Raw genomic sequence first — 55215 nt, 5'->3', positions numbered from 1 at the left:
AGGGCGAACAGCACTTCGGAGGACGGCGAGCGGCGCAGGGAGATGCCCTGACCTTGCCGATATCGCGCGGAGGAAGGTGCCCGGCCAGGAGCGGTCGGCACATCGGCGGCGTGCTCGGCACGGGCCTCGGACCGGTCACCGCCGATTGCCTCGAGGGGACGGATTGTCTCCCAGAGCCACGAGACCAGCTTGCGCCCGTACGACGTCACCCTCGGAGCCAAGGCCCCCGCCAGCTGCTCATGCAGGAAATGGAGCCGCGCCTCTGCCCGGGAGAAGGGCGACCTGGAGTCGTTATTCACCACCGACATCGCGTGCGCTGGCGCGTCATAGTCGTGAGGCGCGCCGAACTCGGCGTAGCACGAGGGCCCGAGGTGCTGCACGGCGGCGCGAAACACCTGCATGTGCGCGTACGCGTGATAGGCGAAGACGCAGTTCGAGAGCGCCGTCTTCCGCCTCCACGGCAGCTCGACAGGTCCATCGTCCGTCACGATGGCAACTGTGCGAATCAGGTCAGAGAGCTTGAGGTGGATCCCTTCGTGCAGGATGTGACCGGCCGTGTCCCAGGGGTTCTCCAGCTCGTCGGGGTCGATGAAAATCATGCAAGGGGTGCCGTCGCCCCCGGAGCCCGTGAGCAGCCGGCCTCGCGGGCTGCGGATATTCGCGACGGCGATGGAGTGAAGGTGCCGGAAGATGCTGTCCGCCATCGTCGGCACGAGCCGGTAAAGCAGGGCACACGCGCGCTCGAGCCCTTCGACCATGCGCGGCGTCGGGCGGATGATCTCGACACTGCTCTCGGCGCCCGGCATGAACCCCGTGCGAATGCTCTCGCGCAGCTTGTCGCCCACGCGCGTTGGCTCGTCCGGAAGATCCCACACCCAGCTCCTGCGGGCCGGCCCCACGACGAAGTCGCGCCCCATCGCCCTCCGTGCGATGCCCATGCCCCGGTCTTTCGCGATCGAGGCGAGCGCTTCACCGAGCATCCAGCGGAGCGACTCACTCGATGCAGCGACCGGTCCTGACGTCTCGAGACGGCTGATCGCGGCCTCCAGCTCCGCGCGTACCAGCAGGTCGCCGAAAACGACATCCACCGAGTCGGCGTCCAGCCTTTCGACGCGGCCCAAGAGCTCGCGGAGCCCATCGTCCTGCCGCGCCAGCACCTCCAGGGCAAACTTGTAGCGTTCGATGACGCGCCCCACCACCTTCGACGAGTCCCCGAACGGGTCGTGATGCTGAAGCCGCTCGTCGAGTTGCCGGATCTCATCCTGTCGCATGCTGTTCTCCCCAAAAGATGAAATCATCGAGAGCTGCCAGCCCCGCCAATCCACGAAGCCAGCAGCAAGGGATGAAAGAGGGTGAATAGGGCCGCGAGCTCTCCAAGGAGAGCGTCGACGACATCGCACCCGGAAACACCCTCCCGAGATGACGCACGCCGCTGCTCAACATCCTGAGAGGTTGCTGAGACGGGACGAGAAGGTGCGGAAGGCCCTGTTTGCCCGGTGAGTCTGAGCCGGGCACATGGGCGGGGGCGGTGAGCGACCATGGGGGACGGTCACCGCCCGGACACACACAACGCTTTCTATCTTGATTGAGTGCGTGGGCGCCGTTTGTGACTCTGCTGGCAGCCCTCGAAAATCAGCTCAATCAAAGTCGGCAATACACCGAGCAGGCATGCGGGTGATGCCAAAGGGCAGACCCGTCATGGCCCTCCAGGAGGCGTGTTACCAGATGCAGGCGGGGGTACCCGAACTCAGCGGGAAGACGGAGAGCGCGCCGTCCGGAACCACACCGTCTGCGGGCGAGGTGGTGACGCCCCTGCGCATCGTGGCGGAGGTGCTGCTGCCGTACCCCACCGTATACACGGTGCTGCTTGAGCGCTCGCGGAGGTTCACTCCGCACCACGCCTGGTAGGTGATGCTGGCCAGCGTTCCGAGGGGAATCGCCTTCACGTTCGCATAGCCGCCGAAGTAGTTGAGGTCCGCCTCGTTGGTGATGGGGAACCGGGCGCCGGCAATCCAGAGGTAGACTTGGCTGGTGGATCGCTCCTGCACCAGGATCGTGTTCGAGTAGTTGTAGAAGGCGGGATCCCAGCCATACGGGATGACGGTGATGGTTCTCCAGTCGTCCCAGTAGCCCAGCTCGGTGGGGTTTGGGATCCACCAGAACATGTTGCCCACCACGACGTAGATCTTGTTCTCGTGATAGGGACGGATCAGCGTGCCGTCCCGCGGAATCGTCGTGACGGAGTCGATGGTGGCCTGCGGCAGCGCCACCGTGGTGACTCCAGGGAATGCGCTCAGTTGGGACGGAGGGATGTAGAACTTCGCGCCACCCGCCACCATATAGCGATGGCCATGCTCGATGCTGAGCAGGACGTAGCCGTCGGGGACGATCGTATAGTCGGCAAGGGCCTGAACGCCGAAGAGGCTCAGGCCCAGGGCGAGCCAGCGGGGGAGGAAGGCGAGGAGTGAGGAAATGCGCACGGGGTTCTCCGTTTTAAGGTGGGACTGCGGCGGCCACCCTAGGAGCCTGTCGGAATACCTCGGCTACCCACTACATGAGGGGTAGTGCGACTCAAACACACCGCTATGGTTGGTATGTAGGAGTCGTTTTTCGGCGATTCTCCGACAAGCTCCTAGGGCGCATGCGTGATGAGAGCGTGACGGCGGTCTCGTTCTCTCGCTCCGGCCACCCTCGGCTGCCAGAAGGGTGTCAGACGATTCGTGGGGCGACTCGGAGAGCGCGGGCGCTCGAAACGAGTTCTGCTACCCGCCCGTGCCAAGAGCCAGCGAGGAGATGCTCGCGATGAAGGGCGCGAACACGGCGAGACCCTGCTGGAACTCCTGGAGCGCGGAGCCTTGCAGGCCGAGCTGGTTGCGGACGGCCTGCTGCTCCTCCAGCCGCTGCTTCCAGGTGGGGTGCGCTCCGAGGGATTGCCAGACGAGCCGGTCCGCGAGCGCCTGGCCCACGCCCTTCAGGGTGTTGTGGGCCGGCATGTAGAGGCTGGCGATGAGCGCGGTGTAGTAGAGGCCGTAGCTCATGATGGGCGCTGTCGGGAGCGGCTCGGCGGAGAAGGCAATGGCCATGTTGATGAGGTTGCGGAATGCGCCCACGCTCAGGATGGAGATGCCGAGGTGGGCGGCGGCGAGGTTCAGGAACCGTCTCAATTGAGATTGCTGGCGCTGATACCACAGCACTTCTTCATCCAGGCTCTCCGAGCCGAGGGGTTCTCCGAGGTACTGGTACTTCGGCAGGCGGCCGAGGAGTTGGAGGTGGATACCCACCAGGGCGGAGAAGAGCAGTGCCGGGGTCAACAGCCCCAGGATGCTCATGCTGAGCCACTTCGAGAAGAAGTTCGGGTCCAGGGGCAGGAGGAGCGCGGCTACGAGCGAGTCCTCCCGCAGGGTGAGGAGCTGGGCCAGGAGTGGGAGGGCGAGCAGGAGCAAGAGGGGGGCGAGGCAGAGCATGAGCGCCATCCACCCACTCCGCGTGCGAGGCCAGGCGGAGCGGTTGCGCTCCAAGTCGCCGTACAGGAGGAAGATGGAGATGATCCAGATCGTGGGCGTGAGCGAGACGAGCATGTTCCAGAACTGCGCGCGGCTCGAGTGCAGGTAGGCCAGACCCTGGAGGCCGGTCTTCTGCAGCGTGAAGTGCGCCGTCACGAAGGTCAGGCCGCCAAGAATGAAGAGGGCGAGTGGCGAGCGGAAGACAAGCGAGAAGGCTGCCTGCCCGTCCCGCCAGAAGGAGCGGGGCCTGTCCTCCCGTGAAGGACCCGAAGCGGGAAGAGACCCGTGACGCGGCTGCGACATGAAAGCCCCACTTTCGTGACTTACACGAGGATGCCCAAGAACAGGCTTCCGGGCACGTCCATGACTCCCGGCCCTGCTTCTTCGGAGACACTGCTTTTCTGAGGGCCTTGCACCCGGCGGGCTGACGTCTTAACTCTCTCTGAAGCTGGGTGATGGCACCCGGTGCGAGCCGTTGGTACGACCGGCTCCGTCGGTGTGGTCGGTTGGCGGGGGCGAAAGGTGAGCGGGATGTCATCGCACACGTCGGTCAGGGCGCGCGCGCCGCGCGCCGGTTCGTTGCTGCTCGTTGTGGGGGTGTCCGCCGCCTGCGTGCCGCCGGTCAACCCGGGCAACCCGGGCAACCCGGGCAACCCGATCGACGCGCCGTTCGCCGCCGCCGCCGTCACCCGCGACGGCGACGAGACGTTCGCCCTGTCGAACGCCGAGGGCACGGTCACGGTGACCGGCCCGGCGACCCATGTCGGGGGCAACACGCGCGTCGTCTTCTGGCACACGAACGTGGCGCCGTCGCTCGACCATCAGTCGTGCGCCACGTGGACGTCGCAGTCGGACGGCCGCAACCAGCAGGGCGCCGCCCTGCGCATCCAGGTGACCGAGACCGGCACCCGGGCCATCACCGTCACGAAGAACGTGTTCGCCGGCGTCAATTGGACCTTCAACGTGCACCTGTGGGACACTGCGGCGACGCCCGGCGTGCGCCCCACCCTCTACCAGCTCGAGCTGGCGGATACCTTCGTGCGCGACGGTGCGCTCGTGCCGCTGCCGTGGCGGATGTGCGCCCGGGCCATCGGGTCGCGGGTCGAGTTCGTGGTGTGGCCCCTGCCGGGCAACCAGCCGGCCTGGAACGACCCCGCCTACGGCGGCGGCGTCGAACTGCCGGCGGACTGGATGAACGTCGGCTACCCCGGTTGGTACGCCGGACACCTCGAGCCGGGCGAGCACCTGACCTTCAACGAGCTCACACCCAGCCCCTGACCGCTTGCGGGCCCCGCGCCGACCTCTTCGGTTGGCCTGAAGTCCCCGGGGAGGCGCCGAGGGGGAGAGGAAGGCCGCTGACGGGTGGCGCCAGGGCTGCGCGCCGGGCCGGTGGAGAGGAGGTGCAGCCTGCTTCAGGCACACGCCGGCCCAAGCGGCCCACCCAGCAGGGGGCGGCAGGGGTAGCCCCTGCGCTTTAGCCAATCTCGGACTCGACGTGGGCAGTCCCAGGTGCTCCACAATGGCGCGTACCCCACCGGGTGCCGTCACGTACGCCAATACGACGAGGTTCTCGTGGCCTGCCGGAGCGCGGGCTTCGAGCCCATCCTCGGACACGAGGCACCGCAACGCTCCTCCATCGCACCCCTCATCGCCGCCGGACTCGGAGTGTCCGTCGTCCCCGCCTCGCTCGCCCAGGTTCGCGTCCCCGGCGTCACCTGATGTCCCGGTTGCTGAAGCGGCGGCTGCGCCAATCCATGATGGGTCGCCTGCGTGGGCAGACGGGAGAGCCGTGTATCGGTTTTCTCAAAGATTTATCTTTGGGGAATCTCGGATGAGCGCGTGCCGCGAGCCGTTTAGGGCTTCACCGTTGCGAGGATGACGCGGCAGATTCGGTTCTTTTGAGTCCGACAGGAGACCGAGACCGTCATGGGGATCGAAGAGCGCAGGGCCATCAGCAGGTTCCAGGAAACCAACTACCGCGAGCTGCGGAAGCAGATCGACCAGGCAGCACGGTTCGAGGTGCCCGTCGAGGTCGAGTGGAACACCCTCGCTCAGGAAGGTGCCGCTTCCGATTACGAGGTGTGTTGGACGAAGGTGTACTTCGAGCCGCTCATCGGAGCGTTGGAGGCCATCGCCTCGGACGAGCTGGGCCGCCGGATGCTGCGGAGCACGCTCAAGAGCGTGGTCATCCGCAACACCATTGGCGCGGTCTACGGCGAGACGATGGTCCAGTTCCGCAACGGGGTGCTCACGCTCGACCACGAGCCGCTCACCAACGTGGACGAGGTCTGGGACCGGCGTGAGGCGATGAAGAAGGCCCTGTCGGCCACGCAGGAGGAGGAGGAGGTAGGCAATCCTCTCGAGGCCTTCCTGTCGTGGAAGGCGTTTGGTGTCGAGGCCCTGCTGCAACTGATGCAGCGGATGACCTTGCGGCAGCGGGCGGGTATTCCCATCTTCGTTCCGAGGATGTCGCTCCTCTTGCGCAACGGGCGGGAGGTCTCCGGCTTCTTGTGGGACATTCCCGAGAGCCGGGAAGGCCGGGTCGTGCTGCTGCTGGATGGCCGGGAGCGTGGCGGTTCCGAGGGGAACATGACGTTCGTTCCCGTGGGGCACATCGAGACCGTGACGGTGCATGACGTGACCTCGTTCGGGGTCGTGTCGCGCGATCAGTGCGAGACGCCCTCGCTGCTCCAATTCATGCGCCGGCTCGTCGAGCTGGAAGCGGAGCTGAGCGGCGTGTTGGAGACGTCCCTCACGGTGGAGCTCGCTCCGGGCATGACGCCGACGACGGCCGGGGAGATGCGGGCGCTCGGGTTCCTGGCGGACCGGTCGCGTGAGGTGTTGGTGGCGCTGGCTCGGGACAAGGTGGGCCAGGCGTCGCTGAACGAGAAGGTTCAGCACATCCACCTGCGCGTGGGCGACAAGTCCCAGGTTCTCCTCACGGGCTCTACGCTGGAATTGACCATCAGCCGCACCCTCGTGGAGTGGTTCACCCGTGAGGAGCTGGAGACGGCCGTCCGGGCCGCGCTGTAGGGCAGGGGAGCGCTGAGGGCGGTGTAGCCGCCTCCCGCCCCCCTGGCTGCCCGGGGGGGCACCTGGCTCGAACGAAAAGCTGAAACCGGAGCGCGGCTGCTGCGTATCCAAGGGAAGAGCGCCCGCGCTGGGCGCGCCTGGAGGCCCGAGTCCATGTCTTCTTCCCTTGTCTCTCCCCGTGTCCGTCCCGCTTCGGCGAGGGGGGCACGTCAGCTGCTGCCCGTGGCCTTGGCTCTGCTCATGGTGGCAGGGGCGTGCACCGAGGCCCGGGGGGCGCCGCCGGACGCGAAACCCTCCCGGAGCGAGGCCGCGCAGGTAAAGTCCGCGAGCGTCGAGGAGGCCACCACGGAGACGGCGTACCTGGCGGGCGGGTGCTTCTGGGGGATGGAGGATCTGCTGCGCAAGATTCCGGGCGTCATCAGCACGGACGTGGGCTACACGGGCGGCTCGTCGGTGTTCGCGAACCCCACCTACGAGGACGTGAGCACGGGCAAGACGGGCAACGCGGAGGCGGTGCGCGTCGTCTTCAACCCGAAGCTGCTGACGTACGAGGCGCTGCTGGAGAAGTGGTTCTTCCGCATGCACGACCCGACGACGCTCAATCGCCAGGGCAACGACGTGGGCACGCAGTACCGCTCGGCCATCTTCTACCTGTCGGACGAGCAACGCCGGACCGCCGAGGCGGTGAAGGCCCGGGTGAACGCGTCGGGCAAGTGGCCGCGCCCGGTGGTCACGCAGATCGTCGCCGCGGGTAGGTTCACCCCCGCCGAGGACTACCACCAGGACTACCTGGTGAAGAACCCGGGCGGCTACACCTGCCATTACATGCGGGACTGAACGCTCAGGTTGCCCTTGACGCGATGAGGGCGATGTTGCGGGGGGAGAGGCGCGGTTCGAAGACCTGCAGGAGCTCGACCTGAAAGCCCATCTCTTCGAGGAGGAGCGCGCGATCGAGCAGAATCACGAGCTCCAGCGCCCTCGCGAAGCGATCCCTCAGCAGATGACAGAGGAAGATGCGCCTCGTCTCGGGGCGAGCGGACGATTCAAAGGAATTCAGCTCGGCTTCCGTCATACCGACATCGAGTTGCAGGCGCTCCAGACGATCACGCGCATAGACAGCGAAACTCCCGGCATAGAGCGTCTTGGGTGCGTCCCCCGCCCGCACGAAGCCGAGCGCGGGAAACTTTCGCCTCAGCAGGAGATGGAGCGCGAACCGTTGCGCGTTGACGCGTTTCATCAGCGCGAACTCTTCCTCGGTCTTGTGGTGTCGTCCACGCGTCGCCAGGAACAGGGCACGTCGGGTGATGGGAAGCGCCTGGGCCTTCCCGAAGCGGGAGACAGGGTAGTCCCGTGCGGCATCCATCTGGTCGTAGCAGCAGCCAAAGTTCAGGAGGAGCCCTGCCTTCTGGCTCTTGCGAAGCTGCGTCAGCGCGAGCGACCCGCAGGTGTGTAGGCCAATCGAGACCCGGTCCTGACCGGAGAAGAGCGGATCAATCTCACCCTGCGGCCCGTCTTCGACGGAGGAGTGGATGAAAGACAGCTTTTCTCGTGGCAGGGTCCGGGCCCTTCGCAGCCAGTCTCGGCCTTTCTCCTGCAAAGCAGCATCACGATCGATGCTGTGGAAGGTCCAATCGAACGTCCTGACACAGAGACGAGCGAGATGTCCCATGCCGCCACCGATGTCGACCGCCTGATGAATCGCCTTGGCTCTCGGTCCGAGCAGGGAGAGGACCCTTTCGATCTCATGGACTTTCTTGGCATTGAGTCCCTGCGCGTCCGCGGTCGTCAGAGGTTGAACGCCTTCATGCCAGGGCAGCGCTGTCAGTTCACGAAGGCCGAGCACGAGCGAATGCAGCGACCGGGGAGGCTCACCTGGAAGCTCCCCATCATCCAGCATCCTTTCGCCCGCTTCGTCGAGTGATTCAGCGTAGGGCAGCCAGGACTCGGGATAATCGGCTCCGGATTGCGGCCAGTTCTGGAGGATGGAACGTGACCAGAGCTCAGACCACGGCCCGAGCAGGTCGGTGAGCGCTTTCAGTCGCTCTTGAAAGTTCATCGCAGCCCACGCTACGGGGTGACAGGAAATCGCAGGTAGGACTGGTAGGTGTAATCGATTCCACTGCCCCCGCCGAGTCCGGCGATCCCCAGAACGCTCTCGCGTTCGATCATGAGGGTCTCCATGAAGGTTTCCGTCGGGCGGGTGATGCTCGCCCCCGGAATCGTGTGGCTGCCCGAGTCGCTCAAGTTTTTTGACTCATATTCCTGTCTGAACATGCTGACACGCGCGGCGACATAGCGAGGGCCGCTGGGCGACCAGGTGACCGTGAAGTCCTTGCCCACGGCGGCCGTCGCAGGAGCCGTGATGGCGTGGGGGGCCATCACGTCGCGCGGCTTGAGCACGAGCCGGTTCACCGAGTTCCCCGCCCCGGCCTCGATGTTGAACTCATAGGTCGAGGCGAGAGGCACGTCGGATGCGAAGTCGGACTCGTGCCCGTCATGCGCCGGCACCATGGGAACCGGCACGCCGTCCGCGAGAACCTCGGCGCGGGTGAGGGGAATGTTGGTGGTGCCCCTGAGCGCGATCACATTGATGTCGCCATCACCCAGCACAGCCTGGCTCGGCTCGTTCTCCTGGCTCTTCGGTTCGAAGTAGATGATGAGCCGGAAATTGCCGGCCGCGAACTCGCCCGTGAGGTCCGCCGACAGCTTCGGAGCGCTGTCTCCCGGAGGGAGGGTGGTGCCACCGTCCGGGGTGCCGCCCGGGTTTTCCTTTCCACCGCACCCCGTCAAGAGGAGCGTCAAAGCAACACCGGTTGAAACCACCTGGGTACGAAGTCCGCAGCCGATCGCGTGTAGCGCCATCAAGAACCCCCTGTTGATGAGCAGACACGTTACCCGGGCCCATTCCCGTCATGAAATGGGGCCTCCTTGCGCCCGATGATGGGTCCCCTGGCCCACGGGCAGCCGCGCGGAGGAAGCGGGCTTCGTGGGCACGCGGCCAAGGAGTAGAGCGGCGGCTCTCTCGGCAATCATGCCTGCGGGAATGTGTCAAAGGACTCGTAACTTCGACCTTACCCAGAATTCTGAAGCCCGGCGTCGCGCCTCGGGACGTTTCTTTCCTCGCCGGGGTGCCTCCGGCCGCCCCTCTAGCTATACGGCATGACTGTTAGAGGCTGTTGAACTGGGCGGACTGATCGCTCCGAACAATGGCCCACTGTTCGCGGTCGGGGCACGAAGTGCATGCGCCTGATGCCGCACGCACCCGTACCGACCACCACGCTGGTGGACGACTCCTGCTCTGCCGCTGCCGCCACGTCCGCTGCCGCACCACCTCCTGGTTACCGTCCAGAAAGGTAGGGTCGTGGATATGACCGGGCAAGTTGTGCCCTCGGGGAGGCGTCCTTACCTCAAGAGGCATGAGCGACCTTCCCATGCCCGCCAGGAAGCCGTACCCCACCGACCTCAACGACGAGCAGTGGGCGTTGGTGGAGCCCTTTGTCCGGGCCAGCGAGTGCGGACCCCAGGAGGTGCTGCATCCGCGTCGGGAGGTGGTGAACGCCATCCTCTACATCACCCACACGGGGGCGCAGTGGCGCTACATGCCGCACGACCTGCCGGACTGGCAGCTCGTCTACCACTACTTCGACCTGTGGAAGAAGAACGGAACCCTCAAACGGATACACGACGCGCTGAGAGTCAAGGTGCGCAAGAAGGCCGGCCGAAAGGCACAACCCACCGCGAGCATCCTCGACAGCCAGAGCGTGAAGACAACGGAAGAGGCGGAAACGAAGGGCTACGACGCAGGCAAGAAGGTAAAGGGGCGCAAGCGCCACCTGCTTGTGGACACGTTGGGCCTGGTGCTGGTGGCGTGGATATCGACGGCGGATGTGCAGGACAGGGATGCGGTCCAAGCCGTGCTCCCCATGGCTGCGCAGGAGTACCCCATGCTCCAGAAGACGTGGGCAGACGGAGCCTACCAGGGGGAACAGGTGGAGAAGGTGGCCAAGGAGAGTGGCATCAACCTCGAGGTGGTGAAACGCTCGGACAAGGACAGAGGCTTCGTCGTGCAGGCCAAGCGCTGGATTGGCGAGCGCACCTTCGGCTGGCTCAATCGCGAGAGACGTCTGTCCAAGGACTACGAGCGCAAGGAGGAGTCTTCCGAAGCTTTCATCCACCTGGGCATGATAAAGCTCATGCTACGCCGGCTTGCCTGACCGCCCCTGTTCAACACCCTCTTAGCACCGAAATGTAAGTGATTGACTCGAAATCCGAGTGTCATTTCTTGCGGCAAGGGCGAGGCATTCTCGGGCAAGCTCTCCAGTTACCGTGGTGAGCTTGCTTCTCCTTCCGTTTTCTCCCCTGCGTCGTGTGGCCCCGACACCTGCTGTGTCGCTGCGAGGCCCGGACGCTGCTCCTTCCCGAGCCCTTACGCGTAAGGGCGTCCGCCCCGGCCTCCTCGCAGGCACGTGCGCGCGCTCTTCTGCGCAGCGTCGTGCAGTTGCTCGAGGCAACGTGGTGCGTGGTGTCGGCAACACGGCTCCCGCACCGGGGGCTGATCACTACCCGCCATTGACGTTGAGCGCGGCGATCCCATCTTCGGGGACAGCCTGCACCGCATTACCGAATGAGTGGGGTGGAGCGCTCTGAGTAACGAGTTTGCTGCACGGCAAACCGGGCCAGAGGGCCTGAAGCCGAGAAGGAGGTGCTGCCGAAGGAGACGGGAAAGAGAAAGGGCCGAGCCCGCCAAGGCCCAGCCCTCAATCCGGGAGACAGTGCTGCGCCAACAGCCCTGACTCCCTTCACTGCTGGAACGAGGCTGTTGGGCCACGATCCTGTCCGGCTAGGGACACAGGAAACGTAGGCACCACCGGCGCACGAGTCCAGCGTCGGGAGAGGTGTGCCTCGCGAGAAGTCCATCGCCGAGCGTTTCGACGCTTACGTGGAGACGGTGGGCGGGCGGCTCTACAAGCCGTGCCGCCGCTTCCTGCGTGAGGCCCTCTTCGGACTGGTGGAGAACCGGAGCGTCCTCCTCTCCCAAATCGGCCGGGCCCTGGACGAGCCGCGCCGCCTCATCCACACCGAGAAGCGCCTCTCTCGCAACCTGGGTAGCGAGAGGTACGACGACGCGGCGGTGGAGGCGGACTACCTGCGCCTGGTCGCCCCCATCCTCCGGGACGAGCGCTACCCGCGGCCCGTCATTGCGGTGGACCTCACCGACATCGCCAAGTCGCGTGCCCGGAAAATGCCCTACCTCTACAAGGTCCACGACGGCTCCAGGGACGAGATCGTCACCGGCTACCAGATTGTCTCCGTGGAGGCCGTGGGCGTGCGCGGCCGGCGCCTGCCGCTCCTCTCCCGGCTCTTCTCGCAGGCGGCGCCCGACTTCCGGAGCCAGAACGCCAGTGCCTTGGATGCTGTCGCCACCGTCTGCCCGCACGTACCGGACGACGCCTTCTGGGTCTTCGACTCCGGCTTCGACGGGCACATCTTCATGCGGCGCCTCGACGAACTCGCCATCTCCTACGCGGTGCGCCTCAAGGTGAGCAACGACCGCCTCCTCCACACGCCCGAGGGGCAGATGAAGGTGAGCGAGGTGATGGAGCTGCTGCCGCAGCCTCACACCCACCGCATCAAGTTCCACCGCCGCGAGGGCACAGGCTGGAAGAAGAAGGAGCTCCAACTCGGCTTCGTCCGCGACGTACACCTGCCCGAGTACACCTCGGGCGGCCGGCCATCCAAGAAGAAGGTGGGCGAGAGGCGCTACTCCCTCGTCGTCGCCCGCGGCATGGGACTGAAGCCGCTCGTCATCCTCACCACCGAGGACGTGCAGACGAAGGAGGACGCTGGCCGGGTGGTGGACATCTACCTGGAGCGATGGGGCGTGGAGGAGGCCAACCGCTTCACCAAGCAGGGCTTCGACCTGGAGGACGTGCGCGCCCTCACGTGGACGGGGCTCAAGCGCATGGTTCAGCTCGTCCACCTCGCCTACGGCTTCCTCGCCCTGCTGGTGCATGGGCCCCGCAGGCAGGTGGAGCGGATAGCCTCCAGCTTCAAGGCGTTCGGCCCGGTGCCCGAGTACATGTACTACCGGCTGCTCGAGGGCATCGGAACACTTCTGCGGGCCACCATGGATGGTGGGCCGTAAGAACGACTGTGGCCATCCCGAGTTCACCGACCCCTATCCCCCGACTGCAGAGGGCGAGAGCTGCGGGCAACAGAGGGGAGGGACCAAGGGGAGGACCGATTGGTCCGTCACATTCACCTGCAAAGGGGATTTTCCTGCGATCTTCACTCTTGTACGCTGCCCTCGTGACTTGGCCAAGCGACTTCCCCACCGGGTGCCCTCCTGCTGACGCTACTGCTGCGTCTGGCGAGGTCTTTCGCTTGGTCAAGTCCTCGCCCCCAACGAGCGCTGACTTCGTATCGATGTGGGAGATGAATCCTCATCGTCGAGCGAGCTACGAAGAAGATCCGGATCGATCTGTAGCTTGTAGAGCTCGAGGACTCTCCGTTCACAGAACGATTCAAGATGCTGTCCGCCTTAAAAAACGCATCAAGGCAAAAAAAGCTGATTTGATCGCAAAGGGGTCTTTGCATCCCCACATGGGGGTGACGAAACTCACTCAAGGATGGGAGCCGACTCACACCACTTGGTGGAAGCCCACATCTTGTGATCCAAGCCTCTTTTTTGAGGTCGTTGCCGAGAGCGAATCATGAATTTGCTCCCTTCAGATACGGCACTCGGCACGCTCTACTTGGTCGAGACGTACGAGTTCTACGACAGGCCGCTCCTCTTCTCCTGTCGAAACGGCGCGGAGCAGTTTTTCCTGGTTCTCTTGATCGAGGAGGCTTCGGCGTTAGACCGGTGGCTCTTGGTCCCGGTTTCGCGAGCACGCTTGTTGGATGTCCGCGCTGGTGAAGAAGATCTCGCCTCTGCGTTCAGTTGGTCAGAGAGTGGGCGCGTATGGGTGCTGACCGATTTCAGAGGCCAACATCCGAGTGAACTGCGCAATATTTCGAACGAGGAGATCGACGCGGCTTGGTTGCCGGAAAAGGGCGAACGGCTAACCTGTCGTGAGCATTTCCCAGTTCCCGAAGTGAGTAGGCCGAAGCAACGCGCGGCAGCCAGTGGCAGAGATGCACTAGACCTCAAGCTCTTTTTCCCGGATCTCTCAAGTTCGGGTCGGGCTCCGATGGACAGTGTCGGGCATATCTTCTCTGACTTTCAACATTCCATCGATGCGCTCGCAATCCCTGCAATGCAGAAGGGTGACGCAACGTGGAAGCAACAGAAGAAGGTTCGCTCGAGTGAAACGGCACTACTGATCGAAGGAACCTTTTACGGTTCATTCGGCGTGCAAATTACGGCGGCAAGCCATGGCGACTTGTTTGGCCACTCAGCCCTCTCCATTGCGCTGGAGAATCTCTTTACCCTGGTGGATGCCAAGGCAGACGAAGACCGACTCAGGGAAATCCTCAAACCTATCGGGGCGCGTGCTGCTCAACGTTATAGCCGCTTTCTTTCGACTGTGGCGCATGATGGGGTGTCCTTCGCAGTTGAGTGGGCTGCGCCGGTAACAAAATCATATCGAACGGCTCGACTGAATTCCGAAGAAGCACGCGCCGCAGCCGCATTCATTTTGCGCTCGGAACTGAAAGAGAGCAGGCAAGAGGTTGTGGTTGCAACGCTCGTTGGTTTGAATCGCCGAACTAGAGTTTTTGAACTATGGGTGGAAGAAGATAAGCGAAGTATTGTAGGCAAGATCTCGCTTCAGGCGCTTGCTGTGGCATCTGGAGCGACCATCAGCGAGCGCTATGTCGCAACTGTGGTGGAGAGCCTCGAAGCGCAGGAGTTGCTTGAGGAAGAGCGCAGGCTCTACGAGCTTATCGATCTCAAACCGTTGGCATCACAAGAGCACAAGTGACCTTAGCTGGTAGGATGCAGTAACAAGTTGTCTGTTCTTCGTGACTGGGGCTTGGTGAAGAAACGCGCCCATCTGGCGGGGCTTCACTTGAGGGGCTTGAGGAACTGCACCACGTCCGCGCCAAGGCCCTCGCAGAGACGGGCGAGCGTCGTGAAGGTGAGGTTCACGTCCTCGCCCTCAACACGCTGAAAGAGGCGCGTCGTCATGCCGCAGCGGTGCGCCGCCTCCTCCTGCGTCCAGCCCTTCTCCTCGCGCAGACGCCGCACGGCCGCAGCCAGCCGCGCCTGTAGGTCGCGGTAGGCGGCGCTCTCGTACTGCTCCGCCCGTTCGGGTCGGCGTTGGCGGGGCCGCAGCGGCATCTTGCGGCAGACCGTAGGAACACCTACAACGGACAGGCCACGTCGCTAGCGTCGTGTCTCTAGCGACGTGAGAGTGGCGACAACACCCCTCCCAGGAGAGCGCGAATGGCGCTGGTGAAGTGCAAGCAGTGCGGCGGTGACGTGGCGTCCGATGCAGCAGCCTGCCCGAAGTGCGGAGCACCCCCGCCTCGGGGCGCCTCCGTCGGCAAGAAGGTGGCCTTCGCCCTCGCGGGACTCTTCGGCCTGTGCTTCTTCGGCACCTGCGTCTCCGCGGTGGTGAAGGCGCGCAACAACGGCGGCACGTCGGCATCCCAGATGAGCTCACTGCCTGACGAGGCCGTGAAGATGGTGCACCTCCGCGAGATCCTCTCTGAGTACCGCGACAACGAGGTCCGGGCGGACTCCCACTTCAAGGGCCGCGTCATCCAGACGGCCGGCTACGTCCGGGATGTGAAGCGGGACATCCTCGGCAAGATTTTTGTGACTGTCGGCACCGGCCAGCAGCTCGAGATTCCCGTGGTGCAGTGCGCATTCAGCGACGCCCACGCTCAGAAAGCGGCGTCGCTCTCCAAGGGTACGCCCGTCGGCATCCGCGGGCGCGTGGATGGACTCATGATGAACGTCCTGGTGAAGGACTGCGTTTTCGTAGACTTGTAGTCGCCTGTTCAGACGAGGTCCGGAAGGCGAGGAGCCGCCTCGCTGCTCAATCCAGGCGGCCCCGAAGGGCCATGTCTCTCACGGCCAGCGCCAGACAGCGCTCACGGGCAACTCCCGGTTCAGCACTCCGGCACCGGCCTTGGAGCCTTCATGCAGGGGCACACGCCCGTCGCTCGGGTCGCCCAGCACGATGCACACCGGGTACTTCCGCCCATCGGGCAGTACGGCCAGGGTGTAGCGGCCCATGACGGCCGGACGCTCCACGTCCCCGGCAATGTCGTAAATGCCGGGGCCTGTCCAGAGACGCCCGTGGAGCAGCGTCCCTTCGGGCAGGTTGCCATCTCCCACCGTGAGGCGTCCAATAACGGGGCCGTCCTGGTAGACGCCCGCCTCGCTCGTGTCTCCGGGCTGGTTGATGTCCACAACTGCCCGAAGCAGGCTGGCCGTTTGAACCTTCAACTCCTGGAACATGGCCTCGGTCGCCTCCTTGGGGCAGTCTGCGGGCTCCGGGGGCTTTACCTGGACGGCGGGGCAGCCGATGCCGACGGCGGCGCACAGCCATGCGGCGAGGAGATGCGAGGGAGTGGAGCGGGAAGGGGTGGACACAGGTAGGTTTCCTTTCTCGGAACCAGCCCCAGGCAGCAGCGCCTCGGGTGGGGGCGCGAGTGTGGAGTGCACCAGCCACAAGGCAAGGCCGAGCGTGGTCAGGCTCGCGAACAGGACCAGGGACCACTTTGCGCGCCGCGGGCGGCCAGGCGCCGCCGACTGCGCCTCCTCCTGGGTTTCCTTGGGAGGCTGTGACTCCTCCGGGGCCTCGCGCGCGGCTTCCGGCGGCTGGGTCGGCGGTTCCGCCTCCTCCTTGGGCATGGGCAGCGACGAGTTGCCCTCGGCGGCGAAGAGCGGCACCTTCCAGGCGGGCGACTGCCTCTCCTGCTCGGCGGCCCTCTCCAGTGCCTGCAGCAACGACTCGGTGCTGGGGTAGCGGTCCTCGGGCTTCTTCTCCAGCAGCCGCATGGCGATGTCGCTGAGGGAGCGCGGCGCCCGGGGGTTGAGGAGGTGGGGTGGTGTTGGCGGCACGGCGGCGATGGCGGCCAGCAGTTCCTTGTCCGGCAGCTCGGGGTCGAAGGGATGCAAATCCGTGAGGGCTTGGTAGAGCAGCACTCCCAGTGCGTACAGGTCCACAGCCGCGCCCCCTTGGAAGGGCTCGTTCCGCTTCCACGCCTCGGTGCGCGTGTAGGCGATGAGCTCGGGCGGCAATAGGTGAAGCACGCCTTCGGGCAGGCCCAGCGTCTTCGTGAGAGCCCCTGGCAGACGCACGGTGCCGAAATCTATGAGGAAGGGCCGGCCGTCCTCGCGGCGGATGAGGAGGTTCTCCGCCTTCAAATCTCGGTGGTACACGCCGCGTGCGTGCAATGCGCCCACGGTGCGCACGACGGCGCTGAAGGTGTCCACCAGCTTGGCGGCGTGAGGGGGCTTACGCCAGCGCCACTGGTGCCAGGTGTCCCCATCCACGAAGTCAGTGACGAGGAAGGGGTAGCCCTTGGTGGGGTTGGGCCAGCAGTCCACCGCGTACACGCGCAGGAGATTGGGGTGGGAGGAGTAAGTGAAGAGGGCTGCTGCCTCGCGCGCCAGTTGCCGGTAGGCGCTCTTCTCCTCCACGTACTCTTCCTCTGGGAGGTCTTCCTTGGACTGGGTGAGGGGGCGCAGCCCCATCTTCATGGAAAAGGAGTGGCCGTCGCGCTCCACCTTGAAGACGCGGGAGGAGCCTCCACGGCCCAGCACCTGGACGATGTGCCAGGACCCCACCACGTGGCCGGGTTGGAGGTGGTCCGGGTGCAGAGCTTCAGTCATGGGCCCGCGCTCCTACAGCTTCACTTCGGGGATGGACAGGCGTCGGCTGCCGCTCTTGTCGAGTAGATCCAAGCGGAGGACGTCATCCGCCCTCCAGACGGGCGCCTCCGTCTCCACCGCCACAAGGCCCTCCTCACCAGGCGCGAGCTGCGCCTTGTTCATGTCTACGGAGAGCACCTTCACCGGGGTGCCGTCCCTCCTGGTGAGGCGCGCCTGCCCTGATTCAAATGGCTGCTGCCCCGGAAGGTTGAGCACACGGACGACGGCGAGAGCCCATGGGCCGGCGCGGAACCCCTCTCCGCCCAGTACCTTCAGCCCACTCTGAATGCCTGTGGGCAAATTCTCGATGCGTCGGGCCTGCACTCCATTCAGGTTGAGCCGCCCGGAAAACACGAGCCCGGCAGGCTTGCCAGCAACTCGAAGCGCCGCGAGCTGCGCGTCCTTCTCGGCGAGAGCCGCCTCCAGCGCTTCCAGGGTGCGCGGGCGCCGCATCACATCCACCCGGGTGTCCACCAGCGTGGGGTGGGAGACGAGGGCGACGGTGGCATACGCCGGGGTGGACCCGTCCTTGTATCGCACCCGCACAACCAACCGCTCCCCATCCCCGGGCGCGACGAGTGGCTCAAGGAAGAGGGTGCGCTCGCCCGGATCCACCAGCCGGAAGCGCGTCGCGCGCTCCGACACTTCCACCGAGGCCCGGTCGATGGGGGCGTCGAAGACGAGGGTGGTGGCGACGTTCGCCGCCACGCGCACCTCCGGCACTGGCTCGCTCGAGCTACTCGGGACGACGACTTGCCGCTGCTGCTGCTCGCGGGCAGGGGACTGGGTCTGGGCTGCAGAGGGCAGCCCAAGGGTCAGGGCGATGAAAACGAGCGGGGCGAGGGGTGATAGTAGTGCCAGGGTGGATGACCTCTCCGGTCCACCGTAGCAGATGGCGCATTTGGGAAGACCCCCCGCTCGGATTCGTGTGGTGGGATTCTTGACCTGAACGCCAGGGCAGGGCATCTTCGATGCCACTGGCGTGCATCCACGCCTAACCCTCGTGGCTCTCCGTGCGGGGCCACTCATGAGGGGCAAAGGGGACTGCGTCCTCGGATGTTTGTACCTCCAGGCGGGCGGCAAGCTCGGTGCACGGCGAAGCGGCTTTGCTATGCCCGAAGAGGTACCAAATGAACGGTAACAAGCAGCTGAAGTTCGCGATTCGTGAGCGAATGAAGCGTACTGGTGAGTCGTATTCGACTGCGCGGATGCATGTCCTCTGGAAGCGCTCCCCCAGTGAACGGACCTTTGCCAAGCGGCAGGTAGACCTTGAGCGTCTGGGCACGACGCTCAGGAGTTTGCCGGACTTTAAATCCCAACTGGAGCCGTTGCTCTCGGCTTGGACCAGGGGGCTGCGCGAGTCGCTGAAGGTGGAGATGCGGTTCCCCGTGGTGGCGATTTCCCAGGAATGGACGGACTCCATCTCGGCGATTCCCAAGGACGTAACGGAGTCGCTGATAGCGGATGCACTCACCCCTGCAATCCAAATCTCGGAGTCCATCTCGGCGATGCATCAGAGGTGGAGCGAGGATCTTTCTCATTCCATCACAGCAGTGGCCAAGAATGTGACGGAGGGAGTTGCACAGGCTGCTGCCCAGATCTCCGAGACGCTGAGAACGACAACCCAGCATTACATGGAGTTGAGGTCTCAACTCGCAGATGCTCTAGAGCCCCGAGCGCAGGAGTCTGCCCAGGTTTCCGAGATTCTGCTGGCAATGAGCCGTAACTCCAGGCGCTAGTCGAACAGCAATACGCTCCGACCATTGGGGCTCAGGTCTTATGGACCTGGGCCCGCTAGAAGTGCTGGTGATGTTGCCCCCTTTCAAGGGAGGTAACTCCAAGTCGCCGAAGTCAGCCCCGCGTCGCGCTACTGGTGTTGGGTACTGCTCTCGCCGTGAACGCTCGTCCTTCTCATTCACCGCACGGGCCTGCTCCCTCGGGCCCAAAAATTCTGGGTAAGGTCGAAACTCGTAACGGCGCATTGCCCCTAGCGGGGAAGGTGTCAAATGACTCGATTTGACACCTCGTCTCCTACGAATCGTCTGACACCTTCCCAGGACACCTTCCCAGGCGTGTGTCCGTCTCCATCTGTACGTATGAGCGGGGCCCTCAGTCCAGGTTCTTGTCGGCAAGGAACCGCGACAGCAGGTCCGCGATCTGGACATTGTTGGTGTCCGAGAACGGGAAGTGTGTGTTCCCTCGGATCCCGAGCTCCGGCAGATGGACGAGCGTGACGTCCCCGCCATGGCGGTTGACGGTGTCGCGCCAGAGCCGCGCCATCGCGAGCCGAACGCGCCAGTTGTCCTGCCCCGGATTCGGCGATGGCTCCTCCGGGATGTTGTCCCCGAAGTAGATGACGATCGGGATCTTGGTCAGCGGCATGAACTGAGACAGCGGAACGCCGACGGCCTCTAGCGGCCCCGTGAGGCTGGGCATCGGCGGAGGCACCTCCCCCTCTGGAAAGACGAAGCCGCTGCCCGGCTCATACGAGATTACCGCCTGAACGTTCGGGTTCCGCATCACGACCAGCCAGCCCGGGCCACCTCCTTGCGAGTGCGTGACGAGAATGCCTGGCCCGATCCGGCCGAACAGGGCGGAGACGGCGCTCGCGCTCACCTCCGCATCGAAGGGCCCCGTGTTCGGCGTCATCGCGCGGAAGAACTGGTTGAGCGCTTCCGGTTCACGAGAGAACTGCACCCCGGGGAAGTAGTCCGGCCAGACGCCCATTCGGAACATGCCGAACCAGGTCTGGTCGTCCGGCGTCGCCGGGAGCGTGAACGGAACGGTGCTGCGTCCCGCATCACCGCGGCGTGGCTGGTCCAGCAGATAGACCGAGAACCGGCGTCGCAAGAAGATATTCTGAAACCCCTCCCGACCGTCCGCGGTGGTCTCCCACGTCTTCGAAGACTGGCCGGCTCCGTGCCAGAACACGAGCGGGAGTCGGCGCGCGTCGACTGGGACCTGGTAGAAGACGTACGCGTGGTCCCCGTGAAGCGTCGCGCCCTCCGACGAGGGACGGAGCGGGTCAAAGGTCCCCGGGCTGGTCACGACGGTCCCGCCAGCGGCGAAGCTCCCTTGCTCCCGGAGCACGAGGCCTGGCGACGCCGCCGCGCCAGTCCTGGTCGGCCCCACACATGAACTCAACGCCACGCTCGTCACGACGAGCGACCACTGAATGAACCGTCCTGGCAGCTGTTCGCGCATCTGGGTTACCCTCTCAGAGCTCTCATGAAGAAGTCCGTCAGCTTCGTCACGGCGGGCGTGACGAACTGCTCCTTGTCGTACATGTCAATGTGCGTCGCGCCTTCGATGACGATGAGCTCCTTTGGCTCCCTCGCCATCGCGTAAGCCTCCTGACTCCAGTACAGGGTGTCGGCCTTGGAGCCACCGATGAGCAGGATGGGGCGCGGCGAGATGGTTTCGATCTGTTCGAACGGGAAGAAGGCCATCTGCAGACCGAGCGTGGTGAACACGTACCGATTGGGCGAGTTGGGGTGCTGCGCTCGCGACGTGCGGTAGTACTCGTAACCCTCCCGATAGAGCGTCGGCGTCGTCTCGGTAATCTCCGCGGCCGTGTCCGGCACGACGGGAACGAGCTTGAGTGGCTCACCGCGTGCCTCCCGGGCACGCTGCCTGCCCACCTCCTGCAGGCGCCTCACACGCTCCTCGTACGAGATGGTTCCTCCGACTCCCTCCCGCCGGGCTGCTCCGAGGTTGAACGTGCTGACCGCAGCGACGGCCTTGATGCGCATCTCGGTTTGCGTCGCATTCAAGGCGTACCCGCCCCCCGCGCAAATACCGAGTGCGCCGATGCGGTTCTCATCCACGAGCGGGTGGTTGCTGAGGTAGTCGACCGCGGCGCGGATGTCTTCCACGCGCGCGGCAGGGACCTCCATCAAGCGAGGCTCGCCTCCGCTCTCCCCTTGATACGACGCGTCGAAGGCCAGCGTGATGAAGCCCTGCTCGGCGAGCTTCGCGGCATACAGTCCGGACGTTTGTTCCTTCACCCCTCCGAACGGGTGGACGGTCACGAGGGCAGCGTGCTTCCTCGACCTGTCGATGCGATTGGGGATGAAGAGGTTGCCCACCACCGTGATTCCCTTGCTGGGGAACGTGACTCGCTCAACGACGACGTCGGTGGGGGTGTAGTTCACGACGCTCACGACGGTTGCGTCCGGCGATCGGCGGTGGGGCGCGCCCACTGTAGTGGGCGAGGCGCACGACATCGCCATCGAGCTAGCGACAAGAAAGAGTTGGATGAGTGCTCTTCGGTTCATGGCTTCAGCGCTCCTTGGGTGGCGTCACTTTCCTTCGAAGACGTCCTTTGCCACCGAGAGCGCCGTCATCGCGCTCGGCCAGCCCGCGTAGAACGCCAGGTGGGTGATGGTTTCGATCAACTCCTCTCGCGTCACCCCGTTCTCACGCGCCCGGGCGAAGTGGGACCGGAGCTGGTCCGGACGGTTCATCGCGATAAGGGCGCTGACGGTCACCAGGCTGCGGTCCCGCTTGGAGAGCTCCGGGCGCTCCCAGATGTCCCCGAAGAGCACGCCGTCGGTGAGCTCGACCATCTTGGGCGAGAAGTCGCCGATGAGGGTCTGCGCCCGGGTGGGCTGCCCAGCACCACCGGGGCCCGAGCGCACCGGTGCGGCGGACGGTGGCCGGCCACCCGTCGTGGGGGCGCCGTACTGCGCATCACTGACCTTCTCCATCCACTCGGTGCTCTTGCCGTCGAGGTGCTCCAACACGGCGATGTGCGTCATCCGGCGCTCAGGGGAGGCTCCGTGCCAGTGCTTCTGTCCGGGCGGAATCCAGACCACGTCTCCAGGCCGGATCTCCTCGACGGCGTCCCCCCAGCGCTGCACCCGCCCCACGCCCTCGGTGACGAGGAGGACCTGGCCCAGGGGATGCGCGTGCCAGGCCGACCGAGCGCCGGGCTCGAACGTGACCGAGGCGCCCGAGGTGCGTGACGGCGCCTTCGCCTGAAACAGCGGGTCGACGCGCACGTCCCCCGTGAAGTTCTCGGCAGGTCCCTGGCGCGGCGGCTGCGAGCCGCTACGGGCTATCTGCAGCGCCTGCGCGCCGTCGCCTGGGGCGGCCGCGGGCACCTGTGCACCCGAGACGGTCCCAGCCTTGTTCGTGTGGGTACAGGCCGCGGCAACGAGCGGGAGCGCCAATGCGGTCAGGGTCAGCAGTTTCATGGCTTCGGCGGCGCCTCCACGCCCGAGAAGACCAGCACTGCGTCTGGCAGACGCTGCCCATGGATCTGGATCGCGGCAACCGCCGAATTCAAGTCAGCGAGTTCGGAGGGCGTGAATCGAACTGCAGCCGCGCCGTTGTTCTCGAGCATATGCGCCATCTGTGTCGTCCCGGGGATGGGCACGATCCAGGGCTTCTGCGCCATCAGCCACGCCAGCGCGATTTGCGCGGGGGTGGTCTGCTTCCGCTGAGCCCAACTCTTCACCAGGTCCACGAGCGCCAGGTTGTGGGGCAGGTTGTCTGGCGAGAATCGGGCCTCAACGCCGCGAATGTCACCGGGAGCGAACCGTGTATTTGCGTCGATGGCACCGGTGAGGAAACCGACCCCCAGCGGGCTCCATGGGACGAAGCCGATTCCCAGCTCCTCGCAGAGCGGAATGACCTCGCTCTCTGGCCCGCGCCACAGCATGGAGTATTCGTTCTGGACGGCGCTGACGGGCAGCTCGGCGTGAGCCCGGCGCAGCGTGTTGAGCCCCATCTCCGACAGGCCCCAGTGCAGAACCTTGCCTTGCCCCATCAGCTCCTTGACTGCACCGGCGACGTCCTCGATCGGGACCTGCGGGTCCACTCGGTGCTGGTAGAGAAGATCGATGCGGTCGGTGCGAAGGCGCCTCAGCATGCCCTCCACCACACGTTTGATGTGATCCGGCCGGCTGTTGAGCCCGGGGAGCCGCTCGCCGGTCTCCTGATCGATGTTCCAGCCGAACTTGGTTGCGATCTGGACCTTATCTCGGAAGGGGGCCACACCTTCGCCGAGGATGCGTTCCACCTCATGAGGGCCGTAAGCCTCGGCCGCGTCGTAAAAGGTGACACCGCGGTCGAAGGCCGCCCGGATGATGTTGAGCATCTCGGGCCGATTCGGCATGGTCGTTTCATACTTGCGGCTCATGTTCTGGACGCCCAGCCCGACCGCCGACACCTCCAGCCGACCAAGCCTGCGGCGTCCGAGCGGCTCCGTCGACTCTTGAGGAGGGGCGCCTATGCTCGGCCCCACGCAACCCGCGAGCCCGGCCACGAGCGGAGTTGCACCAATCGCCACCGCACCCTTGAGAACGTCACGCCGGCTGCTTCCTGCCGTGCCGGGACGCTGGGGCTGATTCCTCTTCGAATGCATGTGTGGTGCTCCCTTCATCGTCCTACGACTGCTGCTCTTCGGTGGTACAGCTCAACCCAGCTCAACCCAGCGCCGCGAACCCCGGCCTCGGGCAGGTGCACGACACTCAGTCCGGGATGGAGATGGAGAAGCGCATGCTGTCGACGACCTCAGGGGGCGGGCCGCCGCGCACGCCGGTGTTCAGCGCGTCGATGGCCGCGACCTCCTCCGCCGTCAGGGCGAACTCGAGAACACGCCGAGCCCGAAGGCCGGCATCTTGACGCCGTTGTTCAGGGTGATGGAGGGGCTTCTTCCAGGCATGGTGTTACTTCCTCGAAGAGAGAGTGGTTTGCTTCGATGCCGCTAGAAGTAACTCCCGCCTCCGCGGCGAACTAGGTGCCGGAGCGTGCATGGGCTTTGAAGCCATGCTTCATAATGGGGGAGCCTGCTCGACGGACGGGCCGTCATGACTCTTTCGAAGGGACTCGCGCCATGAAGACGGCCCCCATGACCCAGCTCCAGGTATTCCTCGCGGTGGCGCGCCACCGCAGCTTCAGCGCCGCGGCACGCGAGCTGGGCGTCTCCGCCTCTGCGGTGAGCCAGTCGGTGCGCCAGCTGGAGGCGCAGCTGCGCGTGACGCTGCTCACGCGCACGACGCGCAGCGTGGCGCCAACGGAGGCCGGGCGGCGCCTGGTGGAGGCAGCGGGGCCCGCCATGGGCCAGGCGCTCGCCGCCCTCACCGCGGTGTCGGCGCGGCCGGGCGAAGTGGTGGGGCGGCTGAAGTTGTCGGTGCCGCACGCCGCCGTGCCCTTCGTCATCACGCCGGTGCTGCCCACCTTCCGCGCGCGCCACCCGCGGGTGGAGGTGGATGTCGTCGTCGAGAACCGGCTCGTGGACATCGTGACCGAGGGCTACGACGCGGGCGTGCGGCTGAGCGAGGCCATCGAGCGCGACATGGTGCAGGTGCGGCTCACCGACGCCTTCCGCCTCATCGTGGTGGGCGCCCCCGCCTACCTCGCGCGCCACGGTACACCCGAGCGTCCCGAGGACCTGCTGCGCCACGAGTGCTTCACGTTCCGCTCGCCGACGACGGGGGCGCTCTACGCGTGGGAGCTGGAGCGCGGGCGCAAGAACTGGCGGGTCCCCGTGCGCGGTGGCGTCGTCACGAGCGACCGTGAAGTCATCATGGCGCTCGCCGAGGCGGGGGCGGGGCTGGCGTATGCCATCGAGCCCGCGGTGCAGGAGCAGCTGCGCTCAGGGAAACTCGTACGGGTGCTGGAGGCCTACGCGCCCACCGTGCCCGGCTTCTTCCTCTACTTCCCGAGTCGGGCACAGCGCTCGGAGCCCCTGCGCCTCTTCGTCGAGACGGCCAAGGAGCTGGCCGCGAAGAGGGGGTGACGTTGGCCCCACAGAAGGGGGCGCGGGGGCTCAGCCTGGCCCGTAAGCAGCAGGGCCCCGGCTACCCGTTCCTTATGGACTGGCCGCAGAAATACGTCGTGCGCGATGCGGCGAAGGAACTCGGCGTGCAGCCGGATTGCCGCGATTGACCGTCCCTACCGCCCATCGCGGAGAGTAGTCTCGTCCCATTATTCTCCAGCCGAGAGCCCCCATGGAAACCCCATCCCTACAGGAAATCGCCGCGCCGGAAGGCATCTGCTACGGCTGTGGCTGCCTCAATCCGGACGGTCTGCACATCAAGAGCTACTGGCATGCCGACGGCATCCACGTCATCACCGAGCACATCCCCGAGGCCAGGTACGTGGGTTGGCCCAAGCTGGTGTACGGCGGATTGATCGCGATGCTGGTCGACTGCCACTCGAACTGGACGGCCATGGCCTACCACTACCGTGCCGAGGGCCGCGAACCCGGCAGTCTGCCGCGCATCGAATGCGTCACCGGCAACCTCGGCGTCAAGTTCATCAAGCCCACGCCCATGGGGGTGCCGCTCACCCTTCGCGCACGGGTCGAAGGCGAGGTCGGCCGCAAGAGCCGGGTCATCTGCGAGGTGTATGCCGGCGAGCTGCTGACCGCAGTGGGCGACTCCATCTTCGTCCGCGTCGACACCACGCAACTGACAGCGGTGGCGCACCGTCGAGACTCCTGAATCGGACGGACTCGGATGATGGGGGGCGCTTCTCTCGCGGGTGCACGCGGGAGCGGAGTCCCCTGTACACACGCGCAGACTGCTGCACACTCCGGCGCGGGGGCTCCCTCATGCGCCGGGGCGGCCCGCGCGTTGCAAAGGAGCGTTCCCATGATGACGCTCCCCCCGCGCCTCTCCCGGATGTCCCTGCTGCTCACCGTTCTGCTGATTGCTCCCCGCCTGGGCTTCGCCGCGGAGCAGGCTCCCCTCCTCCCGACGGATGCACCCTCCGAGCGGTCTGCGCTCGCCACCGCCGCCCCGCTGCCGGGCACGGGCGCGCGCCCGAACCTGCGGCTGATGGATGACGCGCCCGCTCCCGAGGCGGAGCGCCCCGCCCAGGACCTGCGCGTCATGGCGGAGATAGGGGCCGGCGTGCTGACCGGGGCCGGCGGGTTGGCCCTGGGCTACATGGGCATGTTCATGCTGTGGCCCACGGGCATTGGCTCCGTCGGTGGCTATGGGCTTCTCGCGCCCATCCTCGTGGGCATTGGCTCCGGGCTGGCCCTGGGGACGTACTGGGGTGGGGAAGTCACGGGAGGCCGGTCGGATCTGGGCAACACGTTCCTGGGAATGCTCCTGGGTGGCGCGGCCGGTGTGCTCATCAGCGTCCCCTCGGGCAACCCCTTCGTCAGCCTCTTCGCCTGCCCTCCCCTCATGCTGCTCGGCTCCCTCATCGCTTATGAGAGCAGCGAGCACGGGGGGCGCATCCAGCCCGTGGTGAACGTCTCCTCGCGCGGCACGACGTTCGGCCTGGCCGGTACCTTCTGAGCCGTGGTGGGGCGAAGGGTCAGGCTGGGTGTCTCGCGGCCTGGCCATAGGCATGGTCGTCGGTGGCGGCCACCACGTTGAAGTGGCGCATCTTGTCATTGCCGCCCTCACCTTCCGGTGAATAGCCCGAGCGAGCTCGCGTCACACGGCAACCGAGCCTCCATCTTCTTCATCAAGGTGAGTCGTCAAATGATTCGCATCCAGTCCGCACGAGGAGTGCGCCTGTTGTCGTTGGTTGCCGCGGTGAGCCTCACCGGGTGTGTCATCGAGTCCGGCGGCGAGGAGTACTCGCGAGGGTGTCCCTCCCTGGAGGGCGCCGGCATCGACGGGCTCATCTCCCTCTCGGGCCAGCGGGGCTACTTCTACTCGTTGGAGTCCTACGCCTTTCCCGACTACTACGTCCGTCATGCCGACAGCCGCGGGATGATCTCGTACATCGACAGCGGCCGGGACATGGATGACGCGACGTTCCGGATCGTCCCGGGCTTGTCGGACTCCCGGTGCATTTCGTTCGAGTCCAGGAACTACCCGGGGTCTTACCTGCGACATCAGAATTCGGAGCTCTACCTGTCCGCCTGGAGCTCCGGCTTCGACTTCCAGGAGGACGCGACCTTCTGCCCGAGACCCGGCCTGGCCGACTCCTACGAGCTCAGCTTCGAGTCCTGCAACTACCCCGGCATGTATCTCAGCCAGTACGACGACTTCCTATACGTCGACGAAGGAGCCGGGTGGGAGTTCGAGGAGGACGCGACCTTCATGCTCGTCGACCCCTGGTCTCCCTGAGTCAGCGCACCCTGAGCGCCGTGATGCGCGAGCGTGGATGGCCCGCGGACTCCAGCGGGGTGAACACGTCCCGTTGGAGGTCTCCTGCCCGCGCCACTCACTGCCCGAGCGACTGGGGCGGTGGTTTCGCGCTGTAGGCGGGCACGTAGCACTCCCCCTGGTGCTCGTGGAGAGAATCCGGGCACGGAGCCTTCAACCTGTGAGGTATCCAGCACGCGCCGATGAGCTCCACCTCGGTGTAGCGAGTGCAGGGAGGGCGCTTCTGCCCTTTGTAGGGCTCTTTCGGCAGAGGCCGGGCGAGCACGGTGTGTCCTTGGGGTGTTGTGGTGTCCACGAGCCCCCGAGCGATGGAGGAAGACGGCACTTCGGCTGCGGCGGGCACCTCGTGGCTCATGGGCGCTGGCGGGGCAGTCGAGGGTTGGGACATGGGGACCAGACGCACCAGAGCGAAGAGCAGGGCGCACACCGTGGCGGCGCTCACCACGCCCATCCCCAGGCACCACCGGAGGCGGGGCTCCTGGGGGTCAGACACGGCGCGGAGCATGCGCCGCACTTCCTCGCGCACACCTTCCAACGTGAGCTGCAACGACTCCGCCGACTGCCTGTCCTGAGCCCTGGCCCAGTCGGTGTGCTCCACTTCCATGGCGGAGTAGCCCAGTGAGGCCCAGGTGCCGAAAAACACCCGCCACTCCTTTCGCGGTGCCGCGCCCTCCTCGGCGGTGTGCTTACGCACCAGGGCTATGGCTCCGCTCGTCTCGTGCGTGGCCAGGTAGAGCTCCCCCTGGCTGTCATGGGACTGCTGCACTTGTTCCTGGAGCAGGTACGGCCCCAACCGCTCTGGTTCCTCCCCGCTCGCCTCGGACTTCTTCTCCTCGTCCATGAGTGCTCCTTCCTGGCCTCCCCGCATACGGATGGCCAGGTGCTCTTGTTCGCATGGACCGAGCCCTGGTTCCAGGAGGTACCCGGTGCGTCAACTGGGGGCCTACTCACGGGGGGGCCGAGGGGCTTCCGCCTACTCGGGGGCTCCCTGCTCGATCCATGTGTGGATCAGATCGATCTCCTCGTCGGGAATGGGCGGGAAGCCCAGGGGCATGCCCATCACCGCCGAGTCATAGTGCCCGTCCAGCTCGGCGTGACGGGCGAGGAGGCTGGCGATCAGCCGGGGCGTCCCGTCCTCCAGCCGATCCGGGAACCCGCGGAACTGGCCATCGCGCTTGACGCCACGGAGGATGCCCTCCCGCGTGGCGAGATCGAGCATGACGCCGTTGTAGCCAAACCCGCCTGTGTTGCCTGGACCCTGGTCACCCGGCCGGTTCCTGTCGGAGTGGCAGTGAAAGCAGAGGTGGCGAGAGAGCTTCTGCGCGACCTCCGGGTAATGCACCTCGCGCTCGAGCAGCCGTGGCTTGTACGCGGGACGCGGTATGGCAACAGGCTCGGGCAGTGGCTCACTCAGGAAGGCCACCAGATCCTCAACCTCCTTCGGAGTGAATGGAAAGGAGGGCATCTCGGTATCGGGGAGGATTCGCTGCGGCTCGACCAGCCAGCTCCGCAGCTGCGAGAGTGACATGCGGCTGCGCACATATCGAAGATCAGGGGCTCGCCTCCGGGCCGAGGGGCTGCTGAACTCCGGAGCGCCGTAGCGCAGGGCCGCGAGCGGAGAGTCTCCGCGGTAGTGACACCTCGCGCACTGGCTCCGCTCGTAGAGCGCTCGCCCGGCCACCGCGTCACCTCGCGGGGGCTCCCCGGACTCCTCCTCGGTCACCGCGAAGAAGTCGGCGATGAGCGCGGCCTCCCGCGGACCGATCTTCAGCTTGGGCATGGTGGCCCCATAGAGGGGCCTCACCACATGCGGCGCTTGGAGCCAACCGATGAGCCAGCTCCGCTTGACCCGCTGGCCGAGCGAGCCGAGGTCCGGGGTCCGCACCAGGTGCGTGAGGTGCTGCTTCCACTGCTCGACGTGCGCCTCCTGATACCAGAGGTCGAGCCGTCCGGCGGTGATGGCCTGGTGACAGGTGACACAGTTCTCGCTCAGGGGTGCTGACGTCGGCTCGATGCCGGGCATCACGTGGCACCGATTGCACTGGAAGTGCTCCACGGCGTCCCGCGGCCCCTCGAGCGAGTGTTTCGTAGGCGCGAGGATCCTCGTGGGCAGGCGCAGGGCCAGCACATCGGCATCGCGGGCCAGCACGAAGCCGCCACCGGCCGTCACCAGCAGAAGCGCGGTGCCGGCCAGGTAAGCGAGAGAGAGGGAGCGAGAGGCCATGAGGGAGCTTTCGGAGGCGGCTCAGTCGTACGTGTTGGCTCCGACGACGATGCCCGAGGGCCGACAGAGTTCGGGGAGAACCACCAACTCACGGGCCAGATCTACCCCTCCCGCCAGAACCACCGACGTGAGCACCAGCGCCGCGAGGGCGATCAGCCTATCGCCGCCAAACAACTGCTGGTCCCACTTCTGGAAGACCACGGCCTGCAGGACGAAGACTACCGCGGGACTGGCCATCAACACCCAGAGCATGGAGCGGTTCGTCAAACACCCGGACATCTTGTTCGCGCTGAGGTTGAGGACGGGACCACCGGCTGTGACCGTGGCAAACAGCAGGACCAGACACGCGCCGACGAGCAGGAAGAAGAACCGGCCGACCCATGACGAGCCGGCCGGCGACGCGGTGGCGGGGCCCCACACATTCGCGATGACCACGCGGTTCAAGAACACCGCGCCGATGGTCCAGAGAACCAGGTCGAGCCAGAAGGTGTTCGAGGTGAAGACAGCGCTGGAGTCCATCGAGTTGCTGCAGGCCAGTGCATGCAACGGCCAGAGGGCCGAGGCGAACAGCACGACAATGACGAGAGCGCGGGAAGGCATCGCCCAAGTCTAGCAGGCGCTCCGTGCTGCTGGAATTTCCCGTGCCGCCCGCGCTTCTCGTATCGAAGCGGGGCTGGAGGAATTCATCTTCCTGAGGGACAGTGCGGCGATTGCCCAGGGAGTCGTCCATGACCAAGCCGCCGCCGCCACCACCCCCAAGGCCGTCCCACATGCCCGAACCGCCACGCGGGCCCGAGAGAGACGCCCGGATTCCGCCGGGCAGCGCGGACTACTCCGCCGCGCTGGCCGACGCCACGCTGTACAAGCAGGGGGCGCTCTCCTTCGCCGAGTTGCAGGCACGTGTCCTCGCGCGAGGGCTTCCGCCGCATCCGCTCGGTGATGCCTATCTGATGGTGAGCCCGCCGCCTCCGCCGCCCGGCGTGATCTTCAGCCCGCTGGTGATGCCGTACGACTGGGCGCGCACGTGGGGCGAAATCGCGATGACGCTCTTCGCGGGGGATCTCACCCGCGAAGAGTACGAGCGACTCCACGCCGCCGCGCATCCGGACTGCCCGCGCTAGTCCTACCGTGTCATCGAGTTGAGGGGTTGGCCGGCTCAGGGCACCTGATTCTGTTGCCGCTGGTTGTGGAGCACCACGGTGCTCGCATCCCGCGCGTTCTCGAAGGCCAGGGCCACGTTGCTCGGGCCCATGCTCCAGCCCCGGAGGCGCAGGTTGCACAACCCGCAGAAGTGCAGTTGCGGGGCCAGCGTGAAGTTGTAACTCATCAAGCAGGCAGGATCGTCGACATCGTGGTACGCCGGCTCAATGCCTCCGGTCTTCATCACCGTGATGCCCATCATCGCGGCATTGGGCCCGGCATGGGGCAAGCCGAGCTGGTGGCCTACCTCGTGGGCGATGGAGATGTCGGCAGTGGTCCCGTACTTGCGCCCGGCGCGGATCTTCACGCGCTGCATCCAGCCGAGGTTCTGCTTGGCGAAGGCATCCGACTGGCCATTCATGTAGCGGTGCGGCACGTAGGTGATGACCGTGCAGCTCTCATGGAGCCGGTGCTGGCACGCGGCGCAGATGCGGTTGGCGTCGCTCGCCGCATCGCTCCAGTAGCGAGGAGGCGCGTTCGCGGGCAGGGCTGCGTTGCACTGGGGGCAGTTCACCTGATTGGCGATCGTGGTCGCGGCCTCGGCGACTTCCGTCTGGTTGAGGAGGTTGTCGTTGAACTCGAACTGGAAGAAGTGGATTCCGTCCTCGCCGGGCGTGGTGTCACGCGCCAGGCGGCCGCAAATCTTGGCGATCGTCTCATCGCCCCATTGGGCGAGCTTCTCCTTGTAGGCGCTCTCGTCGCGGATGCCCGCGTCGCGCAGCACCTGGGTGACCAGCTTGTCGAGGTCGTTGATGTTCAAGGTCTTGAGGTTCTCGATGAAGAGATCCTCGTGGTAGCGCTGGTTACCGGCCATGTACGGGATTTGTTCCTGCAGCACGTCCTGGTCCGTCGCCGGAGCCGCGGCCCGGACAAACTGCTGGATGGCCTGGAGATAGGCACGGATCTGTTGCTTGAAGCCGGCCCAGTTGAGGTAGGTGATGGCGTGGTCCCCGTTGTGCTGCTGATTGGAGTCGGCGAGTGCTGACTTGATCGCCACCGGTATACGGTTCCTGACCTGGTCCACCGCGTTCTCGTAGTGGAGCGCGTTGATGTCCTCGACGCCATTCGGGGGAGCGACGACTTCGATGAAGGCGGGCTCGAAGTAGCGGGCCACGGTTGCCCAGTTCATGGAGGCGGCATCGACATGCGCGTGCTTGCGCCAGTGCCGCGCGACATGCACCCGGCGCCAGACGGTGAAGATGCTGGTGCTGGTGGCCGAGCACGTCCCGGCCGCCGCGCCCTGGGCCTGGAGATCCGCCACGTCCAGTGCTGCCGTGTTGGGGTAGGCCAGGAAGAGCCGCGGCCGGAAGCGGTCCCCGGCGATTCTCGAGGGCAGGAAGAGCACCGAGGCCGTGCCCGCGTTGGCCGCGTTCGGGTCGTCGATGACGGGGGTGAAGGCTGCCCAGGGACGCTGGACCGCGGCCGTCACCGGAGTGGCGGGCGCCAGCCCAGGGACGTCTTCGAAGTAGGGCTCCGCCGCGCCATTGAGCAGCCCCCGCTTGCCGCCGTGTTCGACGTGGCTGTTGGGGCGTGCATGAGGCCACTCCTGGGGCCGGTAGAGCAGCGCTTCCTGAATGAAGCTCCGCGCCACGTCATGGGTGGTTGGATCCACCGCCGAGCCCTGGTCGTTGAGCCAGTCCCAGAGCAGGCGGACCCCACCGAGCGCCACGGCGCCCTGTTGGAGCGGAGCGGGCTGGCCGTTCGACTGCTGGACGCGCAGCGTCGCGACCAGCGGCAGCGGCGGGCCGTTACCCCAGAGCTCGCGCATCTCCGCGAACACCGTGTTGCGGTAGAAGTCGCGAACGGACTTGGCGAAGACGTGGCTCTTCAAGGAGAGCCGGAGCTCAGCGGGCGCGCCAGGGTCGGTCAGCGCCAGGGGGGCCGGGTTGTTCCCCTGCAGTTGCTGCGCGACACGTTGGTGGACCTCTCGCCGCAGGGTCTGCCGCCGGGTCTGGACGTAGTTGGCTGGAGCCAACGGCGGCACCCAGGCCTGGGGCCCGAGCTCGAGTTTGATGTCGTGCACGAGCACGTCCAGGTAGATCCACCGGGCGGGGTCCACCACCTGGGTGTCCTCCTCCACTTCCACGATGCGAAGCTGGAGCTTGTAGGGCGCGTGCTCGACGGTCAGCACGTCGCGCGGGAAGGAGCCCTGGTGGTTGTACGTCACCTGCACGGCTCCGTCGGGCACCACCTGCGGGTGGGCGTTGGACGCGAGATCCCCATCGAAGGGCGTGGTCCCCTCCTGGGCTCGAGCGCCCTCCCATTCGAGCGTCTTGCTCCAGAACGGCAGCGCCTGGTTGCGGCGGAAGAGCTCGAGCTTCACCTTTCGGATGTGCGCGTGCCCATGGAACCGCCATTTCACCTGGAAGGACTCCACACGCGGGGCGAAGACGAACCGCTCGGCGGCTTGTGGGTCGAGCGGTCCATGACCATGGGTGTACCCGCTCCCCGCCGAGGGGTGGCCTTGGAGGGTCAGACTCTCGATGCCGCACTTCCTTGCCTCATTGGCAGGGCAGGCATTGACGATCTCGACGGGAGGAGGCTGAGGGAAGTGGGCTTCTTCGATGATGGGGGGATAGGACACGTCTGTCTCTCTTCGGCGCCGCTCAAGCCGGCGAGTTGCCGGTTCCTGCGTCGATGGGACCCCACGCATGGGAGCCCTGGTTTACAGCGAGGGATTGCCAGAACTCGGGCGGAAGCCCTTCGAGCCGGTCGAGGCGCGTCTCGGGCGTCAGCCTCGGGTTCTCCAGGATGGCTTGGACCTGGGCATGTCGGTGGACGTTGGGCCCGTGCCGCAGGGCCAGCAGGGAGAACCGCAGCAACAGCAGCGGGGCTCGGAGCCCGAATCCCCGCCCGATATCGACGGTCCGCAGGATGCGACCGAGAAGCTGCTCATCGGGCAGTGGGGTGGCGAGCTCCGGGGCGGTGAGCCGGAGCTGCTCCGCCGTCCATCGAGCGAACTCCTCGTCTTTTACTCGCTGGAAGGCCGCGAGCTGCACATCACGAATGACCAGCATCCTGGCGCCTCGAGCAGGAACGTAGGGGGGACCGCCGAGGGGAGGATAGAGACTTCGAGGCGTCTTGGCCTCATCCTTCAACAGCGCCTCCCATCCGTCTTGTGCTCTTCGTTAAGGTGAAGCCGCCGCATGTCCGCCTTCGCACCGACCCCAAGGGAGACCGATTCCATGGATACGCCTTCCACCGTCGCTACCGCCGTCAACACGCCCACCCGCTTCGTCGAGGTGAAGGGCCGCCGCCTCGCCTACCGCGAGCTCGGCAAGGGAGTGCCCATCATCCTGTGCCTGCGGTTTCGCGGCATCCTGGATTCGTGGGACCCCGCCTTCCTCGATGCGCTGGCGGCCCGCCATCGCGTCATCACCTTCGACTATTCAGGCCTGGGCCAGTCGACCGGTACGCCCAGCTATGTGCGCACGAGGTTGGCGCAGGACGCCGTCGACCTGGCCGACGCGCTCGGCCTGGAGCGCTTCGTCATCGGCGGCTGGTCGCTGGGTGGAATCGCGGCGCAGATCGTGGCGCGCCTGCACCCCGAGCGCGTCATCAAGACCCTCCTGATTGGCACCACGCCGCCAGGCAAGGTGCGCTTGCCGGCGAAGCCCATCTTCTACGAGCGCGCCTTGAAGCCGGTGAACGACCTGGATGATGAGACCGTGCTGTTCTTCCATCCAGAGTCGGAGAAGTCCCGCGCCGCCGCGGTGGCTTCCCACCACCGCATCGCGGCGCGCACCACGGATACCAGTCCGGCCATCCCCATCGACACCGTCATGAGGATGCTGGCCGAGACCAGGAGCGAGGATGTCTTCGTGGATGACAACGGCTACCGCGACTTCCTCAAGACGACCAACATCCCCACGCTGGTCATCTCCGGGGATCAGGAAATCGTCTTCCCGGTCGAGAACTGGTTCGACCTGACGCCGCAGACGAAGTCGGTGCACCTGATGGCGTTCCCGCAGATGGGCCATGGCCCGCAGCACGAGGCACCGCAGCTCTGCGCCGACCTGATTGCCAGCTTCATCCAGAACCTCTGAGCACCGGGGCGGAACGCACACGGGCGGGCGAGGAGCCCCCGCTCCCCACCCGCCCGTGCGCTACTCACTTCTGACTGGCAGTCTACTGGCAGTCGCGCGCCTCGAAGCCAACGCCCGAGGTGGACTCGCTGGTGGTGCTTTCCTTCACCAGGCACCTGGTGGCCGGTACGCTCACCCGCGAGTCGTTGACCGTCACCGACAGCTCACCCGACACCACCTGCAGGCCGCCGGGGAAGCCCGTCGACTCGTTGGCGGGCACCGGGCGCACGCTCGGGGCGTCGCCGCCGCTCAGCCGCACATTGAAGTTCGTCCTGAGGTTGCTGGTGGGCTGCCCGCCTGCCTCATCCTCGTACACCGGCTCCATATCGGTGAACACGGAGAGGTCGAACTCAGGCCGCACGCTCAGCACCGCCCGTCCATCCGTCCCCTTCGAGACGTTCAGGTCGAAATGCCGGCCGGACAGCGCGTTGAGGTCCACGGTGACGAGCTTGTGGTCCCCCACGGCCACATAGCTCTGCGCCTCGCCCAGGCCGAGGTGCGCGATGGTGAGCGCCTCGCTGCCCTCCTGGGCCTCCATCGCGAACGACAGGCCGGACAGCGAGCCCACATACGGCTTGCCGGCGAACTCGGGCTTGGTGCCGCTGTACGGAGCACGAATCTCGGTGGTGCCCAGGTTCAGGGCGACGCGGGCCCAGTTCGCCCCATTCATCTGCCACACCTTCAGCTCGGTCAGGGGCGTGGCCTTCGCGGAGCTGAAGGCATACGTGCCCGACACCGTGTCCCACTCGACGCTCAGCGCATCCAGGATGGACGTCTGGAACTCCAGGTCCTGCGGTCCCCTGCTCGTCAGGGCCAGCTCCACCCGACCCACCATCACCCGAGGCAGCTTCGTCGCGGGGCTCAGGTGAGTCACCGTGTCCTTGACGCCGCCCAGGTCGACAGTCAGGCCGACCCGCACGTCCGTGAAGGAGAGGGAGAGGGGCTCGGCACGGTTGGGGCCAAAGAGCAGCTCCAGTTCCAGCTTCTCATCCCCCTTGTTGGTGGCGCGGATGCGCAGCTCGTACTTGTCCACCTCGGCCACGCACTCGGGGGCCGCCGGCTTCGAGCCATCCGTGCACAGATCCTCGCCCGTGATGCGGAACGTGGTGGAGCTGCCCTGGGTCTCCTCTACGTTGGCCTCGATGAAGATGCGCTCACGCAGGTACTTCTCCACCAGCGCGGCCTGCGCCTGCGAGGTGACCTCATCCGGAACGCCCGGCACCGGCAGCGGGCTCTCCTCGGCCAGGCGGGTGATGGACATGCCCTGGAGGCCGCCACTCACGTTGCCGGCACCGCCGACGCTGGACGCCACGTCGGTCAGCATCTTGAGGGCCGAGAGGTTGCTCAGCGTCCGCATGCTGGAGCCAAGGTTTCGGACGAGGTCGCCGGAACGCTTGGCGGTTACCTCGGCCACATCCTCCGGCTCGGGTGCTGGCGGCTGGCATCCCACGGCGCCCAGTGCAAGTGCCACGGTCCCAGTCACCCAGAATTTCATCTTCATTCAGTCGCCTCCTAGAGCGGGGTCAGGTCTGCATTCTCCAGCAATGGACAGGCCAGAATCCAATCCTAGACATTTCGCGGGTTTCACGCGCTGGGGGGGGCTCCAAACACCGCCCGCTCTGACATCCCTGTCAGGACGCCGTGACCGTCAGCCCGGCAATTTTCCGCCGAGAGGTGTCAAACGTCCGGGGCCGAGTGCTCCCGGCACAGCAGCGCGCTGTCCGCTCGGCTGAGGGGCTCCTGAGTCAACCCGCAGCGGAAGCGGCCCTGCGGCTCCCGCTGGAAGTGGCGGCAGGATGCACACACTCCGAAACTCGGCTGAGCGTGCGTGACCAGCAGGGCCCGGAGCAGGCCCGTCAGCGAGGCCTCCAGCCCGCGGCCACCGTCTGGCAGCCCCTCGAGGGTGCGGGAGAAGAGGGCGGGAGGCAGCAGCGTCCCGAGCAGGGCTCGGCCCTCCCCCGTCAGATGGAGATGGGTGACGCGGCGATCCGTGCTGCTGCTTTCTTTCTCGAGCAGCCCCTTGCCTTCCAGCAACGCAATCGTCTGCGACACCGTCCCCTTGGTGAGGCCCAGGTACTCCGTAAGCCCCGCGGGTGTGTTGCTGTAGCGGTTGCACACCGAGAGGTAGTGCAACGCCTGCAAGTGCACCGGTTGTAGCCCATGCTCCTGCCCCACGGCGCGCTCCTCGTTGCGCAGCAGGTTCGAGATGCGCTCGAGCAGCGTGTACAGAGATTCAGCACTCATAGGCATGAAGGTATCGAGGCCGAACCATCTTGACAAGAAAGTCCACGGCTCCTATTTAGTGTCGTGTCGAAACCAATTGACCGGCCGAGACCTCCCTGGCCCCGACCGCTCTCCATCCAGGAGTAACGTCATGTCCCAGAGCGCCATTGCCATTGCCCCCGTCACCCCCGCCACCACCCCCGAGGCCTCCAAGCCCACGCTGGAGGCCCTCAAGGTGAAGTTCGGCGGCGTGCCGAAGATGTTCTCGACGTTCGCCCACTCGCCCGCGGCGCTCGAGGCGGTGGCCGGCTACTTCGGCGCGATGGGGAAGGCCTCGCTGCCGGGGCGCACCCAGGAGGCCATCGCCATCGCCGTGGCCCAGGCCAACGGCTGCACCTACTGCCTGTCGGCGCACACGGCGCTGGGCAAGCTTCAGGGCGTCCCGGCCGATGAGCTCGCCGGTTTCCGCTCCGGCCGCGCGGCCAATCCGCGCGAGCAGGCCATCCTCGACCTGGCGCTGGCCATCGTGCGCACGCACGGAGCGGATACGGGGAAGCAGCTCGTTGCCGCTCGCCAGGCGGGCCTCACGGACGCGGAGCTCGTCGAAGTCGTCACCGCGGTCGCTCAGAACGTGCTCACCAACTACCTCAACGTGGTCGCCGGCACCGAGGTGGACTTCCCCAAGGTGGCCTGAGCTCCACTCCACACGTGGGACCCGGCCCTGGAGCACGCCCCTGTCGTTGGCTCAGCGAACCGCCCAGGTGGCCGGCGGCAGGTGGAAGACGAGGTCCGCGTGAGGCGCGATGCTCCCGCGGCCTTATGTGGTGCTGTGCCGATATAGGGTGCCGCGCTCCTTCATGAGCTCCACCGGAAGGTGCGCAGCGTGACGAGGAACGAGGCGATGCCCCATATCCCGAGCACCAGGGCCTCCCGCCACAGTGAGAGCAGTCCCGCGCCGTCCACCAGGATGTCGCGCAAGCCCTGATTGAGGGCGGTCAATGGAATCCATTCCACGATCGCCTGCATCCACACGGGAAAGTGACTCACGGGGAAGAAGACACCGGAGAGGAAGCCCATCACCAGGCTGGTGAGGTTCATCGCTCCGGTGGCTGACTCCAGATTCCGCGCACGGCTGGCCGCCAACAGGGAGATCCCCGCGAAGGAGAGAGAGCCCATCAGCCCGAAGACGATGAACGACAGGAAGTCGCCAGCGACCCGGACGCCGAACACCAACCGGGAAACTCCCAGCAGGAAAAGGATCTCCACCACACCGAGCGCACCACGCCAGACGAAGAAGGAGAGCAGGAAGTGACCGCGATTCATCGGCGTGGCCGCCAGGCGTTGAAGCATCTTCCCGGTGCGCAACTGCAGGATGACCGAGCCCACGCCCCAGATGCCCGCCGACATGAGCCCGTAGCCAATCAATCCGGGGATGAGGAAGTCGATGTAGCGGAGACCGGGCGCGGATGACGTCCGCTCGCGGAAGGCGAGCCCGAGCGTGAGCGCGATGAGCAGGGGAAAGCCAAAGGTCCAGAAGAGCGCCCAGGGCTCGCGCAGAAGGGAACGGACCCGGAGGAGGAAGAGGAGGCTCATGGGCCGGGGTCTCGTCATGAGGGGGTGTCCTCCCCCAGGCCATGGCCAGTGCACGCAAGGAACACGTCGTCGAGCGTCACCTCCCGCGTCGAGAGCGACCGGAGCGTGAGGCCCCGCGCGCGCACCCTCTCGAGTAGCCCGGACAGGGCCGGTTGCAGCTCCGCGACGTGGAGGGTGAGTCCGGCGCTGTGGAGGCGGAGGCTCCGGAGCGCCGGGAGATCCGCGAACACCTCCGGGGTCGGCACCGGGCTCGCCACCAGCTCGATGACCTGCCCACCTCCGAGGGAGGCGAGCAGCTTGGCGGGCGTGCCCTGGGCGACGATGCGCCCCCTGTCGAGGATGACCACCCGGTCGCAGAGCGCACGGGCCTCTTCCAGGTAGTGGGTGGTGAGCACCACCGTCCGTCCCTGGGCTTTGAGGCTCCCAAGGGTGTCCCACAGGGCCTGGCGCGAGCGCGGATCCAACCCCGCGGTGGGCTCGTCGAGGAAGAGGAGCTCCGGATCTCCCGCGAGCGCCGTAGCGAGTGACAACCTGTGCTGCTGGCCTCCCGACAGGTTCATCGCATAGGCCCCGCGTTTCTCCTCCAGCCCGACGAGCTGGAGGAGCGCGTCCACGGGAAGGCCGCGCGGGTAGAAGGCTCGGAAGAGTTGGAGCGTCTCGGAGACCGTCATCTTGCCGTGGAACCTCGTCTCCTGCGGGGCGATGCCGATGCGTGCGCGCACCCGTGCCGCATCCTTCCCCCACTCCAGACCGAATAGCCGCACCGTCCCCGCCGTCGGCCGCTGGAGTCCCTCGAGCAGCTCCAGGGTGGTGCTCTTGCCCGCGCCGTTGGGACCCAGCAGCCCCATGCACTCGCCCTGCTCTACACGCAGCTCGAGAGCATCGACGGCCACCGTGCCGCCAAACCGTTTGACGAGCCCCCTCGCCTCGATGGCAGGTGGAGTTCTCTCCAGCCTATCCATGGGCGTCCTCCCGTGGAGCCCGCCCGAAACACATGACGTGGACCACCGACTCGGAGCTGCCGTCGAGCCCGAGGAGCCCGTTGAGCTCATCATCGAGCCATCCCCCCATCATGCAGGAGTGGAGCTGCTGGCATTCGGCCAGCAGGGTCGCGCACTGCCCGAGCATCCCGGCTTCCATGAGGATGAACCGGTAGCCGCGCTCCCGGTACTTGATCATCGTGCGAGCGAAGAGGGCGCTGACCACGAGGTAGAAAGCCGGGGCCGAGCCCATGCCCCACTCGCGCTCCATCCGCTGCATGCTCTCGGACTGGTCCGCGAGCTCCAGTGCCTCCAGGGCGTGGTGCGCGACACGGTAATGGTACAGGCCCGGGTCGAGCCCCTGGACGCGCTGCACCATCAGGTAGAGCTCGAGCGGATAGAGCGCGCCGGCGCTGGGAATCGCCCGGAGGTACTGGGTCCCCCCCGAATCCTCCAGCCTGCCTGTGATGCCATACGAGAGCTGCAGGAGGTTGGCCAGCTCCTGGAGGGTGACGGGCCGGTGGGGATCGAACGCTCGAAGCGAGCGCCGGCCCACGATGACCTCCTGGAGGCCGCGCTCCAGGACCAGGTTCGCTCGCGGCAGCTCGACCTGCGGATGGCCGGGGTAGCATTTCCAGGACCTGGCGAGCTCCTTCGTGAGGCCCTCGGACATGATGCGTCCAATCCGTCGGCCCAGCTCGTCCAGTCCCGGGCGGGTGAGTTTGGAGTTTTCGTGAAAGAGCAGGCTCGGGGGCGCTTCTCGCCGCTGCTGGGACTGCTCCCATTCCTGGAGGATGTGCCGGACTCTGGGTTTCATCACCGTGACCTCAGGGGAATGGGTGGGGATAGCGGGTGAGCTGTTCCTCGCTTGCGCGCTCGTGCCGGTATCCGAGCTGGAGGGGGACCTCATGGAGTCGCTTGCCCCCGAGGAAGGGCCAGCGATGGTCGCCGTGGAGCGGCTGGAGCTCGGGCGTCACCACGCGAACCACCTTGAGCCCGAGCGACTCGATGTCTGGCGTGGTGAGGTCGACGACCACGAGCTCGTAACCCCGGACTTCCAGCCGGTGCACGAGCTCGGCGAGCGCGGTGGCGGGGTTCGTGTCCTCCCAGCGCGGCAGGTCTTCGAGAGCGAGCTCCGAGGTCACCCGCTGGTCGACCTCGAGCAGGTGCGGCGTGAGCTCCTCCACCACGGAGTACAGCATGCAGGAGAGCGAGAAGTCGGTGACGTTGGAGAAATCGGCCGCGGGCTTCCAGCCGGAGTGCCGTTCGAGCTGCCACAGGACGTAGGGCCTCCCCTGGACGGCTTCCAGGAGCGCCTTGAGGGTTGCCTGGTCGCCATCGAGCCGGGAAGCGGCCCCGACCACGTGGAGCGGGCCACGCCAAGTCTGGCAGGTCAGGACGACATAGGTCGTGGGCACGCCGAGGTCGAGGGTGAGGTCATAGGCCCGGTACTCGTAGCCCGGGACGGCGAAGCGCTCGCGGAAGATGCGGCCGGTGGGCGTCTCGCCTCGCAACCGGATGCGACGGACGGGAAGGTCGTTCATCCAGAAGAGGGTGAAGGCATCCCGCTCGAGGCATTCGTAGAGACCCGAGAGGATGGCGCGCTCCAGTGAGGAGCCGGCGCCCAGGCCCGTCGAGATGATCGGGCCGAGGTCCGCTTCGCCTGGTCGCTGGAGAGAGGGCATGTAGACGCGCGAGGCGGGAAGGAGGACAGGCCTCCTCCGAACCAGGGATCGTCCCCATACCCAGGAGAGGGGCGTGTCCTCCGTGAAGCGTTGGAACGGAAAGCCCGGACCTGCATATTGGTGGTCCGAGAAGAGCGCGAACCGCCCGGGCTCGAGGACCTCGTGGTGCCGGCTGAGCTCCCGGTACGTGCCGAAGACAGTGCTCGCGGCATCCATGAACGCGGCGCAGTACCCCTCGAGCAGCTCTCCCACCGCGGAGCTCCTGGCCTCCTCGAGCGTCAGTCCCGCGCCTCCGCAGGCCTGCCGGGATGGGCGATTCTCCAGCGGACCCAGCAATGCCGGCTCGACGCTGAACATGTGGATGCGCGGCTCGCCCGCCTGACGCGGTACTCGGACGAGCGCCCGCCCCAGTCCGAGGCGGGGACTGAGCACCTGCTCCGCCCAGGTGGAGAATGTTTCAAGGGTTGGCATCATCCGGTCTCAAGGCTCATGAGGGGCTCCCCGGCCGAAACACCAGAGAGTCCCGGTCCACCGGATTCACTGTTCGATTCGGTGGCCTACGTTTACAGGAACTTGACCCTACAGGAGCTGCAGCAGCTGGCTCCGGCGGGGATGAATTCATCCTCCCTGGACTCGGAGATCCTCTCAAAGGAGATGAGAGGTTCCTCGAGTGGCTGGGACGACACTTCGATTACCTGAGACGAATCGTTCATCGCATCCTCCTTTCTTGATGCAGAGGGGCTCGGTGATGCGGCGCCTCCGTCAAATGGAATGTGCGTATGGAGCGCCGTTGTGATGCCGCTGGCGATCCAGGTCAGGCCAGCTGGTTGCTGTTGGCTCATCCGAGCAGGTGGCTCCGTCACGGGCCGGGGGACCCGCGTCTATCTGAATGGCGCGGGTTCATCCCTCGCGGAAATGGAGCACTGTTCACATGCAGCCGGGATTCTCGTGGCTCGGGTCCGCGCGCATGGATATCCCGGGCGTCACGCCGGGGCTGGCCCGTCTGTGTTTCGATCCCTCCGAGGTCTCCCCCTCGGAAGCCCGGGGGTTGGCCAGCACCATCGGCCGGACGCTCCAGGCCCTTCGCGACTGGTCCTCCCTCGAATTCGCCAGGCCGTTCGATGTCGTGCTGGACGCGCGGTCGTGGGTCCCCCTCGCTCAACCCCTCCTGCCACGTCCCCGGATTGTCCTCTCACCCAAGGCGGTCGGACAGGCTTCCGACGAGGAGCTCTCGCCAGACCTCGTGCATGAGCTGTCCCACCTGCTGCTGTTCGCGCCCGGGTCGCCCTTCCTCTCCGAGGGCTGGGCGGTCGCCTGCGCCTATCTGCTCTCTCCTGGCGCGGCGTATTTCCCTCTTTCCCCGAGGGACGACGCGCCTACCCTCCATCACCTGCTCGCCGAGCATTCGGAGGGAATGCGAGCGCTGAGCGAGGATCTCCAGCCCCATGGCTCGTGGGGCGAGCTTCGCATCCGGGAGATGCCCTCTGAGCGCAACCGGCTCGCCTATGCGCGCGCGGGCTCCTTCGTCCTCCACCTGCTCGAGCAGCGCGGCCTGGAGCCCTTCACGAAGCTCCTCCAGGCCCTCGTACACGAGCCTGACTTGCTGGAGGAATCGGTCTTCGAGAGGTTCTACGACTGTCCCCTGTCCGAGCTGGAGGTGCGCTGGCGGGACAGGCTCGACCGGGCGCGCCCGTCGCGGGCCGCTCGGGATCGGCCGGAGGCCGGGGCGGCGAGTGCCCTGTTCCTCGCCTCGGAGGCTTCCGACTGGATGCTGTCCACGGATGGCGCGAGCCAGGGAGGCTTCACCGTGACGTCGACGCGCGAGGCCGCGGAGGAGGTCGAGCTGTCCGGCAGGCTGGCGGCGGAGGTCGCGGGCCCCTTCGTCATGCTCACTCGTTTCCCGCGACGGGATGGAACTCCCGTGGACGTGAGGAGCCACACGGGTCTGTGCTTCGAGGCGCGCGGAGACGGGAAGATCTACCAGCTCTGCTTCGCGACCGAGCGGGCCCGGTGCCCCGGTGAGGAGTTCATCCACCTGCTGGAGACGCGCTCCGAGTGGACCCACTACGAGCTTCCCTTCTCACGCTTCCATCGCTTCGTGCGCGACAGGCACGGTTGGACGGGGAGGGATGTGCTCGCGCTCCATGTCCGGGCCTTCGGCTATGGGGGCCAGGCGTTCCGTTTCGGCATCCGAGGGTTGGAGCTGTGGACATGAAGGAAGATCTCGAGAGGATGCTGCCGCGGGTGGTGCCTTGCATGAACGTGGTGCGGGACGGAGAGCGCACCTGCTACTTCATGTCGAGTGGAAGGGACTTGCTACGATGTCAGGGCAGGCTGGTGCCCGCGCTCGTGGAGCGATTGCTGCCTCTGCTGGATGGCACCCGCACCCCCGCGGAGCTGCGAGCCGAGCTCTCGGGAACGATCGACACCGCGAGCGTGGACGAGCTGTTGCGCCTGCTTCTGCACCACAGAGTGGTGGTGGACGCGGGACCCGAGCGGTCCTTCTCCGCCCGCGAGCTCGAGGCGTTCGCGAGTCTGTTGGCGTTGCTCGCGCGAAGCTTCTCCAATCCATACCGTCCCTTCGAACGGCTACGCCGGGCACGCGTCGTCGTGGTGGGGGACTCGGAGCTTGCCCGGGAACTGCTCAGCGCCCTGGCGGAGTGCGCCATCGGCACGATCGATCTGGTCATGGACGAGGGGCTCCCCACCCTGGTGGTTCCGCAACCTGTCCACGTGCGTGCTCATCCCTTCGCGGCGCTGCGGACTCTCCTCCCGGGAGCCGACCTCGTCATCGGCGTGCAGGATGGTGAGTTCGGCTTCACCCGGCGGATGCGGGAGTTGAACCGCCTCTGCCTCGGGTTGGGGACGGACTGGCTGGAGGTCCGGCTGTCACTGGATGCGGAGGGCTGGATCGGGCCGCTCCATACGCCGGGGACGGCCTGCTTCGAATGCGTGGAGCTCCGGCGGAGGAGCCATCTCGCGACATGGAAGGAGCAGGCGCTCCAGGTGGAGCAGGTGGAGCGGGGACTCCTCGTGGGGAAGCGGCTCGGGTTCGCGCCCTTCCAGAGACACCTCGCCAGCATGGTGGCCGTCGAGGTGCTCCTCTACCTCACCGGGCTCGAGCCCACTCGCCTGGTGGGGCGCGGCCTGCTCGTGGATCTCCTCACCCAGGAGAGCAACTCGCACCCGGTGTTGAAGCACCCCGCATGCCCCGCGTGTGGCCAGCCACCCGAGGAGCGGCTCCATCCCTGGGGTGATGAGGAGGTCCGTATCGAGAGGACGCTGTTGGAGGCGTCGGGACGCGAGTGAGCGCGGGGAGGCACGGCATGGTGCGTGGAAGACGACTCGGATTGAAGGAAGTGACGCGTGCGGATGCTCAGCTCCTCGCGGACTGGCTCGGAGACGAGGACTTCGCGGGCCCATTCCTCGATGTCTGGTCCGTCACCGCCAAGCAATGGGAGCAGATGCTGTCCGTGCCGTGGCCCGCGGCGGAGGCAGGCCTGTTCCTCATCCGCGACTCAGTGACGGACGAGCCCTTGGGGCTGACCGGATATTTCAACCCGTTCACGCGTCCGGACCTCTACAAGGGGCTGGAGCTCTGGGTTCAGGTCCATCCGCGATTCCGTGAGCGAGGCCTCGCTGTCGAGACCACCTGCCTTCTGGTGAACCATCTGTTCACGACCCTGGACGTCACGAGGCTTCAGGCGTTCATCACCGTGGGGCACGACGTGTCATGCCGGGGGGCCGAGGCGGTGGGGATGCAACGGGAAGGTGTCTGCCGGGGCATTACCTCCATCCGCGGGCACCGCGCGGATATGTACCTGTATTCGCTCCTGCGGAGCGACTGGGTGAGCGAGGAGGTGTATCGCCGGAACCGGCATCCCTTCTGACTTCCGGCGGAGGGCTGGTGCAGGGAGGCGGCAGGGGCCGGCAAGGTCGTTCAGGTGGCCTGGCACCTCACGGCCGTGGACCACGTCATGAGCCGGGCTCGGGTCCACGGAGCGTCCGCCTGACAGGCTCGAGGCCTGGTGACTGCTGTCACCAGGTGGTGACTGCTGTCACCCGTCTCCGAAGGCAGGGGCTGGCCGGCGGCTCCCGTAAGTCCCCGAAAACCCGAGGGTTTGCCTGGGGCTGAGGGCCCGGAGGGGTTGGCACGCTCGATGCTCTACAGGTGAGCAAGCCGCTGCCCCCCTTCGCTGACTTCCAAGGAGACCGTCCATGAAGATCCGTCCGTTCCGCTCCCCGTCGCTGCCGTCGCTGAGGACGAATGATCTCACTCCGAACACGCCCCGGAGCGCGCCCACCTCGCCCGTGCAGACGCGCAACCTGCCCACCCGTCCCTCGGTGCCCACGCCGGAGCAGCTCCAGGCCGGGAAGAACAACCTGAAGCCGGCCGACTACGGCGTCGTGCACCCGAACCTGCAGGGCATCCGCACCCGCCGGGACGACCAGCAGGCAGGGCACCAGTTCGCCGACTTCACGAGTGACGTGCGCCACTCGACGGGCGCGCTGATGAGCCAGCCCAACGGCAACCGGCTGCTGACGGAGCTCAACGGCCGCACGAATGCCGTCAACCCTGGCCAGGTCGGCACCCAGAACAAGCCGCTGACGGTGACGGACATCTACTCGGGCCGCAACGCGAGCATCCCGAACGCCAACGCCCCGCGGCACGACGGCACCTACGGCGGTATCCAGCAGGCGTACCGTTACGACGGCAATCCGGGCCCCGGGGCGCCCAGCACCCTCAAGTACGACGAGCGGTTCAACGAGAAGAACCCGGGGGCCCGCTTCAACAGCCTGGGCCACGAGTCGGTCCACGCCTGGCGCAATGCCAATGGCCTCGGCGTCAGCCCGCTGGAGGTCAGCCCGCGCAGGAACGACCCCCTCATCCAGAACAATGATCCCCTCGTCGGGAAGGTCATCGGCCACCACTCGCACATGCAGGAGGAGTTCGAGACCGTCGGCATGAAGCCCACCCCGCACTCCCCCAACAAGGACGGGTGGACGCCCAACGAGAACCTGATTCGCAAGGAGCACGGGCTCCCCCAGCGCAACGACTACTCGGGAGAGACCCCGGCCAAGGTCGATAATCTGACGGACAACATCAACACGGGGCTGCTGGATCAGCGCAGCTGGGCTACCAAGCTGTGGGACCGGAACCCCGAGCCGCCGGTCCAGTCCATGATTGACCACCTGGAGAAGTGAGCGCTCCGCCTCCACGGGTTCGAATCCCGTCGGGGACGCTGAAACTGGGGCCGGAAGCTGCTGGAAGCTCAGCGGTTTCTGGCCCCGGGTTCAGGATGCTGCGCTCCAGGAGTCCGCCGGAACCGGAGGGGCCCAATTTTGAATTTGCAAATCAATCTCAACTATGGGAAGGAGAGCTGGCACAATCGAGGAAGGAGCACGCATGGCTGCTTCACGTCAGTCATTGATGGCGAGCGTACCGGCGGCGCTGATGACCCTGGGGATGGCGGCCCTGCTGGTGGCGACACTCGTGCGCTGGCGGGACAATGGCTGGGGGGGACTGGTGTGGGTGGGGGTGATGGTCATCATGTTCGTGATTCGCATGCCGCACTCCCTGCGCAATCGCGCCAACCGCATCACCCTCAGCCGCCATGATGCGCTCGAGCAGGCGCTGCTCTTCGCCATGTTCCTGGGAATGATGGTGCTGCCACTCGGCCACCTGGGGACGGGGGTGTTCTCCTTCGCCGACTACACGTTGCCGGGCTGGGCGACCGCGGTCGGCACCGCGCTCCAGGTGCCCTTCCTCTGGTTGTTCTGGCGCTCTCATTCCGACCTGGGGCGCAACTGGAGCGCGGGACTCGAGGTGCGGGAGGAGCACGGGCTGGTGACCCATGGGGTGTATGCGCGCATTCGCCACCCCATGTACGCGGCAATCTGGCTGGCGGCCCTCACCCAGCCGTTGCTCATCCACAACTGGATTGCGGGCGCGTTGGTCATCCCCGCGTTCGCCTCCATGTGGCTCCTGCGCACGCCGAGGGAGGAGGCCATGATGCGTGAACGCTTCGGCTCGGCCTACGAGGAGTATGCCGCACGTACGGGGCGGCTGTGGCCGAAGCTCCGGCACTGAGCGGGCTCAGAAGGACGGGCGGACCTCACCCGGAGCCCTTGGCCGCCACCTGTCGCCGATAGGCTTCGACGGGCAGGCCGCCGACTCCCCAGTTCTCCAGCTCGACCTCGTCGATGACCACGAAGGTCGAACTCGGGGGCTTGTTCAGGACCTCGAGCAAGAGGTCGCTCACGCCTTTGATTAGCGCGGCCTTCTGCTCGGGCGTGGCGCCCGCCTGGCCGGGCGTGGTTCCCTCTCGCGTGATTCGGATGTTCACGTATGGCATCGGAGCTCTCCTGGCGTGCTGGCTCACCAACGGCCGGCGTGCGCTCCACCGTCGACGTGGAGGATCTCTCCGGTCACGAAGGCCGCCGTCTCGAGGTAGAGCACCGCCTCGACGATCTCCCGCACCTCGCCCATGCGCTGCATGGGGTGAAGCGTGGCGAGGGTCTCGTGGTTCCTGGCCGGGTGCATGGGGGTCTTGATGATGCCCGGCGACACCGCGTTGACCCGCACGCCCCTGCCGGCGAACTCGATGGCCAGGGACCGGGTGACGGAGTTGAGGCCTCCCTTGGTGAGGGCGGGGATCGCCGCGGGCACGGATGTCATCGGCTGCTCGGCCAGGGTCGTCGTGATGTTGACGATGTGGCCGGCGCCCTGTCGCAACATCTGGGCGGCTGCCTTCTGCGTGACGTGGAAGAACCCGAACAGGTTCAGCGAGACCAGGGCCATCAGATCGTCTTGGGAGTAGTCGACGAACGGCTTGGAGATGAAGACCCCGGCGTTGTTGACCAGGGTGTCGATGCGGCCGAAGCGCTCCATCGCCGCGCCGACGATGCGCTCCGCGGTGGCCGGTTGGGAGATGTCTCCATCGACCGTCAGGACGTTCGGGGAGGTGCTCGGCTTGATGGACCGCGAGTTGGCGACGACGCGGTAGCCGCGGGAGAGGTACCCCTCCACGAGTCCCGCGCCGATTCCCTGCGATGCACCGGTGATCAGGACGACTTTCTGCTCTGTGCTCATGACGTTTCTCTTTTCTTGATGACGTGTGTGTCGTTACCGGTTGGAAAGCGTGCGGCCGAGGAAGTCGCGCATCAGCGGGATGAGCTCGTCGGCCTTGTCCTCGAGCGCGAAGTGCCCGGTGTCGAGGAGGTGCAGCTCTGCGTCCGGGAGCTCCCTCTTGAATGCTCTGGCGCCCTCGGCGGGGAAGATCTTGTCGTTCGCACCCCAGACGATCAGGGTCGGCGGCCGGTACTCGCGGAAGAAGGCCTGGAACCGCGGGTAGAGCTGGACGTTGGTGCGGTAGTCGTAGAAGAGGTCGAGCTGGATTTCGACGTTGCCGGGCCGATCCAGCAGGGCCTGATCGTGCACCCAGGTGGAGGGGTCCACGCGGGAGACGTCCCTGACACCATCCAGGTACTGGAACTTCGTGAACTCCAGCCCCATGGTCGGGCGTAGCGCCTCGCGATGGGCGGCCGAGCCGTCCGCCCAATAAGCCCTCAGCGGCTCCCAGAAGGACTGCAGGCCCTCTTCATAGGCGTTGCCGTTCTGCACCACGAGCGCGCTCACCCGCTCCGGGTGCTTCAGCGCCAGGCGGAAGCCAACTGGCGCGCCATAGTCCATGACATACAGCGCGTAGCGCTTCGCACCGAGCTGGCTCAGCAGTCCATCGACGAGGTCCGCGTACTTCGCGAAGCTGTAGGTGAAGTCCTTCCGGTCGGGCATCGCGCTCTGGCCGAATCCCGGGTAGTCGGGCGCGATGACGTGATAGCGATCCGCCAGGGCGGGAATGAGGTGGCGATACATGTGCGACGAGGTCGGGAAGCCGTGGAGCAGCACGACCGCGGGTGCATCCGCGGGGCCGGCTTCACGGTAGAAGAGCTCGACGCCATCCACCTGGGCGGTGCGGTGGTGCGTGACGGCGGAGTGGGGACGATTGGCAGGGACGAACATGGTGAGGCTCCTCGGTCCAGACGCCGGAGGGCGTCCGCGGCGCGGCATTGCGTCGACGTGAGGAGAGATAAGCGGCGGCCTCGGGCGCCTGAACGTCCACGTTCCAAAAGGCACTCTTTCGCCAAGAGGAAGAATCATGGATCGGATCGACGCGATGAGAGTATTCGTGACGGCGGTGGACGAAGGGAGCCTGGCGGGGGCCGGCCGGCGTCTGGGCCGCTCTCCGGCCGCCGTCACCCGGGCCATCGCCTTCCTGGAGGAGCACGTCGGGACGCAGCTCCTGCACCGCACCACGCGCTCCATCCGGCTGAGCGACGCGGGCCAGCGTTACGTCGCGGCCTGCCGGCGTGTGCTGACGGAGCTCGAGGAAGCGGACATGCTCGCCGCGGGAGAGCACGCCGCGCCACGTGGCATGCTGACGATTACCGCGCCCGTCGTCAGCGGGAGGCAGATCCTCCGGCCGATCCTCGATGCGTTTCTCGACAGCCAGCCCTCGGTCAAGGGGAGGCTCCTCCTGCTCGACCGCTCGTTGAGCCTGGTCGATGAGCGGGTCGACGTGGCACTCCGGATTGGCAATCTGCCGGACTCGAACCTGGTCGCGGTCCGCGTCGGCGAAGTCCGGAAGGTCGTCTGTGCGTCGCCGGCCTATCTCGCCGGCCGGCCACCCATCGTCGAGCCGGGAGACCTCGCCAGTCATCAATGTGTTTCACTGCTCCAGTTCGGGGAGGACTCGTGGAGCTTTCCGCCCGCAGCGGGGACCGCAGCGCCGCGCTCCGTTCACATCTCACCCCGGTTGGTCGTGAATGGTGCCGACTCCATCATCGCCTCGGCGGTTGAAGGCCACGGCGTGACCCGGGTCATGTCCTACCAGGTGGCGGAGCTGGTGCGCGCCGGGAAGCTGACCCTCCTGCTGGAGGACGCCGAGCCGCCGCCCACGCCCGTCCAGTTGATTACGCCCGAGGGACGGCTGTCGCTCCCCAAGGTCCGCGCCTTCGTCGACTTCGCCGTGCCACGGCTCAAGGCCGAGTTCGCGCGGCTCGCCCGGCTCTAAGTAGGTGAGCAGAAGTTCCCGACACAATCGTGTGGCCTTTGCACTGCGTCTGAAGCTACGGCAGGCCGACCTCCCGGTCGCGCGCTGCGCAAAGTTGTCCAACAGTTGGACAACTTTCTGAAGACCGGGCCCGGCAGAGCTGCCCGCCCCGCCCGACCTCCATCGGATGACGTAGGTCCTTGTGTAAGGGAACTTCTGCCCACCTACTTAGGCGGCTAACTCGCCGCGTCCCGGAGTTTCTCCAGGCTGAGGAGCTCGATCTTCCCATAGGTCAGGCGGACGGCGCCCCGAGCCTCCAGCTCCTTGAGGATCTGATTGGTCGTCTGCCGCGAGATCGCCAGCATCAGCGCGAGCTGTTCCTGCGAGACATCGATGACCCGCCGCGCGCCCCCTCGCAGGTTCCCATAGCCTTCCGCGATCATCAGGAGGCGCCGCGCCAGACGGGCCGGAGCGGGCAGCAGCGACAGTTCCTCCAGCGCGATGAACATGAGCCTCAGCTTGTGGCTCATGAGCAGGGCGAAGTCGCGCCAATATCGCGGCTCCTGGGCGAGCAGCGTCTTCAGCGCGGCCTGTGGCACCTGCAGCACCTGGGTGGTGCCTTCGGCGGTGGCATCGTGGGTGCGCGGCTGGCCGTCGATCAGGGAGATCTCCCCGAACCAGTGGGGCGGCTCCATCAGCATCAGCAGCGCTTCCTTGCCGCTCTCGCTCACCCCGCTGATGCGGATGGCGCCATCGATCACGCAATACAGGCCGCAGGGCCGGTCTCCGCGTGAGAACAGCCGCTGGCCGGGGTTCAGCCCGCGCACCACGGCCGCGTCGAGCAATCGGGCCCTCAGCTCCTCGGGGATTTCCTGGAACCAGCGGCCGCTGAGGATGAGGGGTCTCCAGGCCTGCACGCGCTCGTCTGTCATTCTGTGCTCGGGGCAACAACCGTGTCGGCTACCCGACAGACCTGGGCCGCGCCTGGGGCCATCATGGGGACTCGACCAACCGGGGAGAGCCTACATGAAGACGCTGGTGGATCATCTCGCTCAATACGCGGCCTATCACCGCGACCGTCGCAACATCGCCACGCATTTCGTCGGCATTCCGATGATCCTGCTGGCCGTCGCCACCTTGTTGTCCCGGCCCGGCTTCGAGGTGCTCGGCTTCGTCCTCTCACCCGCCACGCTCGTCAGCCTCGCGACGGCGCTCTTCTACTGGAGGCTCGACGGACGCTTCGGTCTGGTGATGACCCTGGTGCTGGGAGGGTCGCTGTGGTTCGGTCAGGTGTTGGCCACCCAGGCCACGGCCACCTGGCTGAGCGCGGGGCTGGGCCTGTTCGTCGTCGGGTGGATCATCCAGTTCGTCGGGCACTACTACGAGGGTCGCAAGCCGGCCTTCGTCGATGACCTCATCGGGCTGATTGTCGGGCCCCTGTTCGTCGTCGCCGAGCTGGGCTTCTTCCTCGGGCTGCGGGACGAAGTGCGCCGCGAGGTGGAGGTACGGGCGGGGCCGACTTGTATCCGTCGCCGGAGTGAGCAGCCATCGACAGGTGCAAGCGCGTAGAACCCCCGTCCCCAGAAGTACTGGAGGACAGAGGCTCGGGAGCGGTCCCGGAGGGTGGGCGATGAGACCCACTGGTACGGGAGGGAGGGGAGGGCCACTGACCGGTGCCAAGAGGAAGGACGCGGGTTCGATTCCCGCCGCCTCCACTGGAAGTGAGTGAGCCCCGGCCGCCATCAGGCGAGCCGGGGTTTTCTTTTTCCGCCGAAGCCGCCAGCGGTAGCCGGGCGAGCTGCCATGCTGGCTGAGACGGGAAGACTTGAGCCCGTTTGCTGGGATAGGAACGGGAGGCATGGGGAAACGCCCGGCACGGGATCGCCGCAACACCACTGGGGGAATGGGTGGGGCAGGGGGCTACCGCTTCCAGGTACGGGCCATCGCTTATGCGGCAGCCCATGTTCTGGCCGGTGAGCCTCTGCAATGGATCGAAGCCGCGGGTGTGGACGTTCCAGTGGAGACCTCCGCAGAGACGGGCGGGCCCGGGGACGATTTCCAGGTCAGGCTTCGTGAAGGCACTACCGTGGAGGTGCAGTGCAAGAGTGGCCTGAGACAAGACTCGAAGTTCCAGAGCACACTCGTCCAACTCGTGCGTGGCTTGCTGTTCGATCCAGCACTGCACGCCGTCCTGATGATGGACTCAGGGGCCAGCGAAGCGCTTCGGAAGCACCTTCGAGACGATCTCAACCGGTTGCGTCAGGGCCGCAAGGATCGGCTCCACGAACCCACTCGTAAGATGCTGCGCCTCCTCCAGGCCATCCCGGGCTTTGACATGAAGGCGCTGGATCGTCTTCATGTCGAGCTGCTCGAAGCCCCAGAGAAGGTCGCACTCGCGCTGCTGAAGCGAGTCGTCAGCACCGGGCGCGAAAAAGATGCTTGGAACGCGCTCTGCAACGAGGCACTGGAGCTCACCCGGTCGGGGGGACGCAGGACGGAACACTCCTGGCGCAAGTTCCTGGCGAGCCAGCGTATCCCGCTCACCGCGGTGGCTGCAGAAGCGGAGACCGTGGAGAGGCAGTACCGGGACTGGCTCATCCGGGACACTCGCACCCTCTTCATCCCGGGGCTTGGGCGGGAACTGCCCATCACGGCGGCTTGGCTTCGGTTGCAGGCGAGAGAGGTGCAAACCCTGGCGCCAGCGACCCCGGAGACGCTGGCGGATCAGGTTGAGACGTATCGTCAATGGGCGCGGGGGGAGGGGCCCGATTCCAAGAAGACGATCGACACGGAGCTTCTGACGGAGCTGGGCTCCAGGCTCGTGGTGAGTGGAGGCCCAGGCGCCGGGAAGAGCACGTTGCTGCGGTACGTGGCCCACCGGAAGGCTTTCGAGGGGCGGCTCGTCGCGCGCGTGCAGCTGAAGCTCGTCGCGCTCCGCTTGCAGCGGGGCGACACATTCGAGCAGGCGTTGAGCTGCGTGGCCGGAGATGGCTCGGGTGTGCCTGCGCACAGGTGTGAGGAGCTGCTGGCAAACCCGGAACTCCTCCTCGCGGACGGGCTGGACGAATGCGGCGCCGATGCCTCCTCTATGGGGGAAGCGCTGAAGAAGTGGAGCCATGGGCATCAGGGCACTACCGTCATCGTCACGACACGCCCTGTCGGGTACGAAGCGGCGCGTTTCGCGGACTGGACGCACCTGGAGCTGCTCCCGTTGCAGAGGGAGGATGTCTCGGAGTACGCGCGGCAGCTCTTCCAGCTCGCCCTCCCATCCGGAGAAGATGTCGAGGCTGCTTTGCAGCGCCTTGAGCATGCGCTCGAGAATCATCAAGCGGGATCCGTCGCCGCGAGGAATCCTCTGCTGCTGGGGTTCCTCGCCAGCTTGGTAAGCCAGGAGCGGCTGCCGGGGACGCGTCGTGTCGGGCTCTACCAGGAGATCGTCAGCCTGGCAGAACAGAGGATTCCCCGCGAAGGTTCCACCGAGCCCTTCCCAGAGCTTCCTGTCGCGCGGCATGTCCTGGAACAGGCCGCCTGGGCGCTGCAAGAGACGCCGGTGATGGGCTCGGATGAGTTGAAGAGACGGTTGGGAGCCGAGCTGGCTCGTCGGCTCCAGGTGGATGAGCTCCGTGGGGAAATCTTGGCAGGGCAGGCACTTGAGTTCTGGGAACGACAGCGCCTCATCGAGCGCCTTCGCGCGGGGACTGCGGAGGTCCATGTCTTCGTCCACGCAAGCTTCGGAGAGTTCGCCGCGGCTCGGCACCTGCTTAGGCTGGCTCCCAAGTCACGAGGCAAGCTCGTGGCGAGCCTCAGGCGTAGTCCGCAATGGTACGAGGTCCTCATGCTGGCAGCGGGTCTCCAGCCTGAGGCGATCGTTCCCGACCTGCTCGCCCTTGACGTCCCTGATGACGTCACCTCGTACGAGGCAATCCTCGCCGCCGAGGCGCTCAATGAGAGTGAGGCGCCGTCTCCAGGTTTGATCAGTCAGACCCTGGAGAAGCTCGGGCCACGACTCACGTCGTCCGTTCCCCTGCTCGTCTTCGAGGCCGCGGAAGCCCTCCGTCCGCTGGCTCGCCGCTTCCCTGAAATCATCGGGCTGCTGGCACTTGAATGGAGTGGCTCCGATAACTTCTCTCTCCGGCTCAGTGCGCACTTCCTACTCCTCGAATGTGGACCTCCCTGGGCGGAGCCCTCGCGAGTTCGAGGCATGCTCCGGGAGATCGCGCAGCTCTCGGAAGAAGAGTGGGAGCGAGAGTCCTGGGGCGGGTCTCGCTTGTCAGGGCAACGAGCCCGAGGGCGGATCGAGCTTCCACATCAATTCGTGGACAGGAGCCTCGTACTCCTCAGCGAGCAGCCGCCTCAGCCAGAGCATGACGAGCTGATCATGCAGGTGTACAGGCAAGCACGGGGCACGCTCTCCGTCTCGCTCGACCTGTACTACAAGCTTGATCGCAAGCGCTTCGAGGAGGTCTTCCTCTGGGCAGCCCGGAGCATGGCCGAGGTGGTGGTGGAGTCTGCGCACCCCAAGCAGAAGGCAAAGCCAACGCCCAAGGAGTGGGAGCTCCTAGAGTGGATTCTGCGCATCACTCCTGAGTCGACCTTGCCTCCTCAAGCGACGGTGGCTCCGAGTCATGCGGTTGCTCTTGGGCGGCTCTTTGGCGGACTCGACTTCTTGGACGGAATGTCGTTCCCTGACATGATCAGTTTCTTCGAGAGACACGGGGCCTCC

The 55215-nt window shown here is 66.1% G+C and carries 53 protein-coding genes (2 of these 53 only partly in view); 25 read left to right on the top strand and 28 right to left on the bottom strand.

Annotated elements, in window-relative coordinates; translation table 11 throughout:
• The 3 genes from OV287_RS54265 to OV287_RS54255 form a co-directional block, all read right to left on the bottom strand.
• Positions 1-1271, bottom strand: partial view of an aKG-HExxH-type peptide beta-hydroxylase gene (locus OV287_RS54265; RefSeq protein ID WP_267541965.1) — the 5' portion only. Its footprint begins 232 nt before the window's first position; only the first 1271 of its 1503 coding nucleotides appear in the window; the start codon lies at positions 1269-1271; its stop codon lies off the left edge, out of view.
• Positions 1272-1718: 447 nt separating this feature from the next.
• Positions 1719-2480 (bottom strand): hypothetical protein, encoded by a 762-nt coding sequence (locus OV287_RS54260; protein WP_267541964.1) that lies wholly within the window; start codon positions 2478-2480, stop codon positions 1719-1721.
• Between the two features lie 282 nt (positions 2481-2762).
• Complete coding sequence (locus OV287_RS54255; RefSeq protein WP_267541963.1) at positions 2763-3806, bottom strand: hypothetical protein; 1044 nt, start codon at positions 3804-3806, stop codon at positions 2763-2765.
• Positions 3807-4034: 228 nt separating this feature from the next.
• Between OV287_RS54255 and OV287_RS54250 the strand changes: the two genes are divergently transcribed.
• The 4 genes from OV287_RS54250 to msrA all read left to right on the top strand — a co-directional run bounded on the left by OV287_RS54250 (position 4035) and on the right by msrA (position 7373).
• Positions 4035-4781, top strand: coding sequence for a hypothetical protein (locus OV287_RS54250; RefSeq protein ID WP_267541962.1), 747 nt, complete (start codon positions 4035-4037; stop codon positions 4779-4781).
• A 294-nt stretch (positions 4782-5075) separates the two neighbouring features.
• The gene (locus OV287_RS54245) at positions 5076-5222 is read left to right on the top strand and encodes a type 2 periplasmic-binding domain-containing protein (protein ID WP_267541961.1); all 147 of its coding nucleotides are present in this window, start codon (positions 5076-5078) and stop codon (positions 5220-5222) included.
• 207 nt (positions 5223-5429) lie between these two features.
• Positions 5430-6536: a hypothetical protein gene (locus OV287_RS54240; protein ID WP_267541960.1), complete on the top strand. Its 1107-nt coding sequence runs from the start codon at positions 5430-5432 to the stop codon at positions 6534-6536.
• A gap of 153 nt (positions 6537-6689) precedes the next feature.
• Positions 6690-7373, top strand: a complete 684-nt coding sequence (gene msrA / locus OV287_RS54235; RefSeq protein WP_267541959.1) for a peptide-methionine (S)-S-oxide reductase MsrA — start codon at positions 6690-6692, stop codon at positions 7371-7373.
• A 4-nt stretch (positions 7374-7377) separates the two neighbouring features.
• Here msrA and OV287_RS54230 read toward each other — a convergent pair whose 3' ends face one another.
• Both OV287_RS54230 and OV287_RS54225 read right to left on the bottom strand, forming a co-directional pair.
• Complete coding sequence (locus OV287_RS54230) at positions 7378-8592, bottom strand: methyltransferase (protein ID WP_267541958.1); 1215 nt, start codon at positions 8590-8592, stop codon at positions 7378-7380.
• An 11-nt stretch (positions 8593-8603) separates the two neighbouring features.
• Positions 8604-9398, bottom strand: a complete 795-nt coding sequence (locus OV287_RS54225; protein WP_267541957.1) for a hypothetical protein — start codon at positions 9396-9398, stop codon at positions 8604-8606.
• Positions 9399-9952: 554 nt separating this feature from the next.
• On the opposite strand from OV287_RS54225, the gene OV287_RS54220 reads away from it, so the two are divergent.
• From OV287_RS54220 to OV287_RS54210, 3 genes are all read left to right on the top strand, one after another.
• Positions 9953-10750, top strand: a complete 798-nt coding sequence (locus OV287_RS54220) for an IS5 family transposase (RefSeq protein ID WP_267534913.1) — start codon at positions 9953-9955, stop codon at positions 10748-10750.
• A 683-nt stretch (positions 10751-11433) separates the two neighbouring features.
• Positions 11434-12681 (top strand): transposase, encoded by a 1248-nt coding sequence (locus OV287_RS54215; protein WP_267541956.1) that lies wholly within the window; start codon positions 11434-11436, stop codon positions 12679-12681.
• A 568-nt stretch (positions 12682-13249) separates the two neighbouring features.
• Positions 13250-14461 carry a DUF6575 domain-containing protein gene (locus OV287_RS54210; protein ID WP_267541955.1) on the top strand — a complete coding sequence of 404 codons (1212 nt, stop codon included), beginning with the start codon at positions 13250-13252 and terminating at the stop codon, positions 14459-14461.
• Between the two features lie 83 nt (positions 14462-14544).
• Here the strand turns inward: OV287_RS54210 and OV287_RS54205 are convergent, their stop codons facing one another.
• Positions 14545-14820 carry a helix-turn-helix domain-containing protein gene (locus OV287_RS54205; RefSeq protein WP_267541954.1) on the bottom strand — a complete coding sequence of 92 codons (276 nt, stop codon included), beginning with the start codon at positions 14818-14820 and terminating at the stop codon, positions 14545-14547.
• 105 nt (positions 14821-14925) lie between these two features.
• On the opposite strand from OV287_RS54205, the gene OV287_RS54200 reads away from it, so the two are divergent.
• Entirely contained in the window at positions 14926-15477 is a 552-nt protein-coding gene (locus OV287_RS54200) for an OB-fold protein (RefSeq protein ID WP_267541953.1), read from the top strand.
• A gap of 78 nt (positions 15478-15555) precedes the next feature.
• Here OV287_RS54200 and OV287_RS54195 read toward each other — a convergent pair whose 3' ends face one another.
• Complete coding sequence (locus OV287_RS54195) at positions 15556-17328, bottom strand: serine/threonine protein kinase (protein ID WP_267541952.1); 1773 nt, start codon at positions 17326-17328, stop codon at positions 15556-15558.
• A 12-nt stretch (positions 17329-17340) separates the two neighbouring features.
• Positions 17341-18186 carry a DUF2381 family protein gene (locus OV287_RS54190; RefSeq protein WP_308809853.1) on the bottom strand — a complete coding sequence of 282 codons (846 nt, stop codon included), beginning with the start codon at positions 18184-18186 and terminating at the stop codon, positions 17341-17343.
• Positions 18187-18497: 311 nt separating this feature from the next.
• Between OV287_RS54190 and OV287_RS54185 the strand changes: the two genes are divergently transcribed.
• Positions 18498-19106 carry a hypothetical protein gene (locus OV287_RS54185; RefSeq protein WP_267541951.1) on the top strand — a complete coding sequence of 203 codons (609 nt, stop codon included), beginning with the start codon at positions 18498-18500 and terminating at the stop codon, positions 19104-19106.
• A gap of 370 nt (positions 19107-19476) precedes the next feature.
• On the opposite strand, the gene OV287_RS54180 is transcribed toward OV287_RS54185, so the two are convergent.
• Genes OV287_RS54180 through OV287_RS54165 form a run of 4 tightly spaced genes read right to left on the bottom strand, consistent with a single transcriptional unit; the run spans position 19477 to position 23737 of the window.
• Positions 19477-20571 carry an alpha/beta hydrolase gene (locus OV287_RS54180; RefSeq protein ID WP_267541950.1) on the bottom strand — a complete coding sequence of 365 codons (1095 nt, stop codon included), beginning with the start codon at positions 20569-20571 and terminating at the stop codon, positions 19477-19479.
• Between the two features lie 5 nt (positions 20572-20576).
• Positions 20577-21644 (bottom strand): alpha/beta hydrolase, encoded by a 1068-nt coding sequence (locus tag OV287_RS54175; RefSeq protein ID WP_267541949.1) that lies wholly within the window; start codon positions 21642-21644, stop codon positions 20577-20579.
• A gap of 24 nt (positions 21645-21668) precedes the next feature.
• Entirely contained in the window at positions 21669-22565 is an 897-nt protein-coding gene (locus tag OV287_RS54170) for a (R)-mandelonitrile lyase (RefSeq protein WP_267541948.1), read from the bottom strand.
• Positions 22562-23737 carry an aldo/keto reductase gene (locus OV287_RS54165; protein ID WP_267541947.1) on the bottom strand — a complete coding sequence of 392 codons (1176 nt, stop codon included), beginning with the start codon at positions 23735-23737 and terminating at the stop codon, positions 22562-22564. The genes OV287_RS54170 and OV287_RS54165 overlap by 4 nt, the downstream gene beginning before the upstream one ends.
• A 471-nt stretch (positions 23738-24208) precedes the next feature.
• On the opposite strand from OV287_RS54165, the gene OV287_RS54160 reads away from it, so the two are divergent.
• From OV287_RS54160 to OV287_RS54145, 4 genes are all read left to right on the top strand, one after another.
• Positions 24209-25114: a LysR family transcriptional regulator gene (locus OV287_RS54160; protein ID WP_267541946.1), complete on the top strand. Its 906-nt coding sequence runs from the start codon at positions 24209-24211 to the stop codon at positions 25112-25114.
• A gap of 2 nt (positions 25115-25116) precedes the next feature.
• On the top strand, positions 25117-25263 hold the full coding sequence (locus OV287_RS54155; RefSeq protein ID WP_267541945.1) for a hypothetical protein: 147 nt from the start codon (positions 25117-25119) through the stop codon (positions 25261-25263).
• A 62-nt stretch (positions 25264-25325) separates the two neighbouring features.
• Positions 25326-25820: a PaaI family thioesterase gene (locus tag OV287_RS54150; RefSeq protein ID WP_267541944.1), complete on the top strand. Its 495-nt coding sequence runs from the start codon at positions 25326-25328 to the stop codon at positions 25818-25820.
• 150 nt (positions 25821-25970) lie between these two features.
• Positions 25971-26627, top strand: coding sequence for a hypothetical protein (locus OV287_RS54145; RefSeq protein WP_267541943.1), 657 nt, complete (start codon positions 25971-25973; stop codon positions 26625-26627).
• Positions 26628-26646: 19 nt separating this feature from the next.
• Here the strand turns inward: OV287_RS54145 and OV287_RS54140 are convergent, their stop codons facing one another.
• Complete coding sequence (locus OV287_RS54140) at positions 26647-26772, bottom strand: hypothetical protein (RefSeq protein WP_267541942.1); 126 nt, start codon at positions 26770-26772, stop codon at positions 26647-26649.
• Positions 26773-26816: 44 nt separating this feature from the next.
• On the opposite strand from OV287_RS54140, the gene OV287_RS54135 reads away from it, so the two are divergent.
• Entirely contained in the window at positions 26817-27410 is a 594-nt protein-coding gene (locus tag OV287_RS54135) for an AbfB domain-containing protein (RefSeq protein WP_267541941.1), read from the top strand.
• Positions 27411-27507: 97 nt separating this feature from the next.
• Here the strand turns inward: OV287_RS54135 and OV287_RS54130 are convergent, their stop codons facing one another.
• The 3 genes from OV287_RS54130 to OV287_RS54120 all read right to left on the bottom strand — a co-directional run bounded on the left by OV287_RS54130 (position 27508) and on the right by OV287_RS54120 (position 30273).
• Positions 27508-28290, bottom strand: a complete 783-nt coding sequence (locus OV287_RS54130; protein WP_267541940.1) for a hypothetical protein — start codon at positions 28288-28290, stop codon at positions 27508-27510.
• Between the two features lie 132 nt (positions 28291-28422).
• The gene (locus OV287_RS54125; protein WP_267541939.1) at positions 28423-29673 is read right to left on the bottom strand and encodes a c-type cytochrome; all 1251 of its coding nucleotides are present in this window, start codon (positions 29671-29673) and stop codon (positions 28423-28425) included.
• Between the two features lie 21 nt (positions 29674-29694).
• On the bottom strand, positions 29695-30273 hold the full coding sequence (locus tag OV287_RS54120) for a hypothetical protein (RefSeq protein ID WP_267541938.1): 579 nt from the start codon (positions 30271-30273) through the stop codon (positions 29695-29697).
• Positions 30274-30443: 170 nt separating this feature from the next.
• On the opposite strand from OV287_RS54120, the gene OV287_RS54115 reads away from it, so the two are divergent.
• Positions 30444-30794, top strand: coding sequence for a hypothetical protein (locus OV287_RS54115; protein ID WP_267541937.1), 351 nt, complete (start codon positions 30444-30446; stop codon positions 30792-30794).
• Positions 30795-30829: 35 nt separating this feature from the next.
• On the opposite strand, the gene OV287_RS54110 is transcribed toward OV287_RS54115, so the two are convergent.
• Both OV287_RS54110 and OV287_RS54105 read right to left on the bottom strand, forming a co-directional pair.
• On the bottom strand, positions 30830-33457 hold the full coding sequence (locus tag OV287_RS54110; RefSeq protein WP_267541936.1) for a hypothetical protein: 2628 nt from the start codon (positions 33455-33457) through the stop codon (positions 30830-30832).
• Positions 33458-33479: 22 nt separating this feature from the next.
• Positions 33480-33890 (bottom strand): hypothetical protein, encoded by a 411-nt coding sequence (locus tag OV287_RS54105; RefSeq protein ID WP_267541935.1) that lies wholly within the window; start codon positions 33888-33890, stop codon positions 33480-33482.
• A gap of 168 nt (positions 33891-34058) precedes the next feature.
• Here OV287_RS54105 and OV287_RS54100 point away from each other — a divergent pair, with 168 nt between their 5' ends.
• The gene (locus OV287_RS54100) at positions 34059-34919 is read left to right on the top strand and encodes an alpha/beta fold hydrolase (RefSeq protein ID WP_267541934.1); all 861 of its coding nucleotides are present in this window, start codon (positions 34059-34061) and stop codon (positions 34917-34919) included.
• Between the two features lie 82 nt (positions 34920-35001).
• Here the strand turns inward: OV287_RS54100 and OV287_RS54095 are convergent, their stop codons facing one another.
• The gene (locus tag OV287_RS54095) at positions 35002-36459 is read right to left on the bottom strand and encodes a hypothetical protein (protein WP_267541933.1); all 1458 of its coding nucleotides are present in this window, start codon (positions 36457-36459) and stop codon (positions 35002-35004) included.
• A gap of 176 nt (positions 36460-36635) precedes the next feature.
• A complete protein-coding gene (locus OV287_RS54090) occupies positions 36636-37202 on the bottom strand; it encodes a MarR family winged helix-turn-helix transcriptional regulator (protein WP_267541932.1) in 567 nt (188 codons plus the stop codon).
• Between the two features lie 130 nt (positions 37203-37332).
• Between OV287_RS54090 and OV287_RS54085 the strand changes: the two genes are divergently transcribed.
• Positions 37333-37875: a carboxymuconolactone decarboxylase family protein gene (locus tag OV287_RS54085; protein WP_267541931.1), complete on the top strand. Its 543-nt coding sequence runs from the start codon at positions 37333-37335 to the stop codon at positions 37873-37875.
• A 161-nt stretch (positions 37876-38036) separates the two neighbouring features.
• Here the strand turns inward: OV287_RS54085 and OV287_RS54080 are convergent, their stop codons facing one another.
• Genes OV287_RS54080 through OV287_RS54065 form a run of 4 tightly spaced genes read right to left on the bottom strand, consistent with a single transcriptional unit; the run spans position 38037 to position 41913 of the window.
• Positions 38037-38774, bottom strand: coding sequence for an ABC transporter permease (locus OV287_RS54080; protein ID WP_267541930.1), 738 nt, complete (start codon positions 38772-38774; stop codon positions 38037-38039).
• Positions 38775-38788: 14 nt separating this feature from the next.
• Complete coding sequence (locus tag OV287_RS54075; RefSeq protein WP_267541929.1) at positions 38789-39736, bottom strand: ABC transporter ATP-binding protein; 948 nt, start codon at positions 39734-39736, stop codon at positions 38789-38791.
• Positions 39729-40571: a SagB/ThcOx family dehydrogenase gene (locus OV287_RS54070; protein WP_267541928.1), complete on the bottom strand. Its 843-nt coding sequence runs from the start codon at positions 40569-40571 to the stop codon at positions 39729-39731. Before OV287_RS54070 ends, OV287_RS54075 begins: the two co-directional genes overlap by 8 nt.
• Before the next feature lie 10 nt (positions 40572-40581).
• A complete protein-coding gene (locus tag OV287_RS54065; protein WP_267541927.1) occupies positions 40582-41913 on the bottom strand; it encodes a YcaO-like family protein in 1332 nt (443 codons plus the stop codon).
• 457 nt (positions 41914-42370) lie between these two features.
• On the opposite strand from OV287_RS54065, the gene OV287_RS54060 reads away from it, so the two are divergent.
• From OV287_RS54060 to OV287_RS54040, 5 genes are all read left to right on the top strand, one after another.
• Positions 42371-43654, top strand: a complete 1284-nt coding sequence (locus OV287_RS54060) for a CIA30 family protein (protein WP_267541926.1) — start codon at positions 42371-42373, stop codon at positions 43652-43654.
• Positions 43651-44748: a TOMM precursor leader peptide-binding protein gene (locus OV287_RS54055; protein WP_267541925.1), complete on the top strand. Its 1098-nt coding sequence runs from the start codon at positions 43651-43653 to the stop codon at positions 44746-44748. Before OV287_RS54060 ends, OV287_RS54055 begins: the two co-directional genes overlap by 4 nt.
• Before the next feature lie 17 nt (positions 44749-44765).
• Positions 44766-45329, top strand: a complete 564-nt coding sequence (locus OV287_RS54050; RefSeq protein ID WP_267541924.1) for a GNAT family N-acetyltransferase — start codon at positions 44766-44768, stop codon at positions 45327-45329.
• 328 nt (positions 45330-45657) lie between these two features.
• Positions 45658-46644: a M91 family zinc metallopeptidase gene (locus tag OV287_RS54045; RefSeq protein WP_267541923.1), complete on the top strand. Its 987-nt coding sequence runs from the start codon at positions 45658-45660 to the stop codon at positions 46642-46644.
• Between the two features lie 202 nt (positions 46645-46846).
• A complete protein-coding gene (locus tag OV287_RS54040) occupies positions 46847-47530 on the top strand; it encodes a protein-S-isoprenylcysteine O-methyltransferase (protein WP_267541922.1) in 684 nt (227 codons plus the stop codon).
• Positions 47531-47555: 25 nt separating this feature from the next.
• Here the strand turns inward: OV287_RS54040 and OV287_RS54035 are convergent, their stop codons facing one another.
• From OV287_RS54035 to OV287_RS54025, 3 genes are read right to left on the bottom strand one after another with little or no spacing between them, the layout of a single operon-like run.
• A complete protein-coding gene (locus OV287_RS54035; protein WP_267541921.1) occupies positions 47556-47795 on the bottom strand; it encodes a tautomerase family protein in 240 nt (79 codons plus the stop codon).
• Between the two features lie 23 nt (positions 47796-47818).
• The gene (locus OV287_RS54030; protein WP_267541920.1) at positions 47819-48532 is read right to left on the bottom strand and encodes an SDR family NAD(P)-dependent oxidoreductase; all 714 of its coding nucleotides are present in this window, start codon (positions 48530-48532) and stop codon (positions 47819-47821) included.
• Positions 48533-48565: 33 nt separating this feature from the next.
• Positions 48566-49462 (bottom strand): alpha/beta fold hydrolase, encoded by an 897-nt coding sequence (locus OV287_RS54025; RefSeq protein WP_267541919.1) that lies wholly within the window; start codon positions 49460-49462, stop codon positions 48566-48568.
• Positions 49463-49598: 136 nt separating this feature from the next.
• Between OV287_RS54025 and OV287_RS54020 the strand changes: the two genes are divergently transcribed.
• Positions 49599-50513 carry a LysR family transcriptional regulator gene (locus OV287_RS54020; protein WP_267541918.1) on the top strand — a complete coding sequence of 305 codons (915 nt, stop codon included), beginning with the start codon at positions 49599-49601 and terminating at the stop codon, positions 50511-50513.
• A 215-nt stretch (positions 50514-50728) separates the two neighbouring features.
• Here OV287_RS54020 and OV287_RS54015 read toward each other — a convergent pair whose 3' ends face one another.
• Positions 50729-51424, bottom strand: coding sequence for a Crp/Fnr family transcriptional regulator (locus OV287_RS54015; protein WP_267541917.1), 696 nt, complete (start codon positions 51422-51424; stop codon positions 50729-50731).
• A 94-nt stretch (positions 51425-51518) separates the two neighbouring features.
• On the opposite strand from OV287_RS54015, the gene OV287_RS54010 reads away from it, so the two are divergent.
• Both OV287_RS54010 and OV287_RS54005 read left to right on the top strand, forming a co-directional pair.
• Positions 51519-52061, top strand: coding sequence for an Mpo1 family 2-hydroxy fatty acid dioxygenase (locus OV287_RS54010; RefSeq protein WP_267541916.1), 543 nt, complete (start codon positions 51519-51521; stop codon positions 52059-52061).
• Between the two features lie 289 nt (positions 52062-52350).
• Positions 52351-55215, top strand: the 5' portion of a protein-coding gene (locus OV287_RS54005; RefSeq protein WP_267541915.1) for an NACHT domain-containing protein. Its footprint extends 1170 nt past the window's final position; only the first 2865 of its 4035 coding nucleotides appear in the window; the start codon lies at positions 52351-52353; its stop codon lies beyond the right edge, outside the window.

The organism is Archangium lansingense, from assembly GCF_026626635.1.
GTDB lineage: Bacteria > Myxococcota > Myxococcia > Myxococcales > Myxococcaceae > Archangium > Archangium lansingense.
The sequence above is the reverse complement of the archived record's forward strand: the minus strand, read 5'-3'. Positions and strand labels throughout refer to the sequence as shown.

Excerpts from the sequence above, each read along its gene's own strand:
- OV287_RS54255 (WP_267541963.1), bottom strand. The coding sequence starts at position 3,806 with ATGTCGCAGCCGCGTCACGGGTCTCTTCCCGCTTCGGGTCCTTCACGG.
- OV287_RS54250 (WP_267541962.1), top strand. The coding sequence starts at position 4,035 with ATGTCATCGCACACGTCGGTCAGGGCGCGCGCGCCGCGCGCCGGTTCG.
- OV287_RS54240 (WP_267541960.1), top strand. The coding sequence starts at position 5,430 with ATGGGGATCGAAGAGCGCAGGGCCATCAGCAGGTTCCAGGAAACCAAC.
- msrA (WP_267541959.1), top strand. The coding sequence starts at position 6,690 with ATGTCTTCTTCCCTTGTCTCTCCCCGTGTCCGTCCCGCTTCGGCGAGG.
- OV287_RS54230 (WP_267541958.1), bottom strand. The coding sequence starts at position 8,592 with ATGAACTTTCAAGAGCGACTGAAAGCGCTCACCGACCTGCTCGGGCCG.
- OV287_RS54225 (WP_267541957.1), bottom strand. The coding sequence starts at position 9,398 with ATGGCGCTACACGCGATCGGCTGCGGACTTCGTACCCAGGTGGTTTCA.
- OV287_RS54220 (WP_267534913.1), top strand. The coding sequence starts at position 9,953 with ATGAGCGACCTTCCCATGCCCGCCAGGAAGCCGTACCCCACCGACCTC.
- OV287_RS54210 (WP_267541955.1), top strand. The coding sequence starts at position 13,250 with ATGAATTTGCTCCCTTCAGATACGGCACTCGGCACGCTCTACTTGGTC.
- OV287_RS54205 (WP_267541954.1), bottom strand. The coding sequence starts at position 14,820 with ATGCCGCTGCGGCCCCGCCAACGCCGACCCGAACGGGCGGAGCAGTAC.
- OV287_RS54200 (WP_267541953.1), top strand. The coding sequence starts at position 14,926 with ATGGCGCTGGTGAAGTGCAAGCAGTGCGGCGGTGACGTGGCGTCCGAT.
- OV287_RS54195 (WP_267541952.1), bottom strand. The coding sequence starts at position 17,328 with ATGACTGAAGCTCTGCACCCGGACCACCTCCAACCCGGCCACGTGGTG.
- OV287_RS54185 (WP_267541951.1), top strand. The coding sequence starts at position 18,498 with ATGAACGGTAACAAGCAGCTGAAGTTCGCGATTCGTGAGCGAATGAAG.
- OV287_RS54180 (WP_267541950.1), bottom strand. The coding sequence starts at position 20,571 with ATGCGCGAACAGCTGCCAGGACGGTTCATTCAGTGGTCGCTCGTCGTG.
- OV287_RS54175 (WP_267541949.1), bottom strand. The coding sequence starts at position 21,644 with ATGAACCGAAGAGCACTCATCCAACTCTTTCTTGTCGCTAGCTCGATG.
- OV287_RS54170 (WP_267541948.1), bottom strand. The coding sequence starts at position 22,565 with ATGAAACTGCTGACCCTGACCGCATTGGCGCTCCCGCTCGTTGCCGCG.
- OV287_RS54165 (WP_267541947.1), bottom strand. The coding sequence starts at position 23,737 with ATGCATTCGAAGAGGAATCAGCCCCAGCGTCCCGGCACGGCAGGAAGC.
- OV287_RS54160 (WP_267541946.1), top strand. The coding sequence starts at position 24,209 with ATGAAGACGGCCCCCATGACCCAGCTCCAGGTATTCCTCGCGGTGGCG.
- OV287_RS54150 (WP_267541944.1), top strand. The coding sequence starts at position 25,326 with ATGGAAACCCCATCCCTACAGGAAATCGCCGCGCCGGAAGGCATCTGC.
- OV287_RS54145 (WP_267541943.1), top strand. The coding sequence starts at position 25,971 with ATGATGACGCTCCCCCCGCGCCTCTCCCGGATGTCCCTGCTGCTCACC.
- OV287_RS54135 (WP_267541941.1), top strand. The coding sequence starts at position 26,817 with ATGATTCGCATCCAGTCCGCACGAGGAGTGCGCCTGTTGTCGTTGGTT.
- OV287_RS54130 (WP_267541940.1), bottom strand. The coding sequence starts at position 28,290 with ATGGACGAGGAGAAGAAGTCCGAGGCGAGCGGGGAGGAACCAGAGCGG.
- OV287_RS54125 (WP_267541939.1), bottom strand. The coding sequence starts at position 29,673 with ATGGCCTCTCGCTCCCTCTCTCTCGCTTACCTGGCCGGCACCGCGCTT.
- OV287_RS54120 (WP_267541938.1), bottom strand. The coding sequence starts at position 30,273 with ATGCCTTCCCGCGCTCTCGTCATTGTCGTGCTGTTCGCCTCGGCCCTC.
- OV287_RS54115 (WP_267541937.1), top strand. The coding sequence starts at position 30,444 with ATGCCCGAACCGCCACGCGGGCCCGAGAGAGACGCCCGGATTCCGCCG.
- OV287_RS54105 (WP_267541935.1), bottom strand. The coding sequence starts at position 33,890 with ATGCTGGTCATTCGTGATGTGCAGCTCGCGGCCTTCCAGCGAGTAAAA.
- OV287_RS54100 (WP_267541934.1), top strand. The coding sequence starts at position 34,059 with ATGGATACGCCTTCCACCGTCGCTACCGCCGTCAACACGCCCACCCGC.
- OV287_RS54095 (WP_267541933.1), bottom strand. The coding sequence starts at position 36,459 with ATGAAGATGAAATTCTGGGTGACTGGGACCGTGGCACTTGCACTGGGC.
- OV287_RS54090 (WP_267541932.1), bottom strand. The coding sequence starts at position 37,202 with ATGAGTGCTGAATCTCTGTACACGCTGCTCGAGCGCATCTCGAACCTG.
- OV287_RS54085 (WP_267541931.1), top strand. The coding sequence starts at position 37,333 with ATGTCCCAGAGCGCCATTGCCATTGCCCCCGTCACCCCCGCCACCACC.
- OV287_RS54080 (WP_267541930.1), bottom strand. The coding sequence starts at position 38,774 with ATGAGCCTCCTCTTCCTCCTCCGGGTCCGTTCCCTTCTGCGCGAGCCC.
- OV287_RS54075 (WP_267541929.1), bottom strand. The coding sequence starts at position 39,736 with ATGGATAGGCTGGAGAGAACTCCACCTGCCATCGAGGCGAGGGGGCTC.
- OV287_RS54070 (WP_267541928.1), bottom strand. The coding sequence starts at position 40,571 with ATGAAACCCAGAGTCCGGCACATCCTCCAGGAATGGGAGCAGTCCCAG.
- OV287_RS54065 (WP_267541927.1), bottom strand. The coding sequence starts at position 41,913 with ATGATGCCAACCCTTGAAACATTCTCCACCTGGGCGGAGCAGGTGCTC.
- OV287_RS54060 (WP_267541926.1), top strand. The coding sequence starts at position 42,371 with ATGCAGCCGGGATTCTCGTGGCTCGGGTCCGCGCGCATGGATATCCCG.
- OV287_RS54055 (WP_267541925.1), top strand. The coding sequence starts at position 43,651 with ATGAAGGAAGATCTCGAGAGGATGCTGCCGCGGGTGGTGCCTTGCATG.
- OV287_RS54050 (WP_267541924.1), top strand. The coding sequence starts at position 44,766 with ATGGTGCGTGGAAGACGACTCGGATTGAAGGAAGTGACGCGTGCGGAT.
- OV287_RS54045 (WP_267541923.1), top strand. The coding sequence starts at position 45,658 with ATGAAGATCCGTCCGTTCCGCTCCCCGTCGCTGCCGTCGCTGAGGACG.
- OV287_RS54040 (WP_267541922.1), top strand. The coding sequence starts at position 46,847 with ATGGCTGCTTCACGTCAGTCATTGATGGCGAGCGTACCGGCGGCGCTG.
- OV287_RS54035 (WP_267541921.1), bottom strand. The coding sequence starts at position 47,795 with ATGCCATACGTGAACATCCGAATCACGCGAGAGGGAACCACGCCCGGC.
- OV287_RS54030 (WP_267541920.1), bottom strand. The coding sequence starts at position 48,532 with ATGAGCACAGAGCAGAAAGTCGTCCTGATCACCGGTGCATCGCAGGGA.
- OV287_RS54025 (WP_267541919.1), bottom strand. The coding sequence starts at position 49,462 with ATGTTCGTCCCTGCCAATCGTCCCCACTCCGCCGTCACGCACCACCGC.
- OV287_RS54020 (WP_267541918.1), top strand. The coding sequence starts at position 49,599 with ATGGATCGGATCGACGCGATGAGAGTATTCGTGACGGCGGTGGACGAA.
- OV287_RS54015 (WP_267541917.1), bottom strand. The coding sequence starts at position 51,424 with ATGACAGACGAGCGCGTGCAGGCCTGGAGACCCCTCATCCTCAGCGGC.
- OV287_RS54010 (WP_267541916.1), top strand. The coding sequence starts at position 51,519 with ATGAAGACGCTGGTGGATCATCTCGCTCAATACGCGGCCTATCACCGC.